This window comes from Caldisericia bacterium, from assembly GCA_030018355.1.
Lineage (GTDB): Bacteria > Caldisericota > Caldisericia > B22-G15 > B22-G15 > JAAYUH01.
This window is the reverse complement of the sequence record JASEFN010000002.1, coordinates 230,687-286,606: the sequence shown is the minus strand read 5'-3', so window position 1 is coordinate 286,606 and position 55,920 is coordinate 230,687. Positions and strand designations below refer to the sequence as shown.

Below are 55,920 nucleotides of genomic sequence, written 5' to 3'. Positions count from 1 at the left end.
TGCTCCACTAAATGGAGAAAAAATCGGATGTGATGCTATTCAAATATTCACAAAAAATCAAAGACAGTGGAGCGCAAAAGAGTATAGTAAGGATGAGGTAAAAGAATATTTTGAAAATTTAAAGAAAACAAAAATAAAAAAAGTTTGCGCACACTCTTCATATCTTATTAATCTTGCTTCTCCAAATGAAGAAATTTATAAAAAATCGATTGATGCATTAATTGATGATCTTAAAAGATGTGAAATATTAAAAATTCCATTTGAAGTAATTCATCCAGGTTCTCATCTTGGAGAGGGAATTGAAAAGGGAATAGAAAGAATAATTAAAGGTATAGATAAGGTTTTTAAAAAGGTAAAAAATGTAGGAATTGCTCTTGAAACAGTTGCAGGTCAAGGAACAAATATAGGTTTTAAATTTGAACAGTTGAGAGACATTATAAATGGAGTAAAAGAAAAAGAGAGAGTTTTTGTATGTTTTGATACTGCACATACATTTGAATCTGGTTATGATATAAGAACTGAAAAGGGATTTAAAAAAGTTTTAGATCACTTTGATAAAGTAATTGGAGTTGAAAAACTTGTTGTATTTCACCTTAATGATTCCAAAACAGAATGCGGTTCAAATGTAGATAGACATGAAAATATAGGAAAAGGAGTTTTAGGGCTTGAACCATTTAAATTTTTAGTTAATTCAAAAGATTTTGAAAATCATCCTATGATTCTCGAAACACCAGGTGGAGATAATATGTATATTGAAGATTTAAAAACTTTAAATTTATTAAGAAGTTTAATTAAGTAATTTTTAACTAAATAACTTAATTGACAAGGTGTGTAAATTTATCTATAATATTATTAGTGGGCTCGTAGCTCAACGGTAGAGCGGGTGGCTCATAACCACTAGGTTCTAGGTTCGAATCCTAGCGAGCCCACCATGAGGTATTAATGCAAATAGAAAAAAAGTTTGCTTCACTTCTTTATAAAATCCAGTGCATTGATCTTAAAATTTTTTTTATTGATAATAATAATCTCGAAAAAAAATTAAAAAATCTTAGTAATGAAATAAATAAACTCAAAGATGATATCAAAAATTTAAATAATGTAATTAAGGAAAAAGAACTTCAAATAAAAAGCCTTGAGGGAGAAATAGAAGAGATAAATTCGAAATATAAAAAGTTAAAAGATTCTCTTTCAAGTGGAAAAAAGATGAGTGAAAAAGAGATAGCATCCATAAATCATGAGTTAGGAAGACTACAAAGTTTAAAGAAGAGAAATGAAGATGATATTTTAGAAATTCAAGATTTTATTGAAAAAACAAAAGAAAAATTATCAAAAATTCAAAAAGAGATAGTGTTGAAAGAAGAAAATTATAAAATAGAGGAGGAAAGAGTAAAAGTTGAACTTGAAAAATTAAAAAATGAAAGAGAAGAGATATTTAAAAAAAGAGAGAGACTTATAAAGGAGATACCAGAAGAGATATTCTCTTTTTATGAAAGGGAAAACTTAAAATTTGGTAGAAGGCTTGTGTCTCTTGTTGAAGATGAAAGATGTAGTGAATGTGGAGTTATTTTACCAGTTGGAGTAATTAATAGTTTAAAAAATGGGTCGTATTCATTAAAATGTGAAAATTGTGGAAGAATTTTAATTTTAAAAAAGGATATTGAGGGTGATATTTAATTTAATTTTTAATTTCATTTTAGGTGCTTCAATTGGTAGTTTCCTTAATGTTTTAATTTATAGAATCCCCAGAAAAATAGGAATTACTAATGGTAGAAGTTTTTGTCCAAATTGTGGTCATAAACTTTCATTTTTTGATTTAATTCCAATTTTTTCTTATATATTTTTAAAAGGAAAATGTAGATATTGTGGTGGAAAGATTTCAATAACATATCCTATCGTTGAAACTCTATCTGGTTTTATATTTCTTCTCTCATTTCTATTTTTTGGTTATTCTATTTATTATTTAAAGTTTGTTATTTTTGCTTCTGTTTTAATTGTTATATCAGTAATAGATTTACAGACAATGGAAATTCCAGATGAACCATTTATTTTTGGAATATTTTTTGGAATTATTTTCTTTATACTTGAAAAAAATTATTTAAATAACATTTTAGGATTAATAATACCTCCAGTTCTTTTCTTTCTAATAATTGTCCTTTCAAAAGGTGGGATGGGTGGTGGAGATTTTAAACTATCTTTTCTTTTTGGTTTATATTTAGGTTTTCCAAAGGTAATACCTTGGTTTTTCCTCTCTTTTATAATTGGTTTTTTCCCAGCGATATTTGTATTGATAACAAAAAAAGGAACAAGAAAAACACCCATTCCATTTGGACCTTTTATGTCAATTTCAGGAATAGTAACATTTTTATATGGAACTCAAATAATTAGATTTTATAATTATTTAATGTTATAATATTAAACAAATGGCTAATTTATTTGGAGGAAAAACACCATTAATTGGATTAGATCTGGGCTCAGGGTATCTTAAAATAGCCCAGTTAAAGGAAACAACTAAAGGTTTAAATCTTGTAAATATTGGTCTCTTACCGACGCCAAAAGGCGCAATTGAAAATGCAAAAATTGTAAATCCTGATGAAATAGCAGAAGCAATTAGAACTCTTTTAAGAATGTACTCTTTTATTGGTAAAAGAGTTGTAACCTCTGTTTCAGGTCAACTTGTTACTGTTAGAACTTTAACTGTTGATAAACTTCCAGAAAAAGAACTTGATGAGGTTATTAAGTGGGAGGTTCAAAAATTAATTCCATTTAAAATAGAAGAGGCAAGTTTTGATTATCAAATTCTTGGAACCCTTCCAGAATCTCATGGAGAAAAACTTTCTGTAATTGCAGCAGCAGCAAGTTTGGATATTATAAACAGTATTGTATCTGCAATTAAACTTGCAAAACTTGAACCAGTTGCAATTGAAATCGAATCATTTGCTGAATTGAGATTACTTGATTATACTTATAAAGAAAAATATACAAACAATATTATAATTTTAATAAATTCAGGTCATACATTCACAAACATAAACATAATTGAAGATGGAATATTAAGATTTACAAGAACAATCCCATTTGGGGGAAGAAATTTAATTAGAGTAATTCAAGATGGTTTAAAAGTTAGTGAAAAAGATGCAGAAACATATCTTGTAACCGCATGTGATTTAAGAATGGAAAAATACCAAAAAGATTCTGAAACTTATAGATTAACTGAAATAATTATTCCTTTAATTGAAGAATTTGCTCTTGAAGTTAGAAGATCAATTATTTATTATCAAGGTTTACCAAATTTTTCAGGTAAAAATTTCTTAATAATTTTAGGTGGTGGTACTTCAAGGTTAAAAGGACTTGTTGATTTTATGAAATCATATCTTAAGGTTGAGGTTATTCTTGATGATTTGCTCCTTAAGGGTGTTGTTTTTAATCCAAAACTTTTTACTGAAGAGTATTTAAGAGAGATGTCTCCATTCTTCACTATAGCAGTTGGGCTCGCCATGAGAGAAGCATTTGAAAAAATTGAAAAAAGTAAAACAAAAACAGGGGGAAAGAAAAAATGAATATTAAAATAAATCTTCTACCAGTAGTAAAAAAGAAAAGAAAAACAGAAGATACAAATTTAATAATAATTTTTGTTTTCTTTGTAATTATTTTAGGTTTAGTTTATTTCTTTTATAACACAAGAATTAACTTTTTAGATAAAACTTTAACAATAATTCAAGCAAATATAAACAAACTCAAAGATATGGAAACTCTTAAAAATGAGAAAATAAAATCAGATTCACTTGTAAATTATTATATTAATACAATTTTAAAATTAACAAAAAACCAACCAAAATTCTCTGATTTCTTTAAATCACTTTCATCTGAATTTCCAAAATATGCATATATTACAAATTTAGATGTTGATTTAGATACAAAAGTTGTTAGAATTGTTGGAGAAACATCTGATTTTTATAATCTTGGAAGACTACTCGATTATCTTAAAAATTCAAAAACAATTTTAAATGTTTATCTCACTAATTTTTCGAGACAAGAGGTGGCTCAAACTGGTGAATCAAAAATTACATTTACTCTAATTGGTATTCTTCAAATTGGAGGAGGAAAATGAAAAGTATAGGACAGAAATATTTATTACTTATAACACTTCTTGTTCTTATTGGAGTTTTTTATTATATTTATATACTTAAACCCCAAATTAAAAAAGTTAATGAACTTAATCTAAAAATTACAGAAGCAAATGCTAAACTTGATGAACTTACAAATATAAAGAAAAATGAAGTAAAAATAAGAGAATTAATTGAAGAAAATAATAAAGACCTTGAAATTTTAAGAAGTGTTTTGCCAGTTGGAGAAGACCTACCTCGTCTTTTAGCACAACTTCAACAAGTTGAAAAAGAAGAGGATATTAAATTCAACAATTTAAATTTTATTGGGGGAGCGCAAACTCAAGCAGGTTCAATTCAAAGCGCAAGATTAATGACAAGAGAAGATCACTATGAAATGAAAGTTACATTTTCAGTTACTACAACATTTGAAAAATTTATGAAATTACTTAATAGATTAGAAAATTTTCCAAGGATATCAGTTATAAGAAAAATTTCAGTAACTTTACCAAGAATGATGACTAAAGAAACTGAAAATTTACAAACTTATAACTTTGAAATTTATTTTATGAGTGCTAAGGAGCCATAAATGGCTAAAAAGGAGAAGGAAGTAAATAAAACAAGAAAAATTACACCAAAAAAGACAGAGGAACAGAAAAAAAGAGAAAGACTTCTTTTAGTTTTATTTATAATTTTAATTATAATTGCTGCTTTCCTTTTCTATTTTCTTTATTTAAAGCCACCATCACAACCAATTCCAACTGAAACACAAGGAAATATACTCAATCAAGTTTTGAAAAATTTAGACATAGGTCAAGTTAAAGATGAAATAGAAAAAAGGAGCCTTACAATTCCTTCTCTTGAAACTAAACCAGAGGAAATTGGAAAAGAGAATCCATTTTTGCCATGAAATTTAAAATACCTAATGAAGTAACTCATTTTTTGGTAACTAAAATTGAAAATATAAGATACCTTACAAATTTTAGTGGCGAGGAAGGTTTTTTACTTATTGATTCAAACTCATCAAATCTAATAGTGGATTCAAGATTTACTATTCAGGCAAATGAAGAAGTTTATAAAAATGTTAAAGTAATTGAGTATAAACCACCAATTGAGGAATTTTTAGCAAATGAATTTAAAATTGAAAAAATTGGTCTTGAAGATAAAGTGATTTATAGTTTTTATGAATTAATATCAAAAAAGTTTGGAAAAGAGAATGTATTTGTTTTTAAAGATATTATTGAAAATTTAAGAATTGTGAAAAGAGAAGATGAGATTGAAAAGATAAAAAAAGCAGAGGAGATTGCTGAAAAGGCTTTTTTGAAGACATTAGAACTTGTTAAAGAAGGGGTCAGTGAAAGAGATCTTCAAATTGAACTTGACTATCAAATGAAAATTTTTGGTGGAGAGAAAAACGGTTTTGACACAATTATTCTTTTTGGAGAAAGAGGAGCCCTTCCCCATGGAAAACCATCAAATAGGAAACTTAAAAATGGGGAAGCAATAATTTTTGATTTTGGAACAATCTTTGAAGGTTATCATTCTGATTGTACAAGAACAGTTTTCTTTGGAAAACAAAGTGATGAGTTTATGAGAGCATTTCAAGTTGTTTATGATGCTCAAAGATTAGGAATAGAGAATGCAAAAAGTGAAATGAAATCTAAAGATGTAGATAAGATAAGTAGGGATTATATAAAAAATATGGGTTTTGGAGAATATTTTGGTCATGGTTTAGGACATGGAGTTGGTTTAGAAATTCATGAAAAACCTGCTCTAAATCCAAGAGATGAGACAATTCTTAAAGAAAATATGGTTGTAACAATTGAACCAGGAATTTATATTGAAAATAAGTTTGGAATAAGAATAGAAGATATTATTGTCATTAAAGAGAAAGAATTAATTAATCTAACAAACCTTCCAAAAATTATTGAGATTTAAAAATTTTATAAAAAGAGTAAGTAAATGTTAAACCAAAAGAGAGAGAAGAGATAATACCTAAAAATATATTTCCTAAAATAGGAATTATAATTAAAATCAAAACAATAGATGTTCCAATTAAACTTAAAACTAAATCTTTAACTAAATTGTCTTCAATAGATATTTTAAAAATTTTAATAAAATTTTCTCCTATATAGTTAACTACAGATGGAATTCCAGTTAAAATAAAAAAGATCATTGATAAAATATAGAGTAGATATAAAATTTTACCAAAAAGAATAAGGGCTTCTTTTGGAATGTTATAAACAAAAATTGTAAATAAAAGAATTCCTATAAACAATATCAATAGAAAGTTCTTTTTAAGAAAAGAATCTCTCTCTATAACAAAATTTTTAAAAATTGCATTAAACAAAAAAGTGATTATAAATATGAATAGTGCAATAATAATCTTTAACAAAAATCCTTGACCAGAAAGTAAAATTTGGGGTAAATTTACCTCTATATCTCTCTCTGTAATAAACTCAATTTTTCTTCCAAGTATTATAGCGCCCTCTTCAATTTCTATTCTTCCATTATAAGTTATTACATCTCCTTTTATAAAAGATTTACTTTTTAAATTAATATTTCCTTTTAAAACAATGATATTTCCTAAAACTCTTCCATAAACAGTTACATTTCCTTCACCTAATCTAATATCTCCTCTTATCTCTTCATTTGGTTTTATAACAATATCACCTTTTCCTTTAATGATTCCTTGTGCTAAAATGGTTCCTGGAAGAAATAAAATTATTAAAATAAAAAGTAAAAATATTTTTTTATTCACCATTTCCTCCTCTAAAGAAAAATTTAATTTTAATAAAAACAAAAATAATTGTTAAAGTGAAAATAATTAAAAGTGTATAGAATATCTGAAGTAAAAAGATTGGATTTGAAAGATAAAGTTCAAAATTTAGTTCGAGATTTTTTATACTTTCATTTTCAGATAAAATATAAACTGGATCAAAAACATTTAATTTTGATGGTATTAATAAAATAAGTAGAAAAGATATAACTAACATTAGAGAAATAAGAATTATATTTTTGTTCCTCTCCTTTTTTAAAATATACTTAAAAATTCTCTCTTTCTCTTCTTTTGAGAGGAGATCCACGCTTGATAAATTTTTTAAAATCTCTTCAAACTCATCAAAACTCATCTTTTCCCTCTAAAAACCTTCTTAACTTCTCCTTTGATCTATGAAGCTTTACTTTAACATTATCAATAGAGATATTTAAAACTTCTGCAATCTCTTCATAACTTAACCCTTCCATATAAAAAAGAAGAATTATTTCTCTATCTTCTTTTGGAATTTTTTTTAATGCTTCATCTAAAATAATCTTAATATCAAAACTCTCTTTTTTTTCATAACTTAATGCATCGTTATAATCTATTTTTTCTACTTTTTTATATTTATTTAAATAATTAATACCTTCATTTCTTGCAATTTTAATTAAGTATGGAAAAAAATCTTTACTTAAATCAAAATTTTTTATTCCTCTAAAAACTTTATAAAAAGTCTCCTGTGTTAAACTCATTGCTTCATCTCTATCTTGTATAAGTTTTAAAAAATATGAATAAATTTTATCAGAATATCTATCAATAAGTAATGTAAACATCTCTTTTTCTCCTCTTTTAACCTTTTCAATAATTTCTTTATCTGATATTTCCACACTATTTAATATACATTGATTTTTATAATTTGTTACAAATGTGTTATATTTTAATTATGAAAAGTGGAATAGTTGTTTTGTCAGGAAAACCGAATACAGGTAAATCAACTTTGCTTAATACTATATTAGGAACAAAACTTGCTCCAATGTCACCTAAACCTCAAACAACAAGAAAAAGACTTAAAGGAATTTATACAGAAGAAAGAGGGCAAATTGTTTTTATTGATTCTCCAGGAATTCATAATCCAATTCACGAACTTGGAAGATATATGTTAAATGAAGCACTTAAAAATTTAAATGATGGAGATATTATTCTTTGGATTGTTGATGGTTCAAAAGAACTTGACGAAGAAGATACTCTTGTTTATGATAGAATAAAAAATTACTCAAAACCAAAATTTCTTATTGTTAATAAACTTGACCTTTTTAGAAATAAAGTTGAAAAAACACTCGAAAAATTTTTACCTTTTGATAAAATGGATAAAATAATACCAATTTCTTCTTTAACAGGTGAAAATGTTAATATACTTCTTGATGAAATTTTTAACTTACTTCCAGAAGGAGAGTATCTTTATGATCCAGAAATATTGACTGATTCAATGGAAATTGATATTGTTAAAGAGATAATTCAAGAGAAACTCATGTTTAATCTTGAGGAAGAGGTTCCACATTCATCAACTGTTGTAGTTGAAGAGTTTAAAGAGAGAGAAAATGGAAAAGTTTATATTAGAGCAACCATCTATGTTGAAAAGGAGAGTCAAAGAAAAATTGTAATTGGTTTTAAGGGAAATTTAATTAAAAAAATTGGAACTGAGGCGAGATTAGATATTGAAAAATTTTTAGGAAAACCGGTTTATTTAGAACTATGGGTAAAAATATATAAAAACTGGAGAAAGAGTGAGGAGGCGTTAAAGTTCCTTGGGTATAAATAGTGGATTCGAAAAAGAGACTGAATATTTTTTAGCATCTCTTTCATATTTAACATTAGGAATAATTGGAATTTTTATTATTGTTTCTGAAATGGATAGAGATGAATTTTTAAGATTCCATGCAAAACAATCAATTGGTTACTGGTTAATTACTCTTCCTCTTTGGATCATTTTTTCTTTTCTTTTTAAATATCTCTATTCTATATCTTCATCTTTTTATCTTTTAAATCAAATATTTTTTTATCTTTGGAAATTTGTATATATCTTTGTAGGATTTTTTATAATTATTTTTGCAATATACCTCTCTTACTCTGCTTCTTTGGGAGATAAAAAGGAGATTAAATTAATAAGTAAAATTTTAAAAAAATTTGGAGTAAAATTATGAAAAGATTAATTAATGGTATAACTTTATCAATAATTTTTGGTATAATTTTCTCTTTGTTAAAAAATTCAATTGATAAATATTTTTATCTTCCTTCATTTACATCTCTTTTACCTCTTATTTTTTTATCTTATATTTTGATTCTTGTTATTTTAAGTTTTTATGTTAAAAACCCTATTTTTGGATTAGTAATAGGAATTTTTTCACTTTTTTCAAAATATCTTACTGAGATAACAGAAATTTATGTTAATGAAGTTCCTAAAATTTTATTAAAAGAAAAAATTGCTCCTCCATTAAATTATGAAAATTTAAATATTCTACTTACACCACTTATTTTTTCAATTATATCTTTTCTTTTTTCAATTGTAAAAGAGAAGAAAACTCAAAAAATTGAAAATCCTTTTATCTCTTTAATACTTCTTATTTCTTTATTTTTGGGTTTTTTCTTAAATTACTATTATTTTTCATACTCAATTTATATTCTTCCACTTGCCTCATTCATTCTTGGTTTAATTTCTATTAATGTAAGTTTAGCAGTAACATCAGGAGTTTTCTTTGGAGCATCCTACACATTTTTTAATCTTTTTTTCTTTGAATTTAAGGGCGATCTTTTTTCTATGTTTGAAAACCCTATTCCTCTTCTTCCTCCATTTTTAATCTATTTAATCTTTATTGTATCAATAACAACACTTACATCTTATCCAATCTATAAAATTTTATCTTACTTGAAAGAGAGAAAAGTTTCTGGTAAAGTAGAAAGAGTAGAAAAAGAGAAAAAAGAAGAAACAAAAGAAGAGATGAAAGAAACTCCTGCTTTGCCTCAAGAAGAGCAAAGCGGTAACGCCAAAGGAGGTAATGATGAGAAAGTACGAGATGATGGTGATTTACAAACCAAATCTTAGTGATGAAGATTTAAAAAATGAGGAGGAAAAAGTTAAAAGTTATGTATTAAATAAAGGCGGTGAATTTTTAAACACTATTCCTTGGGGAAGAAAAAAATTTGCATATCCAATTGAAAAATTAACTGAGGGAGTCTATACAATTTATTATTTCCGAATCCCTCAAAATGAGTTAAAGGAGTTTAAACAAACATTGAAACTTAACACAAACATTCTACGTTTTATGATTATAAGGCAAGAGGAGAAGGTGAATGTATAATAGAATAATTCTTGTTGGAAGATTAACAAAGGATCCTGAAACAAAGTATACTCCTTCTGGAACAATGGTTTCAACTTTTAGATTAGCTTCTGGAAGAAAATATAAAGATAAAAATGGAGAAATGCAAGAAGAAACACTATTTATAAATGTAATTTGTTGGGGATCAAAAGGAAACCTTGCAAAAAATGTAAGTGAATATTTAAGAAAAGGGTCTTTAGTTCTTGTTGAGGGAAAATTGAGAATAAGAGATTATGAAACAGCAGATGGAATTAGAAAGCAAGCAATAGAAGTAATTGCTGATAATATTAAATTTTTATCAAAGAAACCTGAAAGTGAGGAAGTTAGTGAAGAGAGTGAAATTGAGGTTGATGAAGAGATACCAATTGATTAATATTAGGAGGTAAGTTTTTATGGCAAAAGAAGGAATAAGAAGATTTAAACCTGGTAAAAAGGTTTGTTATTTTTGTAAAAATAGAATCAAAGAAATTGATTATAAAGATTATGAACTCTTAAGAAAATTTATGACTCCAAGAGGAAAAATTTTACCAAGAAGAAATACTGGAACATGTGCTAAACATCAAAGACAACTTGCAAGGGCAATAAAAAGAGCAAGAGAAATGGCTCTTCTTCCATATGTTGTTTATTAATGAATGAAAAAAGTTAAAGTTCTACTTTTAAAAGATATCCAAAATCTAGGAAAAAAAGGAGACATCTTAGATGTCTCCTTTGGTTTTTATTCAAATTATCTTGAGAAATTTGGTCTTGCAAAAAAACTGAGTGAGGGAGAAGAGAAAGATTATATTAATAAAATGAAAATAAAGGAAAATAAAGAGACGAAAGAGGAAGAGAGGGCAAAGACAATAAAAGAAAAAATTGAAAAAGAGGTTTTCAACATAAAAAGAAGAGCAGGAATCAAGGGAAAACTATATGGTTCAATTACAAGTGATGAAATTTCAGAATTAATTAAAAAGAAAATTGGTGTTTCAATTGATAAAAAGAAAATTGAAATTGAAGAACCTATTAAAAATATTGGATATTATGAGATAAAAGTTAAATTATATAAAAATATTGTTGCAACATTAAAACTCTTTGTGCAGGAAGAATGAACGAAGAAATCTTTGGGAGGGTTCCTCCACATAGTATAGAAGCAGAACAAGCAACTTTAGGATCAATATTAATTGATAATGAGGCAATTTATAAGGTAATTGATTTTTTACAGCCAGAACACTTCTATAGAACTTCTCATCAAATCATTTATGCAACTATGATTGAACTTTTTGAAAGAAATGAACCCATTGATCTTCTTACCCTTTCAGAAGAACTAAAAAAGAAAGGAAAACTTGAGGAAGTTGGTGGATTTAGTTACCTTGCAACTCTTACAAACATAACTCCAACTGCATTAAATATTGACATCTATGCAAAAATTGTTGAAGAAAAAGCAGTCTTAAGGGAAATAATTAAGGCAGGAATTGATATTATAAATTTAGCATTTGAAGCAGAAGAAGACAGTGGAACCATTCTTGATAAAAGCCAAGAACTTTTATTTAATATTGCTAAAAGAAGAATGACAACACCATTTTATCCATTAAAAGAACTATTAAAAGAATCATTTGATAGAATTGAGTCTCTTTATAAAGAGAAAAAAGGTCTTCCAGGAATTCCAACACATTTCAAAAAACTTGATGAAATTCTTGGAGGATTTCATAAAAATGATCTTATAATTCTTGCAGCAAGACCATCTCTTGGAAAAACATCTCTTTCACTTAATATATCAGTTAACATCGCTCTTAAAGAGAGAATTCCAGTTGCTATTTTTTCTCTTGAAATGTCAAAAGAGCAAATTGTTGAAAGAATTTTAGAATCTACTGCAAATGTAAACTTTCATAAATTAAAAATAAGTATGCTATCAGATGAAGATTGGGTAAAACTTGGAAGAGCATATGGACCACTTTATGATGCACCAATTTATATTGATGATTCATCTGATATTTCTATTCTTGAAATAAGAACAAAGGCAAGAAGGTTAAAAAATCAACATAATTTAGGAATGATTGTTATCGATTATTTACAACTCATGCATCTTAAAACAAAAGTTGAGAATAGAGTTCAAGAGATATCAGAATTAACGAGAAGTTTAAAAAAATTAGCAAGAGAACTTGAAATTCCAGTTCTGGTTATTTCACAACTTTCAAGAGCAATAGAAAAAAGAGAAAATAAACGACCCTTGCTTTCAGATTTAAGAGAGAGTGGATCAATAGAACAAGATGCAGATGTTGTTATGTTTCTAAATAAAGAAGATGATGATATTTCAAAAGAGCAATCGATTGTTGAGTTGATTGTTGCAAAAAACAGAAATGGTCCGCTTGGAAAACTTAAATTAAAATTCTTAAAAAATTATGCTAAATTTACGGAAATTGAATATAGAGAAGATGAAGGTGGTGAAGAGGTTCCATTTTAATAAATACCTTTATAATTCCAAGAATCCAAAGAATATTTATTATTTAAAAGATCCTCGCATTTTTTAATTTCATCTTTAGAGTGTTCTTTTATTTCATAAGGAGTAGAAAAATAATTTATGAAATTTTTAATTAAAACTTCTTGTAGTTTCTCAATCTCAACATTTTTATTTAATTCTTTTAAAGAGATAAAACTACTTGTATCATCCAAATAAAATATCTTCTTTACTTTTTCATAATTTATTTCAAGGGGTATTGAACCCTGTTGAAGGATTCCCTCTTTTTTTCTTCTTTGTGCTGAACCAATCAATTTTTTACCATTAACTGATACTTCATAATAGTTTTGAGATGAAAAACAAAATCCTTTTTCATTACCACTTTTTTTGGTTAACTCTGCATTAATTCCAAATTCTTTTAACGAGTTGATAAAAATTTTTGAAATCTCCTTATACGATTCAATTGTGTCAAGTTCAAAAAGTGTATGTTTATGTGGAATAATAATCGAATATGTCAATTCATGTTCGTGATAAACCCCTTTTCCACCTGTTGGTCTTCTAACAAAAGGAATATTATTCTCTTTTAAATATTCAATATTTATTTCTTGAATTTTTTGAAATGTCCCAATTGAAACAGATGCTGGAATCCATCCAAAAAATCTTAAAATAATTTCATCTCTATCACCAAAAATAAGATTTGCTTCATCAATTGCCATATTTAAATATGGGTTTAATTTTTTAAACTTTAAAATCTTTAGTCTAAAACTCATATAATAGAGTTTTTCTTTAAAAATTCAAACTCTTTCTCAAAATCTTCTTCGCTTAATTGAAATGGGTAATTGTATAGATCTCCCTTTGGCCTCTCATTATAAAATGGTCTTGTACAATACGGACATCCCCTGGTTGTAAATGGATTTAATTTTTTAAATAATTCAAAAGAAATATCGGGTAATCTTTTTATATTACCATCTTCATCAAATTCAAAGCAAGAATTATCATACCCATTCTCTATTAATTTTGTCGCAATTTGGATTTTTCTATATCTAACTAAAGATGGAGGAGGTCTATTTTCTAATGAAGTTCCTTCAACTGGAGTAAAAGAAAAAATTGCAACTGTTATTTTATTGTCAATAAAAGTTTTATATAGTGATAAAATATCTTTATCGCTTTCTCCAAGTCCAACAATAATATGAGTTGAAATTTTATTTTCAAAATAGTGGCCTGCTTTTAAAATAAATTTTAATTTTTTATTAAAATCTCCTCCCCTTAACTTCTTATATAGTTTTTCATTTGCAACATCGATAGGAAATCCAACTCTATCAGCATTTAAATTGAATATCTCCTTTAAAAAAGAGAGGCTATTTGTGTTTATAGAAATTGAAATTTTTATTTCTTTTCCTAAATTTTTCAGAATTTCGAAAATTACATCCTTTGTATATCTATTATTTACTGTTTGCAGGCAAATTCTTTCAATAAATTCCTTTTTTTCTAAAATTCTGTTTATCACTTCATTTAAATCATATTCTGGCCAGATAACTCTAGATAAAAATTTTTCATTTGCTTTTGAACTTTTTGCTTGAGTGCAATATTTACAGTCTCTTAAACATTTTCCTTTTACAAGAAGGTAAATTGTTTTTATTTCAAAATCATATTTTAAATTTTTAAAACCTAAAATTGAAGCACTTGCAATAGAAACTCTAATAGTAGAGGGCATCACATTCATAATAAATTTCTGGATCTTTTATTAAATTTTTAAGTTTATCTTGTGGATTAACAAAACCTATAAAACCACTTTCAAAAGCAGCAATCTCAATTTCATCTTTTATTTCACCTTTTGGAACCATGCAACCAAGATAAAATTTAGTTAATCTTAATTTTCTTTTTGATCTAATAAATAGTTCTTTTATTTCACTAACATCTGGTATAGAAATATTTTCAAAATTTGTGCCTTTTGTTGGAATTAGCACAAGAAAAATAATTAAATTTGGCTTTAATTCTGCCAGAACATCAATCGCTTCATACTCTCCTTTAATTTTACCTTTATAAAGGCCAACAATTATATGTGGTACTGTTTTAATATTTCTTCTTAAAAGTAAGTACTGGTTTCTAAAATCTTCTTTTTTAAAATCAAGATGATAAATCTCTTTTATTGTTTCATCATCATAGATAAAATCAAAAGATATTACATCCACATAACCTTTTAATAGGTCAATTTCTTCTTTTGATATAAAACCTGGGTGAAGAACTATCTTTTTTCCACTCTCTTTTACTCTTTTAATGTAATCTATGTTTGAAAATATATCTAATTTACCATTTTCATCAAAACCACCAGAAATTAAAAATGAAGTATATTCGTCGCTATCAAGATATTTTAAAGACTCTTCTTTTGTTTTCATGCCTTTAAGATAATGTGCGTTGCAATGAGCACAATTTAAAGAGCAAAAAGGCCCTGTTAAAGAAACAGGTAAAGTTTTTATTGGATAAAAAAATTTAATTCTCTCTTCTACCACTTAACCTTGAGTTCCTTTACTGCCCTCACTTCATCTGGTCTTGATATGTATGTTGTATGAGGGGCATTTTTAACTAGAGTAGGGTTTGTCTTTATTTCTTCACTTATTTTAATCATTGCTTCTATAAATTCATCTAATGTCTCTTTACTTTCTGTTTCGGTTGGTTCAATCATAAGTGCTTCATCAACAATATGAGGAAAATAAATTGTTGGGGGATGAAAACCATAATCCATTAATCTTTTAGCAATATCAAGAGTCTTTACTCCATACTCCTTGTATATTTTTCCAGAAAGAACACACTCATGTTTAACAACTCTATCAAATGGTGATGGATAATATTTTTTAAGTTTCTCCTTTATATAATTTGCATTTAAAACAGAAAGTTTTGCTACTTCCTTCAATCCTTCACTTCCAAGTTCTCTAATATATAAATAGCCTTTTAACAAAACAGTGAAATTTCCAAAGAAACTTCTTACCTTTCCAATAGTTCTTTCAGGTTTTGAAAAATAAAAGAAATCATCTTCATTCTTTTCAATAACTGGAAATGGTAAATATTTTGCCAAAAACTCTTTAACTCCAACTGGACCACTTCCAGGTCCTCCACCACCATGAGGAGTGGAGAAAGTTTTATGCAAATTTAAATGTACACAATCAAATCCCATATCTCCTGGTCGAGCGATACCAATAAAACCATTTAAATTTGCACCATCATAATAAAGAAGAGCACCCTTGCTTTTTAATATTTCACTTATCTTTAAAATATCTTTTTCAAAAAATCCAAGAGTGTTTGGATTTGTTAACATTAAAGCAAAAGTATTTTCGTCGACAACTTCTTTTAATTTTTCTGGATCCACCATTCCATCTTTCGATTCAATCTCAACAACTTCAAGCCCTAACATAGAAGAAGATGCTGGATTTGTTCCGTGAGCAGAATCTGGAAGAATTACCTTTTTTCTTCTCTCTCCTTTATCTTTAAAGTACTCCCACATAATTCTAAGACCTGTATACTCACCATGAGCACCTGCTGCTGGTTGAAGTGTAAAAGCATCCATTCCAGTAATTTCTTTTAAAAATTCTTGTAATTCCCATAAAATCTTAAGAGTACCTTGAACATATTCAATTGATAAAAGGGGATGAAGATAAAGGAAATCTTCCTTTTTTGCAACTTCTTCATTTATCTTTGGATTATATTTCATTGTACAGGAACCAAGTGGGTAAAAATTTAAGTCAACACCATAATTTAATTTTGAGAGATTTATGAAGTGCCTTATCAAAGTAACTTCAGAAACATCGGGTATTTCAACCTCCTCTCTTAAATAATCTTCATTTAATTTTTCAACTTCAAAAAAGGCTAAATCGTCTTCTATCTCAAATTTATTACTTCCTTTTTTTGAAAGTTCTTTTAAGGTTTTCATTACCCCTCCTTTAAAGCACAAACAAGAAGTTCAATATCTTCTCTTGAATTCATTTCAGTCACAGTAAAAAGATATGAATCATCTAAACCAAAATATCTTAGAGGAATCCCTCCTTCTATTCCGACAAGTGAGAGTTTTTCTTTTAATCTAATAGGTTCTATATTAAGTTTTAAAACAAACTCATTAAAGAATTTCAAATTTTTGAATTTAAGTTCAAAACCTTCATCAATAAGTCTTTTTGCTAGATAATGTGCCTTTTTATAATTTATCTCAGCAACCTTTTTAAAACCAGATGGCCCAAGTGTTGAAAGATAAACTAAAGCAGCAAGCGCATTTAAAGAGTTATTAGTACAAATATTTGAGGTTGCTTTATCTCTTTTTATATCTTGTTCTCTTGCCCTTAAAGTCATAACATATGCTCTTTTTCCATTTCTATCTTTTGTTTCTCCAATAATTCTTCCTGGAATTTCTCTAATGTATTCTTTTTTGGTCTGTAAAATTCCCAGATATGGACCACCAAAAGATAGAGGTATACCAAAAGATTGACCTTCCATTGCAAGAATATCAACACCAAAATCAAAAGGAGGCTTTAAGATGCCCAGTGATATTCCCTCAGTAATAGTTAATATAAAAAGTGTGTCGCTCTCTTTTAAAATTTTTCCAATTTCTTTTAAGTTTTCAATAATTCCAAAATAGTTTGGACTTTGAATAACAAAAGATGAGTATCCTTCTTTTACCTTTTCCTTTAACTTTTCAAGTGGAACCTCACCATTTTCATTAAAATCAATGTAATCAAGGGTTATTTCTCTTGGAGGAAGGTAGGTTTTTAAAACTTCATTATATTCTGGATTTAAACTTCTGGAAACTAGAACTTTGCCTCTCTTTTTTATTCTTTCAGCCATAAAAATTGCTTCAACAAGGGATGTTGCACCATCATACATTGAACTATTTGTAACATCTGCATGAGTTAAATCTGAAAGAATTGATTGAAACTCAAATAATGCTTGAAGAATTCCTTGAGAGAGTTCTGGTTGATATGGAGTGTAAGATGTATAAAATTCACCTCGAGATAAAACATAATTTACAGTTGCTGGTATAAAATGAAAATATGCTCCTCCACCAAGAAATATTCTTTTTAATTTTAAATTTAATGATAAAATCTCATCAATCTCATTTTTTAGTTCTAATTCATTAAGAGGTGGAGGTAAATTAAGGTCTCTTTTTAATTTTATTTCTTCTGGAATATCCTCAAAAAGTTCATCAATTGAGGATATTCCAATTTCATGAAGCATCTCTTCAATATCTTTCTCAGTATGAGGTATAAATTTCATTTATTCTTTCCTATACTCAGAATATCCTTTTGCATCCATTAAATCTTTAAGTTCATCCATATTTTCGATTTTAATTTTAAATAACCACCCCTTTCCATATGGATCTTCATTTATAATTTGTGGATTATTTACTGCTTCTTTATTTACTTCAATTATTTCTCCTGAAATAGGAGAATGAATTTCTGCTGCAGCCTTTACTGATTCAATTGAAATAATTGCTTCTCCCTTTTTTACTTTTCTTCCCAAACTTGCTTCTTCTAAATATACTATATCACCAAGTTTATCTTGAGCATAATCTGTAATTCCAACGATTCCAATATCCCCCTCTACTTTTAACCATTCATCTGTTGCTTGGTAATATAAATTTTCTAACACTTTACTCATCTTTAACCCTCCTTTTTTACTCTCGGCTTTATAAATGGTTTCTTAATTATTTTACCATAAAGGTTTCTTTTTCCATCTGAAATAATTATCTCCTCACCTATTTCACCATGAGGAAGATTTATATAACCCAATGCAAGTGATTTATTTAAAACAAAAGAAAAATTACCACTTGTTATAAAACCGATTTCATTTAAATTTCTATCAAAAATTTTATATGAATGTCTTGCAATACCACCATTGACTTCAATACCAACAAATTTTCTTTTAATACCCTCCTTCAAAATTTTCTCTAATGCGTTTTTACCAATAAAATTCTCTTTGTTCATATTAACTAAAAATTTTTGACCAGACTCAATTGGGTTTATACTTTCATCAATATCATTTCCATAAAGCCAATAACATACCTCAAATCTCAAAGTATCTCTTGCACCAAGACCACATAATCTTATATCATAATCTTTACCTTTCTCTAAAATTTGAGTTAACGCTTTTTCTCCGCTCTCTTTATTCATATATATTTCAAATCCATCTTCTCCAGTATAACCAGTTCGTGAAATTAGTAATTTTTCACCAAAAATTTCAATAAAGTCAAATTTAAAATATTTTATATCTTTTAAATCATATGAAGTAAAATTTTGAAGAAAATCTTCTGCTTTTGGCCCTTGAACTGCAAATTCTATTGTATTTTCTGACTCATTTATCAATTCAAGACCACTCCATAAATATTTTTTTAAATGATAAAAATCTTTTTCAATATTCGCAGCATTTACAACTAAAAGAATCTCTTCATCTGAAAAAGTATAAGAAAAAAGATCATCAACAATTCCACCATTTTCATTCAACATAACAGTATATTTTACATCTTTATAATTTGTGTTTAATATGTCATTTGTTAAAATGTAATCTGCAAATTTTTTAGCATTTTTTCCTTTAATTCTAATTTCTCCCATATGTGATACATCAAAAACCCCGACTCTCTCTCTTACAGACATATGTTCATCTTTAATTGATGTATAATAAAGAGGCATTATAAAACCTGCAAACTCAATAAATTTAGCATTATGTTTTTCATGAAAAGAGTGAAGTGGAATTTTTTTCATTTTTCTTTCCTTTAAAAATAAAAGCCCCAGAGAATTCTCTGGGGCAAAAATTTAAATTATATTCTTACTCCTTCTTCGTGGGTTACTTTTTCAAGTTTCAAAAGATTTTCGAAATCTTCATCAATCCTTTTTTGCATCTCCTCAATTACATGTCTATTTTCTTGAGTAAAGAGGTGCTTGAATCTTCCTTGAAGTTTTAAGAATTCCTCAATTGGTTTTCTCTCTTTTGGTTTATAATTTACAGTTAAGATTCCATTTTCAATTTCAAATAGTGGCCAATAATTTGTTTCTGTGGCTAATCTACTAATTTTCATGGTCATACTTTCTGGAAATCCCCAGTTTGTTGTGCAAGGCATAAGAATATTTAAAAATTTTGGTCCTTCTATTTCAAACGCTTTACTTGCTTTTTTGAACATATCAATTGTATTATAGACATTTGATTGTGCAACATATGGAATATTATGTCCTTGAACAATTTTTACTAAATCTTTCCTCCACTGAATTTTTCCAATAGATACCTTACCTGCAGGTTGAGTTGTAGTTGATGCACCAAATGGAGTTGCACCACTTCTTTGATGTCCTGTATTCATATAACCTTCATTGTTATAGCATATATATAGAAAGTTATGCCACCTTTCAAGTGCACCAGAAAGTGCTTGAATTCCAATATCGTATGTTCCACCATCACCACCAATTGCAACAATATTGACTTCCTCTTTTATTAATCCTTTTTTCTTTAAAGCCCTATATGCAGTTTCAACACCAGAAGCACTTGATGCTGCATTTACAAAAGTAACATGAAGCCATGGAGTATTCCATGCAGTATAAGGATATATTGTTGATACAACTTCAAGACAACCAGTTGCATTAACAACAACTACTGGTTTTGTAGATGCAGAAAGTACGGTTCTTAAAATTGTTGCGATTCCACAACCCGCACACATTCTATGACCAGACACAAACTTCAAACCAGTTTTGGTTTGAAGTTCTGCTAAATCTCTTATAGATTTTATTTCCATATCTTTCACCTCACTCTCTTAAACCAATACATTTCTCTTCTTTAGAAAATTTACCGTCAAGAAGTTCATTAAATACACTCTTTATCTGATACTTAAATATATCTCTTCCACCAAGTCCATAAATATAACTTTGCACTGGTATTCTTTTTTCAAGATCATAAAGAGCATTTCTTATATCACTATATAGGGGAGCATATGCACCAAAAGAGTATGCTCTATCTAAAACACCAATTCCTTTAAGATGTTTAAGTGCATCTCTTATTTCATCATATGGAAATGGTCTAAAAAGTTTTGGTTTAAGTAATCCAACTTTCTTTCCTTCATTTCTTAATTCATCAACAGCATCTTTTGCAGTTCCAGCAGTAGAACCCATCACAATAATAGCAACTTCTGCATCTTCAAGTTTATAACTCTCAAAATATTTGTATTCTTTTCCAGTAATTTTTGAAAGTTCTTTTCCAATTTCAATATAAATTTTGAGTGCATTTTTCATTGCTTCTTGCTCTTGCCTTTTTGTTTCAAAATAAAAATCTGGCAACTCAAGAGGTCCGATTGTTATTGGATTTTCAAAATCAAAAAGAGAGAGATGTGGCTTTCTATCACCGACAAAAGAGTGCATTATCTCATCATCATATATTTCAACAACCTCAACTCCATGGCTTATTATAAATCCATCAAGACCCACCATTACTGGAAGTAAAACATCTGGATGCTCTGAAAGTTTTACTGCAAGAAACATATTTTCATATGCTTCTTGGGCATTTTCAGAAAAAATCTGTATCCATCCTAAATCTCTTACTGCCATCATATCTGAATGATCACAATGTATGTTTATTGGTGCAGAAAGAGCCCTATTTGCAATGGCCATAACAACTGGAAGTCTAAGTCCACTTGTTGCAGGCAAAACTTCAACCATTAAAGCAAGTCCTTGAGATGCTGAAGCAGACATCGCTCTTGCCCCTGCTGCTGATGCTGCAGTAACAATTGAAATTGCAGAGTGTTCAGATTCAGGAGTTACAACTTCAGTATCGACTATTCCATCTGCAGCAAATTTTGAGAAAATTTCAACAATTGGTGTTTGGGGAGTTATTGGATATGCTGCAACTACATCTGGTTTTATCTGTCTCATTGCTTCTGCAACCGCCTCTGCACCAGTTAAAGGTATCTTTTTTGATTTTACAGTTACTCCCATTATTTCACCTCCCATGTTTCTCTTTCCATCTTAATAGCCCCAGTTGGACACTCTTCAGCACATATTCCGCATCCTGTACAATAATCTAAATTTGTCTCAAGTCTTACAACTCCTTTATAAATTCTATCCTTAAAACCCTTAACTCCATTTTCATTAATTTCTGTAGGAATAGCCATAACAGGGCAATAGTGAACACAAATCATACAATGTGTACACTCATTTGGGTTAAATTTTGGAACAAAACTACGCCATGCACCAGTTTTATAATCAAGAGATGTGGCAGCAGGAAGTGTTCCGCCAATAGGAAGTTCTTTCCAAGTTGCACCTATTCTTACTTTATTAACTTTATTCATTATTTTACCTCCTCATAACCTTTCATAAGAGCATCAATGTTTCTCTTTGTAAGATTTTCACCAAGTTTCTTTAAAAACATTTCTTCAATTGCCTTTTTAAGTGAATCAAGTGAGAGAATATCTGTAACTTTAACAAGAGCACCAAGTGTAGGAATGTTAGGAGCATCTCTGCCTACAGTTGAAAGAGAAATTCCAGTTGCATCAACCGTAAAAATTTTCCCATTAAATTTTGTTACTTTTCTTACCTCATCACTTGTCTTTGTTGTGTTGATGATTAAAACGCCATTCTCTTTTAACCCTTTTGTAACTGGAAGAGTGTAAATATAAGTCTCATCAAGAACAATAACAGCATCTGGTTCAAGAATTGGTTCATGACTTCTAATCTCTTTTGTAGAAATTCTTGTGTAAGCAACTGTTGGTGCACCCCTTCTTTCTGAGCCGTATTCAGGGAATGCTTGAACTGTTTTACCTTCAAAAAATGCAGCATATGCTAAAATTTGGCCCCCTGTTTTTGCTCCCTGACCAGCCCTACCATGAATCCTTACTTCAAAAAGATCACTCACTTCTCTTAACCTCCATTTATTTTAAAAATATAAAAGCCACATTTAGACTAAGTTTTTCTCTTATACTCTAAAATCTTAAATTATTATATCACTTTAAAATTTAAAAATAAAATTACTATAATTAATTTTATGGAGGAAATATGAAGAAAAAATATGTTCTTGTAATTGATCAAGGAACAACAAGTACAAGAGCCATTATTTTTAATGATTCTGGAGAAATTGAACATGTTGAAAAAATGGAAATAACTCAAATTTATCCAAAACCAGGTTGGGTTGAACATAATCCAGAGGAGATTTTCGATTCAGCACTTAAAACAATAAAAAATTCTCTTAATGCGCTTAATTTGGAACCAAAGGATATATTAACAATTGGTATTACAAATCAAAGAGAAACAACAATTCTTTTTGAGAAAGAAAGTGGAAAGCCTGTATATAATGCAATAGTATGGCAATGTAGAAGAAGTGCAGAAATTTGTGAAGAGATAAAAAAAGAGGATCTTAATGAAGAGATTCATAAAAAAACAGGACTTGTTATTGATCCTTATTTTTCTTTAACAAAAGTTGTTTATCTTTTAAGAGAAAGAGAAGATATTAAAAAAAGAGTTTTAAATGGAGAAGTTCTTTTTGGAACAGTAGATACATATCTTCTATACAGATTAACAAAAGGTGAATCATTTTTTACAGATTACTCCAACGCAAGTAGAACTATGATGTTTAATATAAATAATCTAGAATGGGATAAAGATATTTTAAAAAATTTTTCTATTCCAGAGCACATTTTGCCTCAAGTCAAAGATTCTTCATCTCTCTTTGGAAAAGTTCATAAAGACTATTTTGGAAGCGAAATTCCAATTACTGGAATTGTTGGTGATCAACAAGGTTCGCTTTTTGGAGAATTATGTATTGAAGAGGGTATGGTTAAAAATACATATGGAACAGGATGCTTTATTCTTTTAAATACTGGAAAAGAGAAGGTTCTTTCTAAGAATGGCCTTTTAACAACAATTGCATGGGGAATTAATGGAAATGTGACCTTTGCTCTTGAGGGTTCAATTTTTATTGCTGGTGCTCTTGTTCAATGGTTAAGAGATGGAATAAATATAATAAATAATTCAAATGAAATTGAAAAACTTGCAAAAGAGGTTCAGGATAGCGAGGGAGTTTATATTGTTCCAGCATTTGTCGGTTTAGGAACCCCATATTGGGATATGTATGCAGGAGGTCTTATAATTGGAATTACAAGAAAAACAAACAAATCTCATATTGCAAGAGCAGCACTTGAAGCAATTGCATTTCAAACAAGAGATGTTATAGAAGTTATGGAGAATGAAACTCAAAAAAAGATAAAGGTTTTAAGAGTTGATGGCGGTGCGGCAATGAATGATCTTCTTTTACAAATTCAATCTGATTTTTTAGGAATAAAAGTGGAAAGACCAAAAATTTTAGAAACAACTGCTTTTGGAACATTTCTTCTTGCATCTCTTGGCTTAGGAATAATTAAATTTGAAAATCTAAAAGATTTTGAAAGAATAGAAAAAATTTTCACTTCTCAAATTGATGAAAAATTAAGAGAAAAAAAATATAAAATTTGGAAAGAGGCTGTTAAGAGGAGTTTGGGTTGGAGAAAAATTATGATGTGATTGTTGGAGGGGGAGGAGTTGTTGGAGCAAATATTTTTAGAGAATTATCAAGATTTAAGATAACTCTTCTTTTAATAGAAAAAGAGGATGATGTTGCATCTTTTGGCTCAACAATTGCAAATACAGGAATAATTCATGGAGGATATGATCCAATTCCTGGAACCTTAAAAGCGCTATTAAACAGTGAAGGTAAAAAACTTTGGAGAGATCTTACAGAAAAACTAAATATAGATTCAGAATTTAATGGAGTTTTGGTTCTTGCTTATAATAATGAAGAGGAAAAAATTTTAGAAGAATTATATGAAAGAGGGATTAAAAATAAAATAAATGTTGAAATTATAGATAAAAGTGAAATAAAGAGGTTAGAACCAAATTTAAAAGAGATTTATACAAAAGGGCTATTTTCTTTAGATGCTGGAATAATTGATCCATTTTTAGCAACAATAAAACTTATAAGATCTGGTTTTATTAATGGAGGAGAGGTTTTGCTTTCTTGTGAAATAAAAAATTTAGTTCAAGATAAAGATACTATTTTAGTAATTACTGACAAAGGTGAGTTTAAAACAAAAATATTTATAAATTCTCTTGGTTTTTTTGGAAAAAAATTTTTAAAAGAAGATTCAATTTTTCCAAGAAGAGGACAGTACATAATAACAGATAAAAATTTAAAAGGATTAGTTAATCGACCTATATTTGGAGTACCAACTGATAAAGGAAAGGGAGTTTCAATAACTCCAACTACTCATGGTAATATCCTTTTAGGACCAACATCTCGCATTGTGAAATCATATGATACATCATCTTATTTAAATGAAAGAGAAGAAATTTTGGAAAAAGTTAGTAAATTTATTGATTTTGATTTCTCTCCTTTTATAATAAGAGATTTTGCAGGAGTTAGAGCATCATCAAAAAGGAGAGATTTTATAATTGAATTTGAAGAGGGTACAAATATTTTACATGTCCAAGGAATCGACTCCCCTGGTCTTACTGCATCACCTGCCATTGCAAAATATGTTGTTTCTTTAATTAAAGACAGAATTAATCTTAAGGAAAAAGAAAATTTTATTGATTTTCTTGATAAAGATATCTCATTAAAAAATCTTTCAAAAGAAGAAATTGATAAATTAATTAAGAAGGATCCATCTTTTGGAGAAATTATTTGTAGATGTGAATTTGTTTCTAAAGGAGAAATTCTCCATACCCTTAAAACTTTCCCAACTCCAAAAAATATTGATGGATTAAAAAGAAGATTAAGAGTTACTTCAGGAAGGTGCCAGGGTTCTTTTTGTATGATTAGAATTTTAAAAATTTTAAATGAGTTTAATGGAACTCCATTTGAAGAAATTAAAAAGAAGGGAAAGAATGGTTTAATTGTTTATGGTGAAATTGAATAATATAGACTTAGCAATAGTGGGTGGTGGACCAGCAGGACTTTTTTTAGCAAAAGAAGCAAAAAAGAAAGGGTTAAATGTTTTTATTTTTGATAGAGAGGAGAAAATTGGTGGAATATTAAAACAATGTATTCATACGGGTTTTGGTACACAAATTTATAAAAGGGATCTAACAGGTCCAGAATTAATTGAGGAGTTAAAAAAAGAGATACTAAATTTAAATATAGAAATATTTACAAATTCAATGTGTTCTGGTTTTGAAAATGATAAACTCTATTTTTATTCTCCAAAAGGAATAATAGAAGTTAATGCAAAATATTTCGCATTTGCATTGGGAGCAAGAGAAAGGAATAGAGGTGCTATTTTTATTGAAGGAGATAGGCCTTCAGGAATTTTTACAGCAGGGTTTGCACAATACATAACAAATATTTTAGGATTAAAAACTGGAAATAAAATTGCAATTCTTGGTTCAGGTGATATAGGTTTAATTATGGCAAGAAGATTAACTCTTGAAGGAATGAAGGTTATTGGAGTTTTTGAAATTATGCCATTTTATGGTGGACTTCCAAGAAACATCAGACAATGTTTAGAAGATTTTGATATACCACTATATCTATCTCACACGATTACAAGGGTTGAAGGTGGTGATAGATTAAGAAAAATTTATGTTTCTGAAGTTGATGAGAATTTAAAACCAAAAGGTGAATTAAAAGAGTTTAAAGTAGATACTCTTCTTCTTTCTGTTGGTTTAATACCTGAAATTGATATATTAAGAAACAAAATTTTAATTGATAAAAAAACACTAGGTCCTTTTGTTAATCAATATTTTATGACAAACATAAAAAACACATTTGTTATAGGAAATTCAGTTTTTATTTTTGATCTTGTAGATAGAGCAATGATTTCATCATTAAAAGTTTTAGATTATATATTAAAAAATAAAAATAAAAATATATCTATGATAAAAATTTTAAGTTGTGATTTAATAAAAAATTATGTTCCACAAATAATTGAAAAGGATGATAAAGATGTAAAAATTTACTTTAGAGTTAAAAAACCAATCTTTGATAAAGAAATCGTTTTAAGAGAGGGTAAAAGGGTGATATTAAATAAAAAATTAAAAGCAATTTACCCTGCTGAAATTCAAGAAATTTCATTTAAGCCAAACTTAATTGAGAAAGACAAAGTAATTCTCGAAGTTATATGAAAGAAATAACTTGTATTATTTGTCCAATTGGTTGCAAAATTTTAATTGATGCCGAGAAAATTACAAATTATAAATGTAAAAGAGGACTTAACTATGCATTTCAAGAAATTAAAAATCCAAAAAGAATCTTAACAACAACTTTAAAGGCAGATGGTCTTTCTAAAAGAAGAGTTGCAGTAAGGCTTAATTCTGAAATTCCAAAAGAGGCAATTTTTAAAGTTTTAAAAGAGATAAAAAAGATAAAAATAACAAAAAAAGTTAAAAAGGGTGAAATTATTTTGGAAAATGTCTTAAATTTAGGAGTAAATCTTATTTCACAAGAAACTGTAGATTAATTTAAGATTTCAAAAATTCTAAAATATCATTTATAACAATATCACCCTCTGGATCATTAAAAAGTTCATGTTTCATTGGATACTCTTTTATTGTCTTTTCTCCTTTAATTGAATCATATAGAAGTTTTGAAGAAATCGGTGGAACGACTTTATCATATTTTCCATAAAGAATAAGAATTGGTGTTTTTGTTTCTTTTTCTAATGCTAATTTTGTATTTTTATAAATTTCAAAAAATAGTCTTACTGAAATTCTATTGTGTACGAGAGGGTCTTGGATGTATTTTTTTACCTCTTCATCATTTCTTGAAAGATCCTCTGGGTTTATTCTATTTGAAAATGTAAATTTTGGATAAATTTTGTAGAGAAATTTTGCAAGACTTATTAATCCTTTTGGAAGTTCATTTAAATCTATATTAAAAACTCCACTTGATATAACTGCCTTTTTAAATAAACCCTCTCTTTCTTGTAGAAATCTCATTCCAATTAAACCACCTAAACTATGTCCTAAAAGAAAGGTGGGTTCAATCTTATTAAATTTTATGGCTTCATCAAAAATTTCAAAAAGAGTTTCAAAATTAGGAATATCTCCTCTCTTGCCACTACTTTTCCCATGTCCAATTAAATCAACACCTTCTACCATATACCCATTTTCAACTAAAATTTTTTCTATTCTTTCATATCTTCCAATGTGCTCTCCTAATCCATGAACAATAAAAATTTTCCCTTTCTCTCCAACTCCATTTGAATGGTAAAAAATTTTGTAGCCTTTAAAATCAAAAAATTTCTCCATTTTCATCTCCTAAATTTATTCCCAATCTAAAAGGCGCTTTTCACCTTCAATTTTCTTTATATCTGTTATATCTTGAGTTACTTCAATTGTTCCTAAATATTCACCATTTTTTCTTACAGCAAAATATCTTATATATATTAATCTTCCATTTAAATTTATCCAAAATTCTGCTGAGTCTCTTGTTCCTTTTTTAAATTCCTCGAGTATTTTATTTACAATATGAACACTTTTTTGTGGATGACAATTTTGGACGCTCCTTCCTAAAACTGCTTTAGTTCTAACAAAAATTCTATCTTTTGTCATACTAAAATATTTAACTTTATCATTTTTATCAACAAAAGTTATATCTACCGGAAGAGTGTTTAAAATTGACTCAAGTTCATCTAAACTAAATGATCCAGTTGGAAGTTCAATTTCCCCACCAGCCGCTTTTTCTTCTTTTATCTCAATTGAAATTTTTTCTTTAAATTCATCTGGTAAAAATGTTGGATATCCAATTTCGTCAAAATCCTTTTTTACTTTCAAAAAGTCTTCTTTTTTAAAAAGTTTATTTGCTGTTGGAAATAGTATGTTGTTTTCTTTGAAAAAGTGAGAATTTATAAAGTTAAAAAGTTCTAAAGAAATTGATTTTATTTTAATCAAAACATCGTTCTTGAAGTTTTCTTTTAATTTTTCATAACTTTCAAATAAACTCTTTTTTATCTCTCTTATTTTGTCATGTTCCATCCACATAATTTTTGGTGGTTCAACAACACCATATTTTTCAAGTGTTGGAAAAAGAGCATTTTCTTCTCTTAAATAGTGACTCTCTGAATCTTTAAAATTTTTAATTATCTCACTGATTTTCCCTTCATTTTCTTTAAAACTTAATTCATCTTTGACTAAATTGAATAATTTGGTCAATTCATCTCCCATTTTTAACATTAATTCATGTTCTTTCATTAAAATATTAATTGGATTACCTTTATCTATCTCCTCTTTTTTGTTTAAACTCTCTTTAAAAATAAGAAGATGGACTTCACAAAGTTTTTGAATTTCATTCCTATCCATTCCCTCTCTAATTAACTCCTCTTCAATTTTTGCGATTTCATCAGGTTGTACCTCTTTAAGTAACTCACTAAATTCACTTTTTACCTTTTCAGGATCTTCTCCTTTATGTATTCTTCTTATAATATCTTTCAAAATCTCTTTTCTCTCATAAAAACCTTTATAAAACTCACTCATTGAAAACCTCCAAAATTTAAAAATTTATAATTCCATTATATCAATTAATGAGTTTATAATTAATTTGAGGTAAAGTTAATATGGAAATTTTTGTTGGAACATCAGGATGGATGTATTCATGGAATGAAAAGGGAAATTTTGATTGGTATATTGAAAATAGTGGTTTAAATAGTGTTGAACTAAACGCATCTTTTTATAGATTTCCTTTTGAAAATCAAATAAAAAGTTGGGCAAAAAAAGGTACCTCTTTAAGATGGAGTATAAAGGTTCATAGATTAATTACTCATAAATTTAAATTAAATGAAGAGGCAAAAGAGAGTTTCAAAAAATTTCTTGAACTTTTTAAACCAATGGATAATTTAATCGATTTTTATCTTTTCCAACTTCCACCTTCATTTGGTCCTGAAAATTATGAAAAAATTTTAAAATTTTTTGAAGGTTTTGATAAAGAAAGGATTGTTATTGAATTTAGGAATAAAAAATGGTTTGATATGGAACTTGAAGATTTTGGAAATAAAAATTCTTTACTTATATCTTCTATTGATTCACCAGATTTCCAAAAAATGATTTTTAATATAAAAGAAAGGATATATTTAAGATTTCATGGAAGAGAGGCTTGGTATCAGTATGAATATTGTAAAGATGAGTTAAAAGAGATTGGAGATATTATTAAAAACAAGAACCCTAAAAAGGTTTACGCTTATTTCAATAACGACCACTCAATGCTTAAAAATGCTAAACTATTTTTTGAAATTTTAAAAGAATGATTAAAATTGAGGAGATAAAAATTAAAAAATCCCTTCAAAAATCTAAAATTTCTGAATATTGTATAAATCCATATCTTGGATGCCTAAATGGTTGTCTTTATTGTTATGCCTCTTTTATAATGCAAAAATGGCATCATAAGGATGAATCTTGGGATAATTTTGTTGATGTTAGGTTAAATATAGTAGAAAATTTAAAGAAAGAGATTAGAAATAAAGATAATATAGAAATCTATATTTCATCAATGACAGATCCATATCAATCTGTTGAAGAAAAATATAAATTAACAAGAGAAATTTTGAAAGTTTTTTTAAATGAAGAAAATTCACTTTTTGATAAAAAGTTTGGGATTACGATTCAAACAAAAAAAGACCTTGTTTTAAGAGATCTTGATATAATTAAAAATTTGAAAGATGTTACTGTAGGTTTCACTATAACTATATTAGATGAAAAATTTAGAAGAATTTTTGAAAAAGGATCCTCAGAAACATATAAGAGATTAAGTGCGCTTGAAATTTTAAATAAAAATAACATAAAAACATATGCATTTTTTGGACCAATTTTGCCAAAAATATCTGATAGTTATGAAAGTATATATAAAATCGTTAAATCTATAAATGAAACTGGAACAAGAGAGATATATTTTGACAAATTGAGTTATTTTAAATATATGAAAAAATTAAAAAATATAGCATATAAACTTGGTTTATATAATAATTTCTTGAAAAGTGATCAAGAAGATTATTTAATTGAATTAAGGCTTAAAATTAAAAGTGTTTTAAAAGAGTTCAAAAACATTAATTCCAAAATTCTTTTTTAACATGTTACAAAGGTGTCAGGCACCATTTTAACCTATTTGAGAAATACAATTGTAACGCCAACATTTTCAGGGTCAAGTGTAAATCTTTCTACATGAGGATGATTTTTTAAAAATTCATGAATTGCTCTTTTTAATATTCCTGATCCAACTCCATGATAAATATAAATAAATGGGTAAGATGTAAGTGCAACACTATCAAGATATTTATCAAGTTTTGATAAAGCTTCATCAACTGTTTTTCCATGAAGTTCAATCTTCATAGGTGGCATTTCTCCTTGGGATATTAACACTTCTCCCTCTTTTTTCTCTTTATCTATTTCAAAATTTCCATTGAGTTTTTTTGTAATCTCGGTATATGGTAAAACAACTCTCATTGTGCCAATTTGAATAACTACTTTTTTATCTTCACTATCTTTTTTTAAAACAATACCTTGTTTCCCAAATTTATCAATAAAAACAAGATCTCCTTCCTCAATTTCTTCAAAAGGAACAAACTCTTTTCCTAACTCTTCCTCCTCTATTTCTTCATTTATTTTCTCAATCTCTTTTTCAAGTTCTTTTTTCTTCTCCAAAACCTCTTTTCTCTCTTTAGGAAGAGATTCAAGTATTTCCTCCATTTTCTTTTTTGTTTCTTCAAGTATTTTTTGCATTTCTTTTTTTGCTAAAATTGAATACTCTTTTCTTTTAAGTTCAAGTTCTTGAAGAAGAAGTTCTAATTCTTCTCTCTCTTTTATAATTTTCTTTTTCTCCTCTTCGATTATCTCTCTATCCTTTTCAATTGCGGTTTGATCTGTTTTCATTTTATTTATAATAAATTCTTTTGTAATATGCTCTTCTCCAAGAAGTTCTCTTGCTTTATTTATAATCTCTTCTTTTAAACCAAGAGATGAAGCAATTGTTAGAGCATGGCTTTCTCCAGGAACTCCAATAAAAAGTTTATAAGTTGGCTTTAATGTTTCTATATCAAAACCAACGCTACAATTTTCTACACCTTGAGTTTTATATGCATATTCTTTTAACCTCGGATAATGTGTTGCTATCGCACATATTGAACCTAAATTATATATATATTCAGTTATTGCTTGTGCTAAACTTGCTCCTTCTTCAGGATCTGTTCCTGCTCCAAGTTCATCAAGAAGAATGAGCGACTCGCAAGTTGCATTATTCAAAATATTAACAATTTGTTTCATATGAGATGAGAATGTTGATAAACTCTGTTCAATACTTTGCTCTTCTCCAATATCAGCAAATATGTTATCAAAAATATAAGTTTCATAATCATCGCTTGGGACATGAATTCCAGATTGAGTTAATGCTTGAAAAAGACCAATTGTTTTTAAAGTTACTGTTTTTCCACCCGTATTTGGTCCTGTTATAATTAAAATTCTATAATCTTTTCCAATTTCAAGAGAAATTGGAACAACTTCTCCTTTTAAAAGAGGATGTCTTCCATTAACAATTTTTATCCTTTTTTCATTTATAATAGTAGGTTTTGTAGATTTCAAATCCAATGCATAATGAGCTTTAGCAAAAATAAAATCAAGTTTACCTAAAGTGCAAAGATTTTTTTCAATCATTTCAAAATTTTCATAAACAATAACTGTAAGATCTGTAAGTATTCTTTTTATCTCCTCTTCTTCTTTTCCAATTAACTCAATTAATTCATTATTTTTAGGGACAATAAATTGTGGTTCAACAAAAATTGTCCTTCCAGAGCCAGATGTGTCTTGTACAACTGATGGGAAATAGTTTAAAAATTCCTTTTTTATTGGGATTACATATCTTCCATTTCTTACAGTTACAATTTGTTCTGCTATCATGTTTCTATACACAGATAGTGAAAAAAGATCCTCTAATTTTTGAACAATTCTTTCTCTTAAATCTTTAATTCTTCTTCTTATTGATTTGAGTTCAGGTGATGCATCATCTTTTACTTCGCCTTCTTCATCAATGCATCTATCTATTTCATAAAAAACCTTTGTATCCTTTTTAATCTCTTTTGCTAAATTGAAAAGATTCAAATATTTTTCTTTTTTTCTCTCAATTTCATCTTTAATTTCATTAAACAAAATTAAATCAATTTTTAATCTATTTAACTCTTTTCCATTCAAAATTGACCTAACTTTTGCTTTTTTCAAAACATCATCAATTTCTTCAAAAGAAGAGAAGGGTAAATTTCCTTCATTTTCAAGAAACCTTTTTGCCTCTTCAACTTCAGTTAAACTCTTTTCAATGACTTGAGGATCATTTGAGGGTAAAAGATTAGAAATCAAATCCCTACCCATTGAGGTGTAGGTATATCCTTTTAATATCTCAATAATTTTAAAATATTCAAGTTTATTTAAACTATGTAAATCCATTTTAATCTATTATAACATTTATTTAATATGAATAGATTAAAATCAGTGATATACTTTAAATAATGGTAAACAAAAGAAGTAAAATTTTAATTGAGGGTTTCTTTGCAAGGTATTATACATTTTTATTAAATTTCATTACTTTTGGATTCTATCAAAAATTAGTGAAAAGCGCTATCAATTTAATGGATTTAAAAAGTGGTGATAAAATAATTGATTTTGGATGTGGACCAGGATTAAACGATATATTAATTTTAAAGAGAATAAATTTTAATGGAAAGGTTGTTGGTTTAGATATATCAGATGATATGTTAATTCAAGCAAAGAAAAGAGAGAAGAAATTTAAGAATTTTGAAGTAATTAAATTAAGAATTGATGAAGATCTTCCATTCAAAGAAGAGTTTGATCATGTTTTTATTTCATTTGTCCTTCATGGTTTTGAGAACTATGATAAAGAAAAAATTTTAAGAAATGCTAATAAAGTTTTAAGAAAAGGGGGATATTTAAATGTTCTTGATTATTCAGAATTTAATTTAGAAAGAGCAAATTTTTTAATAAAAATATTCTTTAATAAAATTGAATGTGAACTTGCAAAGGAGTTTATAAAATTAGATTTTTCAAAGTTTGTTGAAAATTTTGGATTTAAAGTTTTAAATGAATATATTTTAGGAAGTGGATATATAAGATTATTGGTTGCTGAAAAACTATCATAAATATTTTCTTAATAACTTTAAAATCTCAATAGAATTTGGTGTATCTGAGTGAACACAAATTGTGTCAATTTTAAGTTTAACTCTTCTTTTGTTGATTGTAATAATTTCTTGTGAATCTAATATATTTTTTAATCTATCTTCTATTAAATTAAGGTCTGTTATAACTGAATTTGGCTCGCTTCTTGGAATAAGTGTTCCGTCATCATTATATGCTCTATCAATATAGACTTCATTTAAAACTTTAAGATCCATCATCTCCCAAACTTCTATTTGCTTTGAAGTAGATAAACCAATTAAATATAAGTTTTTATCAAAAAGAGAAATGGCTTTACCAATTGCTTCTGCTATTTTCTCTTCTTTAACTGAATCATTAAAGAGTGCTCCATGCGGTTTAACATGATTCAAATTTAAACTCTCAGCCTTTAAAAAAGAGTAGAGAGCACCAATTTGATAAAGAATAATATTTTCAATCTCTTGCGGAGTCATCTTTATGCTTCTTCTCCCAAAACCAACAAGATCAGGATAAGATGGATGAGCACCAACTAAAACATCATACTTTTTAGCAATTTTAATTGTTTCTCTTATTGTGTCTGGGTCTCCTGCATGAAAACCACAAGCAACATTTATAAGATCAGCATTTTTTATTAATTCTTCTTCATCTTTCTTATAAATACCAAAACTTTCTCCACAATCAATATTTATTAAAATCTTTTTCATCATAAATCTCCTCAACTTTTGCTATAAATTTTTTATTTTTAAATATAATAAAATACTTTTTTATTTTTTGATTTAAAATTTTAAAATTTTCAATGATTTTCTCCATTTGAATATACAAAGATGTCGCTTCTTCTAAAGAAACTTTTTTAAACTTAATTTTTTCGCCAAATCTTTTTTGGGCTAAAATAGGAATATCACTTCTTATAACATTGCCCATTTTTACATATCCTCCTGTTGTTGGTCTATCTTTCATTAAAATTATCGGTTTTCCATTCTGTGGAATTTGAATTGTTCCTAAATTTACTCCTTCAGAAATAATTGTTTCTTTTCCTTTTTTAAATTTTAACTCATCACCTTCCAATCTTATTGCTACTCTATCTGATTTTTCTGATACTATGTAATAATTCTTCATAAATTTTTCAATCTCTCCCAATTCTAATCTCTCTTCATCTGGACCTAAAATAAATTTTATCTCTTCTTTTTCAAAATCTAATTTAAATTCTTTTGGAAATTCTTTTTTTAAAACAGTTAAATCTAAACGATTAGAAACTTTTAAAGTATCACCTCTTTTTAATTTAATTCCTTTATGTAAAAATCTATCAAATGAAGCACTTCCTAAAAATTCTTCAATTTGAATTCCTCCTTGAATAATAAGATATGTTCTAAAACCTTTTTTAATACTATCAAGTTTTAAAATTGAACCACTTTTTACAAAATATGGTTTTAAATTTTCAATTTTTTCATCATTTAAATAAGCATCAATTTCTCCACCAATTAAAAAAATTATTTTGTCACATAAAAATTCAAGAGTAGGACCTTTAAGAGTTATTTCAATTTGAGGAGAGTTTAATGGATTATTAAGAAAAATATTTCCTATTCTGAAAGAATAATCATCCATAGCACCAGATGTTGTTATCCCGAATCTTAAAAAACCCTCCCTACCTAAATCTTGAACTGTTGTATAAAAACCTTCATCTAAAACTTTTATCATATAAATCTAATCTCTTCTTTATAATTTTTTAAAAAATCATCCTTTGAAATTTTTTTGAATCTTATAAAATCTCCTTCTTTTATAAAACTCTTTATGTCATTACTTATATCAATTAAACTAAAATAAGTTAATCCAACAATTCTAAACCCACCAGGTGATCTTACTCCATAAATTCCAAGTTGTTCTCCCCCAATTCCAATACTTCCTTTTGGAATAGAAACTCTTGGAGATTCTAATCTTGGTGTGTGTAAAATTTTTGGTAAACCTCCTAAATAGATAAATCCTGGTAAAAATCCATACATATAAACATAATAAATTTTATTATGCAAAATTTTTATAACTTCCTCCTCGCTCAAATTGTGATACCTTGCAACATAAGGTAAATCAACCCCAAAATCACTTCCAAAATATGCTGGAATTTCAAAAATCTTTTTTCTTTTTATAAAGAAAAACTCCTTTTTATATTTAAATTTTAAAATTTCCTCTTTTAGTTCTGAAAATGATATTTTAAATGGATCATATAAAATAAAAAGTGATCTATATGATGGAATTAACTCTTTTATTCCTTTAATATCCTTATTCAATAAAAACTCTTTTAATTTTTGAACTTTTAAATTTATATTTATATCAATTCTCTCTTCAAATCTTACTAAAATTCCATCTTCACCAAGTATCTTTATTTCAACTTGACTCATATCATATTTAAGATTATCATGTTTTAATATGAATAAAAATTATTTACCTTCTATTTTATTTCTAGCAGCACTTTGGGGAAGTGATTTTATGTTTATAAAAATTGGAGTTTCTTCTATTCCACCTTCAATTTTTACATCCTTTAGATTTTTAATTGCGACAATAACTCTTTTTATTTATTTAAAAATTAAAAAAGAAAATGTTAAATTAGATTTGAAAACTTATATTTTTATCTCTTTTATATCATTAATTGATGTTTATCTTCCACAAATTTTAATATCAACAGGTGAAAAATATGTAGCAAGTGGAATTACTTCTCTTATTTTATCTTCATCCCCAATATTTACTTTTATTTTTGCTCATATTTTCCTAAAAGATGAAAAATTTAATTTTATTAAACTTTTTTTTATTATGCTTGGATTTTCTGGTGTTTTAATTATATTCTTAAAAGAAATAATTCACAGTGACAAATTTGTTTTTATAGGATTAATTTTAATTATTCTTGCATCTTTATTTTATGGCCTTGGAGTTATTCTTTTAAAGAAAATTAGTTTAAAATATTCAGTCCTTTTATCATGTTTTTATCTTGTATTTATTAGTTTTTTATTTTCATTGCCTTATTCTTTTTCAACAAAAGTCACTTTAGACCAAATAAAAATTTCTTCTATTTTATCTCTTTTTTATGTTGGAATAGTTTTACAATCTTTTGCTTATACTTTCTTTTTAAATTCAATAAGAAAATTTGGTGCATCAAAAACATCTTTTGTTGGTTATTTAGTTCCGGTGTTTAGTGTTATTTATGGAGTAATTTTTTTAAATGAATCAATAAATATAAACACTTTAATTGGTGGTGCAATTATTATATTATCGGTTTATTTTATTGATAAAATAAAATAAAATAATATTATAAACTTCTTATTCTTTTAAAACTTCTTGGATATTTTTCAGGAGTTATTCTTATTTTTTTTAAAACAAGTAGAACTCTTTCACTTCTATAATATGGAAGTTCATATTTAAAAATATTCTCAATATCAACTCCTAATTCTTGTAAAAATGGGGTGTTTTTCATAATTAATTCGATCTCATCTACTCCTTTCCACAAGAAAATTTTTCCTTGAAGGGTAACATAAGGAGCTACTAACTCAAATATTCCAGGAATCTTTAAAACCCATCTTGAAAATACAGAATCAAATTTTTCCCTTAAAATATCCCTTAATCCCTCTTTTTTAATTATTTCTTCTGCTCTTCCTTCTAGCAAAAAAACATTTTTTAATGAAAGAGTTCTAATTAATTCGTTTAAAAAAGAACATCTTTTTTTATTTGATTCAATTAAATATAGAGTAATATCTTCAAAATATATTTTAATTGGAATTCCTGGAATTCCTGCACCAGTACCTATATCAACAATTTTTTTAAAGTTCTTCTTATTTTCATTTTCATAAACTATTGGAATTAAAGAGTCAACAAATTGCTTAATTGCAATATCTTCTTTTGTTTTTTCTCCTGTTAAATTAAACTTTTTATTGTAAAAAATAATTAAATCAAGATAAGTTTTAAATTTTTCAAATTTATCATCATCAATATTTAAATTTAATTGAGAGAGTGAATCTTTAAACCACTTCTCCCAAAGTTCCATATTTTAAGTACCCCAATTGAATTTTGAATTTACAACAAGATAAAAATTTTTCTCTTTAAGTCTTATTAATTTTGCATCTCTATCACTTAATTTAAAAATTAGGTGATCATTTTTGATTAAATCTTCTCTTTTAATTCCATCTTCTATAAAAAAAACTTTACTATCTTCATCTATTATTTTTAATGAGAGTTTCTCTTCTCTTGACAAAACAACTGGTCTTGCTGTTAATTTATGAGAACATAGAGTTGTTAAAAGATAAGCATCACATTTTGGTGAGACAATTGGTCCACCAGCAGAAAGAGAGTATGCGGTTGAACCATTTGGAGTTGAAACAATAACACCATCACCCTTCATTTTAAAAACTGATACTCCATCTATAAAGATTTCAATTGTTATTATTTGAGAAAGTGTTTCTTTTGAAATAACAAAATCATTAAAAGCAAAATATTTTCCAAAAGATTTCCCTTCTCTTATTATTTCACATTCTAAAACTCTTCTTTTTTCAATTCTGAATTTTCCATTTATTAACTTTTCTAATGCATCAAAAACATCCTCCTTTTCAATATCTGTTAAAAAACCTAAACCTCCAAGGTTTATTCCTAAAATTGGTGAATCGAATTTATAGGCATATTGAAATGCTTTAAGAAGAGTTCCATCTCCACCAAAAGATAAAATAATTGTGTTTGATAAATCTTTTTCATTGTCAATATAAAAAACATCAACCTTTTTTTCTTTTAAATATTCCATAACAATTTTGGATAAATTTTTTGCCTCTTCTATTTCTTTATAAATTATTCCTATTCTCATAAAATCTTTCTTTTGCCTCCTCAATTGATTTATTAACTAATGAATCCACTTTAAAATCAAAAGGTGGTTTAATTTTAATCATATATAATAGATATTCAATATTCCCATCCCCTCCTTTTATAGGTGATGGAATTAGTCCAACAGGACTAAATTCTTCTTTTTTTATAAATTCTAAAAATTCAATTAAAACTTCCCTATGAATATCAAAATTTTTAATTACTCCTCTATTTATTTTACCCTTCCCTACCTCAAATTGAGGCTTAATAAGAACAATATATTCTCCACCATCTTTTAGTAGTTTTTTACAATTTGAAATTATAATTTTAGAAGATATAAAGGATATGTCTTGAGAAATTAAATCAACTTTTTCAGGTATATCACTTTCATTTAAATATCTTGCATTAACTCCTTCTTTTACAATAACTCTATTGTCTTTTCTTAAACTCTCATGAAGAAGTCCTTCTCCAATATCAACTGCATAAACTCTTTTAGCACCATATTTTAGTAGTACCTGAGTAAATCCACCTGTACTTGAACCAATATCAATACAAACTTTTTCATTGATATCTATGTTGAATCTTTCAATTATTTCTTTTAATTTTTCTCCACCCCTAGATACAAAAGGAAGATCTTGAATAACAATAATATGTGCATCATCACTAACATAAATGCCACTTTTATTTACTTTTTTTCCATTCACAATAATATAACCCCTTTTTATTGCTTCCTGTGCTTTTGATCGAGATTCAAAAAAACCTCTTTCCAAAAGAATTTTATCAAGCCTTAATTTTCTTTCCAATTAAATTTAATAGCACCTCCTTTATACTATCTTTATCAAGTTTATATCTTTTAAGAAGTTCTTCTCTTGTTCCAATTGGTGGAAATGTTTCAGTTATTGCAAGGTGAACTGTTTTTATATCGTTTATCTTTTGAAGTTTTGGAATAATTTTTGATCCAACGCCATTTAAATAGAAGTGTTCTTCAATAATTAAAACTTTCTTTATTTTTTCAGCATATTTTAATACTGTAAATATTGGAATTGGATTTGCAAATCTCAAATTGAGAACAAATGGATAGATATCATAATTTTTTAACTCTAATGAAGCATTATAGGCATAAAAACTTGCTTTTCCAAGAGAGATTATAAGTGCATCGTCTCCCTCAAGAAGAACCTCTGGTTCATATGGGATAATTTTACTTTTTATATTTAAATTTTCTGATGAGTCTTTTGGATATCTTATTACACAAGGTCTCTTTTCATAAATAGAGAAATTGAGCATCTCTCTTAACTCATCTCCATCTTTTGGTGCCATAATTACAAAATCATCTGAAAAAGAGAAATAGCCTATATCAAAAATTCCCTGATGTGTTTCACCATCTTCTGGGACAAGTCCAGCCCTATCAACAGCAAAGTTAACTTTAACTTTTTGAAGGGATATATCAAGTAGAATTTGATCAATTGCTCTTTGTAAAAATGTTGAATATATTGCAACAAAAGGAAGAAGCCCTCCTTTTGCAAGTCCTCCTGCAAAAGAAACAGCATGTTCTTCAGCAATTCCAACATCAAAAAAACGATCTGGAAATCGTTCTTTAAATTTTTTTAAACCTGTTCCTATCTCCATAGCAGCAGTAATTGTAACAACATTATCATTTTTCTCTCCAATCTTTACAATTTCATCTCCAAAAATTTGCGAGAAAGAGACTTCTTTTTTTGACGAGACTAAAAAAGGATGTGAAGAGTGGTAGATATCTGGTTCTTCTTCTGCAAAATCAATCCCCTTACCCTTTTTTGTTATTATATGAACAATTCTTGGAGTTTTTATATCTTTTAGTTTACTGAACACATCAATAAGAAGTGGAATATTATGGCCATCAAAGGGTCCAAAATACATTATTCCTAACTCTTCAAAAATAATTCCTGGGATTATTGCCTCTTTTACAATAAGTTTCAATTTATTAATTAAATTAATTAAATTTTCTCCAAATTTTCCCCTTTTCTTTAAAATTTCATTTAATTTATTAACTGATTCTCTATAAAACTTACGTGCTCTTAATTTTGAAAAATATGAAGAGAGAGCGCCAACATTTTTCGATATTGACATACCATTATCATTTAAGACAATCAAAATATCTTTTTTAGATTGACCAAGATTATTTAGTGCTTCCCATATTTCGCCACCAGTTAAAGCACCATCTCCAATTATATTAACTATTTTGAAACTTTCATTATTAAGATCTCTTGCAGTTGCTAAACCTAAAGAAAGTGAAAGAGAGTTAGAAGCGTGGCCAACAAAAAATGTGTCATATTCACTCTCTTTTGGAGATGGATATCCTGAGAGTCCCTCACTTTTTCTTAAAAATTGGAAAGTATTCTTTCTACCAGTTAAAATTTTATACGCATAACATTGATGGCCTACATCAAAGATTATTTTATCTTTTGGTGGATTGAATACATAAAGAAGTGAAATAATAAGTTCAACTGTTCCTAAGTTTGAAGAGAGATGCCCTCCATTTTTTCCAACAACTTCTTTTATTAAATCTCTTATTTCATGTGAAAGAATTTTTAACTCATCAAAATTTAACTTTTTAACATCATCTGGTAAATTTATTTTGTCTATGAGAGCCATGATTTTAGATAAAAAACAAAAGATTTTAAAATATCATTTCTTAAATTGATGCTCTCTAAAATTTTTAAACTCTCATCTAAATAAGTTTTTGCAATCTCTTTTGATTTTTCTAAACCAAAATATTTTGGAAATGTAACTCTATTTTCATCCTCACTCTCTTTTTTTGCATCCTCAATATCATCAAGAATCTGATATGAAAGGCCAACTTTTTCTCCAAACTCTTCAATTATTTTTATGTTATCTTCTTGAGTTCCACTTAACAATGCACCTACTTTAAGAGATGCTTTAATTAAAGAACCAGTTTTTTTAGAGTGAATATAATATAGAAGTTCTTCATTTGCCTCATCTGGAGAAGTCATCACATCCATAACTTGACCACCAACCATGCCATTTATTCCACTTGCATTAGATATTTCATAAATAGATTTAAGAACTAACTCTTCCTTAAAATTTCTTTCTCTTGACATAATTTCAAATGCAAGAGTTAAAAATGCATCTCCAGCAAGAATTGCAATATCTTCTCCAAAAACTTTGTGAAGAGATGGCTTTCCTCTTCTTGTTTCTGCATTATCAATTGGTGGAAGATCATCATGAATTAAAGAATATGTGTGTATAAATTCAATTGCAATAGCAAAATTTAGTGCCTTATCTTCGTCTTCTTTAAATGATGAATAAGATGCAAGGAGAAGAGTTGGCCTTAATCTTTTTCCTCCACTTTTAATTGAGTAAGTAAGAGCAGGATAAATTGGGGAAGTTTTATACTCATTTAGAATATTATCTATCTCTTTTTCAATAATTTCAGATTTTTCTTTAAGAAAAGATAAAAAAATTTCTTTCATATTTTCATTTTATAACAAAATTTTTAAATTCTCCTGTTGGCTCAAGAAATTTATATTCAAGATTTGAAACAGATGCACCAGTTGGACCAGTTTTTAGGTGTTCCAAAATTTTATTTAAATCTTCTTCTTCTCCTTCTCCTACAAAAGTGACAGTTCCATCAATATTGTTTTTCACGAAACCCTTTATATCATATTTTTTTGCATAATAGTGGATATAAAATCTAAATCCAACTCCTTGAACTATGCCATAAACTTTTGCTTCAAGCCTCTTTTTCACCTCTATACCTCTCTGCAATTCTACCTAAAATTCCATTTATAAATTTATAAGAATCGTCATAACCTCCGTATTTTTTTGCAATTCTTACTGCTTGATCAATAACCGCTCCAGTTGGAACATCTTTTTTAAATAAAAGTTCAAAGGTCCCAATTCTTAAAATATTTTTATCTATTGTTAAAACTCTTTCCCATTCCCAATTTTGCAAAAACTCCTGAATAACTTTATCAATATAATCTAAATTTTCAACAACTCCTTTAAAAAGTTCAACTGCATAAATTATGCTTTCTTCTGGGGTATCATTAAATTCAAACTTTTCAATTATTTTATCTATATCAAAAGAAGTTATATCCCTTTGATACAAAAGTTGAAGGGCCTTCTCTCTTGCTATTTCCCTAACCCTCATTTCTATCTTTAACATCTATATAATAAAAATTTATTTCTTTAATTTTATAAGGAGTAAATTTTTCTAAAGTTTCTTTAATTCTTTTTCTTAAATTTTTGGAGAGTTCTATAAGATCAACAAGATAAAAAACTCTTAAAAGAATATCAATAGTTAAAGACTCATTTTCTCTTTTTATTTTAATTCCCTTTTTTGCTTCATCTCCATCAAATAGGTCAATTAACTCTTTTGCAAAATCTGAACCAATACCCTCTACTTCTCTAAATTCTCTTATTACACCTTCTATGAGATGTTCAATTGCATAATCACTCATAACTAAATTTTCTCTCATTCTTTTTTACCTACCCTTTCAAGATATTCTCCGGTTCTTGTATCAACTCTAATTATTTCACCTTTTTCTATAAAAAGTGGAACTTGAATCTTGAGTCCAGTTTCTAAAACTGCTGGTTTACTTCCTCCTTGTGCTGTATCTCCTTTAAACCCTGGCTCTGTCTCAACAACTTCAAGATCAACATAATTAGGAAGTTCAATACCTATTGCTCTATCTTTATAATACAAAACTTGAATACTCATTCCTTCTTTTAAATAATATTTTTCATCACCAATAAATTCTTCAGGAAGTTCAATCTGCTCATATGTTTTGTTATCCATGAAATAATACATAGTTCCATCATTATACATATATTGAAACTCTTTTCTTTCTACATATGCCTCTTTCACTTTTTCCCCTGCTCTGAAAGTTCTTTCAATTACATTTCCTGTTTCTATATTTCTAATTTTTGTCCTTACAAAAGCAGAGCCTTTTCCAGGTTTGACATGTAAAAAACTTATAACAATCCAAACTTCACCATCAAGTTCAAAAGTAACTCCAGGTCTCAAATCATTAACATCAATCATTATCTCCTCCTAAAGAATCAACTATTTAGATTTTATCAATTAATTTCTATTATATCAAGTAATACAAAATTATGTTATCATTTAAAAGAGGAAATTATGGAAATAAAAATGGCAACAGAAGAAAATATAATTGATTTATTTGTTCCATGTTGTCCAAGTGAGGATAAATATATAAATGCAATAAAATTTATTGCTAATTTATGGAGAGAATTTAGATTTAAATCTGGCTGGAAGGGTTTTATTGCCTATGAATTGGATATCCCAATTGGAAGAGTTGAACTTTGGCCAATTGAAGAGGGTATAAATTTAATATCAGGAAAAGATCTATATTTTATGCCATGTATATGGGTGTTACCAAATTTTCGAAAAAGAGGAGTTGGGAAAGCACTAATTGAAGAAGTTATTAAAAACACAATTGATAGAAGCGGAGTTATGACAATTGGAATTGATGGTGAAGAGTGGATGCCTATCTCTTTTTTTAAAAAATTTGATTTTGAGGAGATTAAACTTAGTGGATTAAATCATCCTTTTAAATCTTTAATTAAAAAGTATAAAGAAATTGAAACACCAAAATTATTAAAACCAACATTTAATCATTTAAAAAAAGAGAATAAAGTTGTTGTGGAAATTGTAAAGAATTTAAGGTGTCCTTTTACTATAGTTTGGTATGAAAAATTAAAAGATACTATTAAAGAGTTTGGAGATAAAATTGAATTAGTAGAGTATGTTCCTCTAACAAAAGATGAAATTTTGAAATATGGTTCAACAAATGTCTATGTTGATGGAGAAGAACCATTTTTTGGTCCGTTATCTTCTGATGAAATAAGAAAAATTTTAAATGAATATCTTTCAAAAAAGGGTTTAATATAAAATAGATAACCATATTGACAAAATTAAAAGATTAAATATAATTTATGATAGGTTCCTCGGTAGCTCAACGGTAGAGCGGGTGGCTGTTAACCACTAGGTTGCAGGTTCGAATCCTGCCCGAGGAGCCAATTTTATTTTTTAAATAAAAAATATTATAAAATTTTATCTCTCATAATATTTGATTAAAGTTTTTTTTATAATTCCAAAGTTTAATTAAATATGCAAATAATCCAACTATAAAAGATAAACTACAAAAAAGATAAATATCTCGTGAAGAAATCTTGCCATATAAGGGGTTTGTTTTTAATGGATAAAATGGTGTTATATCACTATATAAAGGAGAATCTAATAAAATATGAAAGTAAATTCCAAAAAATGAAGTCCATAAAATTTTTTTAAACGGTGAATTTTGTGATAACTTAAAGAAAGACATTATTTTTCTAATTTTATTTTTTAGAAAATAGATAAATATTGCTGTTAAAGTTGCAATTATTGAACCACCTAAGAAACTATGCAAAAAACCGTGTGCACGCCATGGTGCGTTAAAAACAAAAACGCAAAATGGTTCAATGTCAACAATTACACTTGCAACAACAAGTGTGGGTAAATCAAAAATTTTAAATAAAATTATACCTATCCAAGAACTTGGTCCCCAATGAAATGGAGTAAATGGCATTAAAACCTCTCAATTATATTATTATATGAATTATCTACAAGAGGAGCATGAATTCCCATTACACGAGGAACATCCTTTGCTATCTGAACTACTACTTGATTTATTTATAATAAAGACACTTCCAAAAACCTGTGATACCTTTTTACTTTCACATTTTGGACATTTTAATTTCAAACCTTTTTCTTTTTCCTCAAAAGTCGCAAAAATTTCAAACTTCTCTCCACAATCTGAACAAATATATTCATAAGTAGGCATGGTTTTACCTCCATTAAGATAAATCCATAAATAAATTATATAAAAATGGGGATATTTTATTAAGAGTTTCATTAAATCAAAAGATAATGAAATTTTAGAATTTGTGAGTAAACATAAAAATTGGATTGAAAAGAAATTAAGGATTATAGAAAATAGAAAAATAAAGGTTAATCATAAAAAGTTTTCTGTTAAGTAGAAAAAAATTCTTTTTTTTGGAAAATTTTATGATTTGAAAATAGTTAAAAATCAAATTAAACTAATTATCTTTAATGATTGTTTTTATCTATCACAAAATTATCAAAAAGGCAAAAGAGGTATTTGTAAATTTTTGTAAAAAGGTTATAAAAGAAATTTTATGTGTAAAAAAGAGAAGGGATTCATGTACTGCAAGAGGAAATTTTAATTTTTCCTATAGATTAGTTATGGCACCAATAGATGTTAATTAATTATGTAGTTGTGCATGAACTTATTCATTTAATAGAGAAAACTCACAAAAAGAGTTTTTATGAGAAAATATTTAAAATTTTACCAAATTATAAAAAAACATAAGATGGTTGAATGAAAATGGATATTTATTAAATTTTTAATTTTTTAAAATAAATATAAATTTGGTATAATTATAAATAAGGAGGTGCAAAATGTGTGAACATGAAGAAAGAAAAAGCATACCACTTTTAGGTGAAAAATTTCCTGAAATTAAAGTTTTAACAACTCATGGAGAAATGGTTTTACCAGACCATTTCAAAGGTAAATGGCTTGTTTTGTTCTCTCATCCAGCAGATTTTACACCAGTTTGTACTACAGAATTTTTTGCTTTTCAAAAGAGATATGAAAAATTTAAAAAGTTAAATTGTGAATTGATTGGCCTTTCAGTTGATCAAGTATTCTCTCATATTAAATGGATTGAATGGATAAAAGAAAAATTGGGAGTCGAGATTGAGTTTCCTATTATTGCAGATACAGGAGAAGTTGCTGATAAACTCGGATTAATTCATCCTGGAAAAGGAACAAATACAGTAAGAGCAGTGTTTGTTGTAGATGACAAAGGATTTATAAGGATTATCCTCTATTATCCACAAGAACTTGGAAGAAATATTGATGAAATTTTAAGAGCAGTTGAAGGCATGCAAGTTTCTGATAAATATGGAGTCGCAATGCCAGCAAATTGGCCAGATAGTGAAGTAGTGGGAAAAGATCATGTAATAATTCCACCTGCAAAGGATATAAAAACAGCAATGGAAAGATTTGAAAAAGCAAAAAAAGGTGAATTTGAATGCCTTGATTGGTGGCTATGCCATAAAAAACTAGAGAAGTAAAAGGAAAGAAATTTTTAAAAAATTGTTTTGCCCTGGTATATCCAGGGCTTTTTAAATTTAATTGAGTTTTAGAAATTTTTATTATGGGCGTTGTTCTTTTTATTGGCTATATAGTAATCTTATTAATTATTGAAAAAGTCAAAAGGGCAAAGAAGATGGTATAGAAAAATATAGAATCTAAAATAATAAAATTAAAAATAAAATTAAAATTAGAAATTATTAATTAAGGAAGTAAATATGATTTTAACAACATGCGATTATGTACCTAATAAAAAAATTAAAGAAGTTTTAGGTATTGTTCTTGGAAATACTGTAAGAGCAAAAAGTTTTGCAAAAGATTTTACTGCTGCGCTTAAAAACCTTGTTGGTGGAGAGATTAGTGAGTATACTGAACTTTTAAGAGAAGCAAGAAGTTAATTGGAAGATTTGTAGTAAATTTTATATTAATTCACATTCTTCTAAAAGTTTTTTATCTTTTAATATTTTATCTTTATCATCAAAACTAATTATTTTCCCATTATATAATAAAATAATTTTAGAACATAAATTATAAATCATATCTAAATCATGAGAAACAATAATTTTTGTTCCATCAATCTTTTTAATAATTTCAATAATTTCTCTTCTTGATTTTGGATCAAGTCCTTGAGTTGGTTCATCAAAAATTATTATTTCTGGTCTCATTGAAAGAATAGTTGCAATTGAAATTTTTTTCTTTTCACCAAAACTTAAATGATTTGGAAAGTAATTTTTATATTGAACCATATTAATATCTTTTAGTACATCATCCACTCTTTTCATCACTTCATCTTCTTTTAATCCCAAGTTAAGCAGACCAAAAGATATATCATCAAAAACAGTCGGAGAGAAAAGTTGATCATCTGGATTTTGAAAAACAATTTGCACTTTTTTCCTTATCTCCTTTAGATTCTCTTTTTTTAAAGGAATATCAAAAATTTTTATTAAACCATCTCCTTTTAATATTCCTACAAGATTTAAGATGAGAGTTGTTTTTCCTGAACCATTTTTTCCAATAATCCCTATGTTTTCTCTTTCATAAATAACAAAATTTATATTTTGAAGTTTAAAATTACTATTTTCATATGAAAAATTTAAATTTTTTACAACAATAGCCTCTCTCATGCAATCCTTATAAAGATAAGAATCAATATAAATAAAAATAAAATAAAAATTTCCTTTTTATTTAATTCTAATTTTAAAATGTATCTAATTTCATTCTCATATCCTCTCAATTTCATTGCATTAAAAATTCTCTCACTTCTTTCAATTGATCTTAAAAGTAAAACTCCAATTATGTTTGAATAAACTTTTACTTGTCTTTTAAAATATCCCCCAAAGTATCTCATATCTCTTGCAATTTCAATTTTTTTAATTTCATCAAGTAATATAAAAAAATATCTATAAATTAATAGTGTAGTATTTAAAATTTCTTTCGGAATTCCTAATATCTTTAAACTTTGAATTAAATAAACAAAATTTGTTGTCTCGATTAATAAGATAATTGCAGATAAAGATATAACAGGCTTTAGAGTAATGGATACAAAATTTAATTTATCGAAAGAAGATATTTTATATTTCATAAAAAGATTTGTAATTGAAAAAATAATTATGAATGGTAATAATAAAAATAATTTTTTAAGAAAAGTCTTTACCTTAATTTTTGATGCAATTATTAAAATTAAAATTATAATTAAGTAAATCAATAGTTTCTCAAGTTCTCTATTATTTATTGAAATAACTGAAAAAATAAACAATATTGTAAAGAGAAATTTTAATAAAGGATTTTTAATCAATCTTTTTTTTAAATACTAGACCAAGAAGATACAGAGAAATAAAGGTAATAATAACTCCAAAAATACCAGAGAGAATTGTAGATAGATTAACATTTTGAACTAAAGGAATTGTATAATCTGGCATTGGAGATGAAATTAAAGTTCTTTCTTTCTCTTGAAAATTAAAAATTTCGCTCACTTTTTCAAGTCCATCAGGAAAAGAAGATGCAAAAGGCGAAAATAAAGCAAGAATTATTGAAATTATAAATAAAATTAATATATATTTTTTCATTTCATACCTCCTAAAGTTTCTGGAATAATTAAATCTTTTCTAATTTTGTAAAGAAAACTTAAAATTAATGATGTTATAACTCCTTCACCTATTCCAATTAAAGCATGAATTCCAACCATCGTGGGTAATCCTAAAGAAATTGGAATAGTATTTGAAATTCCAAGTTGTATAGAACAAAATGCTGCACCAATAACAACAGATAGAAATGATGATAAAAAAGAAGAAATTATAAAATTATTTTTAAAAAATTTTAAAAAATTTTTATAAAGGTAAAAACCTAAAAAGGGACCAACAACTCCCATATTAAATATATTTGCACCAAGTGAAATAATTCCACCATCTGCAAAAAGAAGAGATTGAATTAATAATATTGAACTCATGGTAATTAAACCTGCAAAAGGACCTAAAACAATTCCAAGTAAAACTCCACCAACAAAATGACCTGAAGTACCATTTAAAATTGGAAAATTTAACATTTGTGATGCAAAAACAAAAGCACCTAAAACTCCCATTAATGGAATGATTTTTTCATTTAAATTATCCCTTAATTTTTTTATTGAATATGAAAGAAAAACCGCTGAAATTCCCCAAAAAGAAATAGTTGTTTTTACATCTAAAAAACCATCAGGAATATGCATAATTAAACCTCCTCAATTTTAATAATTGAAGTATTAAATTTTAAATTCTTAATACTTTTCAATGTCTTATTTAATTCATAAACTCTTTTTGAATTTCCTTTAAATGCAATTACCTCAAGACAATTATCCTTATCAATATGAACATGGAGATTTGAAATTATAATATCATTAAAATCATGTTGCAAATCAACCAACTTGTTTGATAAATCTCTTTTATGATGGTTATAAAAAAGTGTTATTGAACCAAAAACAGTCTCACTTTTAATCCACTCTCTTTTAGTTAAAGTTTCTGAAATTAAATCGCTAATGGCTTTTGATCTTGTTGGATAATTTTCCTCTTTTATAAAATTATCAAATCTTTTTAATAAATTTTTTTCTAAAGAAACTCCAAAACGAACAAGTTCTCCCATAACTTCTCCTTTGTAACACAATTTTTAAAATTCATAACACAATTATGAATTAAATTTATAAATTTGTCAAGTATAAATTACATGAGTACACAACATATTCGATTTTGTTAATATGCTGTTTTAAATTATGAAATAATAGTTAATGGCCTTTCCATTTGCTAGCAAATACATAGGTTATCCATAAATATATACCCCCGTAAAGTTCACTTGGCTCAATATATGTATGTTCCCACCATTCATTCCATGTAGTTATAAAAATTAAATCTGGATCACTTTCTATTGCTGCTTCAAATGTATTCCAATAGCACCAACCATTTTCTCTATCTTTTACATAACCTATTCTTCCTGGTATAAGTCGATCATCATAACCCGGCTGAACAGTTGCAACCCAAATTTTTGATTTGTTAGGCTCATCTGATAACAATGAAAAATAACGAGTATAAGAACTTACAGTTTTATAAACTTCATTAAGATCTTTGAAACCAAAAATTCCATATTCATGTATTCCATCAAATACATTAAGATTATCAATATTATAGCCGCACCCAATATAAATAGCATCTCTTCCTTCATTTCTTAGTTTTGTAAAAATATTTTCCCATGTTTTAAGTGGAACTTCTTGTGATGCCCAAATAACAATAACAGGTTTACCATCAATTTTTAAAAATGCTGGATGATCTCCATATTTATCAATAATATATTTAAGCATTTGATAAATTTCTTCCTCATCTCGAGGACCAGTTTCAGTTAAGGTTTCAAAATAGATTGAGATAGAGAAATTTTTTTTATGTGCTAAATTTAGAAGTATTTCTAAATTTTGATCTTCATAATGTTTTGGCCCCCACCATGAAGAGATAAAACCATCTATTCCTGCTTGTTGAGCCTGTGTAATTTGGCGAAGAATTGCCTTTGGGTCATTTGAAGAATATAATTTTAATGGTCTATCTCTAAGCATAGGACTTGACCAATCATATTCATGATACCATGGATAATAAAAAGACAGAATCATTTTTTTAGTAGGACGATTAATTACTATTTGAGTATGTGAAAGATTTTTTAGTAATTTTAGATCAATTTCAAATGATATGGGATTTAATCCTTCACTACCTGGAACTTCACCAATATGCGTAATTTCTTTAATAATCTGGATCTTTTCATTTGTAATAATAAAAATTCTTACAATGCTTTTTCCCAAATTACCCTTTTTAAGAATGAAAAAAAGAGGTTGAGTAATTTTTTCTGAAGAAATTGCAAAATCAACTTTCATACCTACCATCTTTTCTTTAATAGATTCTTCAAGTGGTTGGTTTAAACTTAACATATTATATTCCAATCCAATATGAGTTGGTATTCCTATTTTCTCAATAAATCTCATAGTTAAAATTGTTTCTACCATATTAACTAATTCAAGAGTTGTCCAATCTGAAGTTGTTAAATATTCTATTCTAAGATGATAATAATCAATATAAATTGGGATATTAAAATTAGCTAAAGAAGGTGGCTTTGAATTATTTATAGACGAAAAGGTTGTTATAATAGGTATTTGAACACAAAATATAAATCCAATTACTATTAAAATAGAAATTGTAATTTTAATTAATATTTTTTTGTTTTTCATCTTTTTTACCTCCATTTTTCTATTTTTTATTTATTTATTTTTGATAAAATCTCATATTTTTAATATAAGTCCAAACACGCTAAAAATTTAAAAAAATCTACCTATATTGTATCATCTAATTTAATATTTAATAGAATATCAATTTACTTACTAAGATTAAAACAGGCATAGAAAAATATAAATTTAGGTTTACTTATAATCCATATTTTTCAAAAAAGAAGAAAATTTTTAATTCTCTTTTTATCTTCATATAAATACAAAAATTAGATAAATCTTATGCTTTCAATGAAGTCAATATATTTTGAATTTATGGCGTTTATATTTATTTAAATTTGTAAAAGTTAATTAGATTTTTTTCCAATAAATCTTTTGTTTGTTTTAAAACTTGAATCATCTCATTAAGATATAATTCAGATAGTTTTGTTTTTGAAAATCTAACTCCCAGAGAATAAACTTTATCTTGAACATTGTCAAAAATAGGAAATGATAAATCACATATTCCATAAGTAAATTCTTCAATTGATAAAGAAAATCCATCTTTTTTTATCTTTTTTATTTCTTTTAAAAATTCATTTAAATTATCTTTTGTATAAATAGTATACTTTTCAAAATTAATTTTATTAAAAATCTCTTTTCTTTTTGAATTATCTAAAAAGGATAAAATTACTTTGCCAAATGATGTTGCATGAATAGGAAAAAACTCATAATTGTTTTTCTTTGAATTTGAATAGATAATTTTTAATTCACTATTTTCAATTTTTAAAAAGTATATTTCTTCTTTTAATTTATTTCCTAATTCAACTAAAATATTTTCTATGATAAAGTAGATTGGCTCTTTAAAAATTAATTTTTTAGAAATATCAAAAATTTTTTTTGTTAAAAAATATCTGGCATCACCCTTTTTATGTTCTAAAAAACCCTTTTTTACTAAAATGGATAAAATTCTATAACTTCCAGATTTACTTAATTTAAAAAGATCTGATATCTCACTTAAATCAATATATGGTTCATCTTTTAAAAAAATAAATTCTAAAATATCAATTAATTTTCCTTGTGAACCAAGAAAATCTTTATCTTTAATCTAAAAATCCTCCACTTTTTTATTGAATTTGACCAACCATATAGAAAATTGGAAGATAAAGAGAAATTACTATAAATCCAATAATTCCTCCAACAAAAATTATGAGAAGTGGTTCAACCATTGATGTTAATTGCCCCACTGCTCTATCTACCTCTTCTTCATAAAATTCTGATACTTTTTTAAGCATTCCCTCCAATTCTCCAGTTTCTTCACCAACTGCGGTCATTTGAACAACCATTGGAGTAAAAAGTCCCGAATCTTCCATTGGTTTAGAAAGAGTTTCTCCTCTTCTTACTCTATCTTCGATTTTTGTTATTTCTCTTTCAATTATCACATTATCAACAGTTGAAGCAACAGTGTCTAATGCTTGAAGAAGTGGAACACCAGCAGCAAGAAGAGAAGAAAGGGTTCCTGTAAATCTTGCCATTATTGTAAGGTGATTTACTTTTCCAAGAATTGGCATTCTAAGTTTTCCCCTATCTACTCTTTCTTTACCAAATGGAGTTGATTTATATGCATTGTATACTACAAATCCACCTATTAAAGCACCTAATATTAACCACCAATATTTAATAAGTGTTCTTGAAAGATTGAGTGTAAATGCTGTCATAGCAGGAAGTGGAACATTTAAATCTGCAAAAAATCCTGCAAATCTTGGAACAAAAATTGTTAGCATAAAAAATCCAAGAGATAATGCGAAAATAAGAACAAACATTGGATAACTCATTGCACTTTTTATTTTTTGTCTTAATCTATAATCATTTTCAAGAAACTCAGTTATTCTTTCTAAAGATCTATCAAGTGTTCCTCCGACTTCTCCTGCTCTTACCATACTTACATAAAGATTTGAAAAAATTGTTGGATAATTCATTAAACTTGTTGATAATGGAATTCCAGATTCAACATTTCTTTTTAATTCTTTTGCAACTTCTCTTAATTTTTTAGTTGGTGATTGATATGAGAGTATATCAAGAATTCTTGTTAAGGGGAGTCCTGCTTTAAGCATAGTAGTGAATTGTCTTGTAAAGAAAAGAAGATCTTTAATGCTAACTCCCCTTTTACCAAAAAATCTATATAAAATTCCTGCTATTCCACTCTCTTCGCTTTTTTCAATTTTAATTGGAATTAAGCCTCTTTTTTTAAGAGTTGATTCGAGTTCTTCTGCATTAGATGCTTCTAAAACACCCTCCACTACTTTTCCATAACTATCTCTTCCTTTATATTTGAACTTTGCCATAACTCTCTCTTCCTAATATTTTAATCATCTCCTCCCTATCATAAGAATATTTAATTGCATCATCATAAGTGATTAATCCTCTATCATATAAATCTTTTAAAGATTGATTCATTGTTTGCATACCAATATCTCTTGAAGTTTGAATTATTGTATTTATCTGATATGTTTTATTTTCTCTTATAAGATTCCTTACTGCGGGTGTTACTATTAAAACTTCAGTTGCAAGAACAAGACCTTGACCATCTTTTCTTGGAATAAGTTGTTGTGAAAAAATTGCAGATAAGTTATTTGAGAGTTGAATTCTAATCTGTTGTTGTTGATATGGTGGAAAAACATCTATTATTCTATCAATAGATTGTGCAGCTGTATTTGTGTGGAGTGTTGCAAAAACAAGATGACCTGTTTCTGCTGCAGTTATTGCTGCTGAAATAGTTTCAAGATCTCTCATTTCACCAACAAGGATCACATCTGGATCTTCTCTTAAAACACTTCTTAATGCATTTGGAAAAGATTTTGTATCAGAACCAAGTTCTCTCTGAACAACAATACTCCTTTTGTGTCTAAATAGATATTCAATAGGATCTTCTATTGTTATTATATGAACGCTTTTTGTTGCATTAATTTTATCAATTATAGATGCAAGAGTCGTTGATTTTCCTGAACCTGTTGCACCAGTTACCAATACAAAGCCTTTTTCAAGTTCAACTACTTTATTCATAACAGGTGGAAGACCCAACTCTTCAAATGTTGGAATTTCCCAAGGTATCACTCTAAATGCTGCCGCAACTGTTTGTCTCTGTCTAAATACATTAACTCTAAATCTTCCAACATGCGGTACACCAAAAGAAAAATCTATTTCCCAATTTTCTTCGAAAACTCTTTTTTGTTCATCATTCATTATTGGATAAATTAACTCCTCAATCTCCTCAGGTGTTAATGGATCGCCCTTTAATGGAATTAAATTCTTTTTTATTCTAAATACAGGTGGAAGACCTGCTGTTAAATGAAGATCTGAAGCATTTTTCTCTTTACAAATCTTCAATAAATCATCTAATTTATATATCATCCTTCTAACACCTCAACTGTTGAAATTACTCTTATAACTTCCTCTACTGTTGTAATTCCTTTTTTAGCCTTATCAATAGCATCTTGAAGAAGAGTTATTGTTCCATTATTAACAGCATAATCTTTTATCTCTGTTGATGATTTTCTTTGAAGAATCATCTCTCTTATTGTATCATCAATTTTTAAAACTTCTTGTACTGCAATTCTTCCTTTATATCCACTATTTCCACATACTTGACATCCTCTACCTCTATAAAAAACTCCGTCATAATCCTCTATTCCAATCTGTTTTAAAATAAATTTATTTGGTTTATACTCCTCTTTACACTCATTACAAATTTTTCTTACTAATCTTTGAGCAGTAACTCCAATTAAAGACGACGCAATTAAATATGGTTCAATTCCCATATCAATTAATCTTGTTGGTGCTGAAAAAGAATCATTTGTATGAAGAGTTGAAAAAACAAGGTGACCTGTTAATGCTGCTTCCATTGCTATTTGTGCTGTTTCTCTATCTCTTATCTCACCCACAAGAATTATATCTGGATCTTGTCTTAAAAATGCTCTTAAAGCGTTTGCAAAAGTTAAATTTATTTTTGGATTAACTTGAACTTGTGTTATGCCATCAAGTTGATATTCAACAGGATCTTCTACTGTCAATATATTTACTTCTGGAGTATTCAAAATTCTTAAAATTGCGTAAAGAGTAGTGGATTTTCCAGAACCTGTTGGTCCTGTTATTAAAATCATACCATATGGTTGTTTAATAAGAGTTTTGAAAATCTCTAAACTTTGTTCTGAGAAGCCTAATTGTTCAAGAGGAATTAAAGATCTTTCCTTATCAAGAATTCTTAAAACAACTTTCTCTCCAAAGATTCCAGGAAGAACAGACACTCTTAAATCCACTTCTCTTCCTCTAAATTTTAAATTTATTCTTCCATCTTGTGGTCTCCTTCTTTCTGCAATATCTAAATTTGCCATAATTTTTGCTCTTGAAATTAAACCTG

At 27.3% G+C, this 55,920-nt stretch carries 66 protein-coding genes, 2 tRNA genes and 1 pseudogene (2 of these 69 only partly in view); 29 read left to right on the top strand and 40 right to left on the bottom strand.

The annotated features are described in order from the left end of the window. The 9 genes from QMD25_03025 to QMD25_02985 all read left to right on the top strand — a co-directional run. Positions 1-799, top strand: partial view of a deoxyribonuclease IV gene (locus tag QMD25_03025; GenBank protein ID MDI6860974.1) — the 3' portion only. It extends 47 nt beyond the left edge of the window; only the last 799 of its 846 coding nucleotides appear in the window; the start codon falls outside the window, past its left edge; the stop codon is at positions 797-799. A gap of 58 nt (positions 800-857) precedes the next feature. After that, positions 858-932: transfer RNA gene (locus QMD25_03020), tRNA-Ile, on the top strand. Between the two features lie 10 nt (positions 933-942). Further along, positions 943-1,674: a hypothetical protein gene (locus tag QMD25_03015; protein MDI6860973.1), complete on the top strand. Its 732-nt coding sequence runs from the start codon at positions 943-945 to the stop codon at positions 1,672-1,674. Continuing rightward, positions 1,664-2,410: a prepilin peptidase gene (locus QMD25_03010; protein MDI6860972.1), complete on the top strand. Its 747-nt coding sequence runs from the start codon at positions 1,664-1,666 to the stop codon at positions 2,408-2,410. The genes QMD25_03015 and QMD25_03010 overlap by 11 nt, the downstream gene beginning before the upstream one ends. Positions 2,411-2,420: 10 nt before the next feature. Further along, a complete protein-coding gene (gene pilM, locus QMD25_03005; protein ID MDI6860971.1) occupies positions 2,421-3,557 on the top strand; it encodes a type IV pilus assembly protein PilM in 1,137 nt (378 codons plus the stop codon). Next, entirely contained in the window at positions 3,554-4,108 is a 555-nt protein-coding gene (locus QMD25_03000) for a PilN domain-containing protein (protein ID MDI6860970.1), read from the top strand. The genes pilM and QMD25_03000 overlap by 4 nt, the downstream gene beginning before the upstream one ends. Continuing rightward, a complete protein-coding gene (locus tag QMD25_02995) occupies positions 4,105-4,692 on the top strand; it encodes a hypothetical protein (GenBank protein MDI6860969.1) in 588 nt (195 codons plus the stop codon). The genes QMD25_03000 and QMD25_02995 overlap by 4 nt, the downstream gene beginning before the upstream one ends. Further along, positions 4,693-5,013 (top strand): hypothetical protein, encoded by a 321-nt coding sequence (locus QMD25_02990; protein ID MDI6860968.1) that lies wholly within the window; start codon positions 4,693-4,695, stop codon positions 5,011-5,013. It begins immediately after the preceding gene. Beyond that, positions 5,010-6,041: an aminopeptidase P family protein gene (locus QMD25_02985; GenBank protein ID MDI6860967.1), complete on the top strand. Its 1,032-nt coding sequence runs from the start codon at positions 5,010-5,012 to the stop codon at positions 6,039-6,041. Before QMD25_02990 ends, QMD25_02985 begins: the two co-directional genes overlap by 4 nt. On the opposite strand, the gene QMD25_02980 is transcribed toward QMD25_02985, so the two are convergent. Genes QMD25_02980 through QMD25_02970 form a run of 3 tightly spaced genes read right to left on the bottom strand, consistent with a single transcriptional unit; the run spans position 6,028 to position 7,748 of the window. Next, on the bottom strand, positions 6,028-6,864 hold the full coding sequence (locus QMD25_02980) for a polymer-forming cytoskeletal protein (protein MDI6860966.1): 837 nt from the start codon (positions 6,862-6,864) through the stop codon (positions 6,028-6,030). The genes QMD25_02985 and QMD25_02980 overlap by 14 nt on opposite strands. Continuing rightward, positions 6,857-7,234, bottom strand: coding sequence for a hypothetical protein (locus tag QMD25_02975; protein MDI6860965.1), 378 nt, complete (start codon positions 7,232-7,234; stop codon positions 6,857-6,859). Before QMD25_02975 ends, QMD25_02980 begins: the two co-directional genes overlap by 8 nt. Next, entirely contained in the window at positions 7,224-7,748 is a 525-nt protein-coding gene (locus QMD25_02970) for an RNA polymerase sigma factor (GenBank protein MDI6860964.1), read from the bottom strand. Before QMD25_02970 ends, QMD25_02975 begins: the two co-directional genes overlap by 11 nt. 56 nt (positions 7,749-7,804) lie before the next feature. On the opposite strand from QMD25_02970, the gene era reads away from it, so the two are divergent. Genes era through dnaB form a run of 8 tightly spaced genes read left to right on the top strand, consistent with a single transcriptional unit; the run spans position 7,805 to position 12,675 of the window. Continuing rightward, a complete protein-coding gene (gene era / locus QMD25_02965) occupies positions 7,805-8,680 on the top strand; it encodes a GTPase Era (protein MDI6860963.1) in 876 nt (291 codons plus the stop codon). Next, positions 8,667-9,062, top strand: coding sequence for a hypothetical protein (locus QMD25_02960; GenBank protein MDI6860962.1), 396 nt, complete (start codon positions 8,667-8,669; stop codon positions 9,060-9,062). The genes era and QMD25_02960 overlap by 14 nt, the downstream gene beginning before the upstream one ends. Beyond that, positions 9,059-9,961 carry a hypothetical protein gene (locus tag QMD25_02955; protein MDI6860961.1) on the top strand — a complete coding sequence of 301 codons (903 nt, stop codon included), beginning with the start codon at positions 9,059-9,061 and terminating at the stop codon, positions 9,959-9,961. The genes QMD25_02960 and QMD25_02955 overlap by 4 nt, the downstream gene beginning before the upstream one ends. After that, positions 9,918-10,217 carry a 30S ribosomal protein S6 gene (gene rpsF / locus QMD25_02950; protein ID MDI6860960.1) on the top strand — a complete coding sequence of 100 codons (300 nt, stop codon included), beginning with the start codon at positions 9,918-9,920 and terminating at the stop codon, positions 10,215-10,217. The genes QMD25_02955 and rpsF overlap by 44 nt, the downstream gene beginning before the upstream one ends. Next, entirely contained in the window at positions 10,210-10,608 is a 399-nt protein-coding gene (ssb, locus tag QMD25_02945; GenBank protein MDI6860959.1) for a single-stranded DNA-binding protein, read from the top strand. The genes rpsF and ssb overlap by 8 nt, the downstream gene beginning before the upstream one ends. Positions 10,609-10,627: 19 nt before the next feature. After that, a complete protein-coding gene (gene rpsR, locus QMD25_02940; protein ID MDI6860958.1) occupies positions 10,628-10,864 on the top strand; it encodes a 30S ribosomal protein S18 in 237 nt (78 codons plus the stop codon). Positions 10,865-10,867: 3 nt separating this feature from the next. Beyond that, on the top strand, positions 10,868-11,323 hold the full coding sequence (rplI, locus tag QMD25_02935; GenBank protein ID MDI6860957.1) for a 50S ribosomal protein L9: 456 nt from the start codon (positions 10,868-10,870) through the stop codon (positions 11,321-11,323). After that, the gene (dnaB, locus tag QMD25_02930) at positions 11,320-12,675 is read left to right on the top strand and encodes a replicative DNA helicase (protein ID MDI6860956.1); all 1,356 of its coding nucleotides are present in this window, start codon (positions 11,320-11,322) and stop codon (positions 12,673-12,675) included. The genes rplI and dnaB overlap by 4 nt, the downstream gene beginning before the upstream one ends. On the opposite strand, the gene QMD25_02925 is transcribed toward dnaB, so the two are convergent. Genes QMD25_02925 through QMD25_02875 form a run of 11 tightly spaced genes read right to left on the bottom strand, consistent with a single transcriptional unit; the run spans position 12,672 to position 22,536 of the window. Beyond that, positions 12,672-13,439 (bottom strand): biotin/lipoate A/B protein ligase family protein, encoded by a 768-nt coding sequence (locus QMD25_02925; protein ID MDI6860955.1) that lies wholly within the window; start codon positions 13,437-13,439, stop codon positions 12,672-12,674. The genes dnaB and QMD25_02925 overlap by 4 nt on opposite strands. Continuing rightward, positions 13,436-14,392, bottom strand: a complete 957-nt coding sequence (locus tag QMD25_02920; GenBank protein MDI6860954.1) for a radical SAM protein — start codon at positions 14,390-14,392, stop codon at positions 13,436-13,438. The genes QMD25_02925 and QMD25_02920 overlap by 4 nt, the downstream gene beginning before the upstream one ends. Then, a complete protein-coding gene (locus tag QMD25_02915) occupies positions 14,367-15,179 on the bottom strand; it encodes a radical SAM protein (GenBank protein ID MDI6860953.1) in 813 nt (270 codons plus the stop codon). Before QMD25_02915 ends, QMD25_02920 begins: the two co-directional genes overlap by 26 nt. Beyond that, positions 15,173-16,594 (bottom strand): aminomethyl-transferring glycine dehydrogenase subunit GcvPB, encoded by a 1,422-nt coding sequence (gene gcvPB, locus QMD25_02910; protein ID MDI6860952.1) that lies wholly within the window; start codon positions 16,592-16,594, stop codon positions 15,173-15,175. Before gcvPB ends, QMD25_02915 begins: the two co-directional genes overlap by 7 nt. Beyond that, entirely contained in the window at positions 16,594-17,925 is a 1,332-nt protein-coding gene (gene gcvPA / locus QMD25_02905) for an aminomethyl-transferring glycine dehydrogenase subunit GcvPA (protein MDI6860951.1), read from the bottom strand. The genes gcvPB and gcvPA overlap by 1 nt, the downstream gene beginning before the upstream one ends. Then, a complete protein-coding gene (gene gcvH / locus QMD25_02900; protein MDI6860950.1) occupies positions 17,926-18,309 on the bottom strand; it encodes a glycine cleavage system protein GcvH in 384 nt (127 codons plus the stop codon). Positions 18,310-18,311: 2 nt separating this feature from the next. Beyond that, positions 18,312-19,409 (bottom strand): glycine cleavage system aminomethyltransferase GcvT, encoded by a 1,098-nt coding sequence (gene gcvT, locus QMD25_02895; protein ID MDI6860949.1) that lies wholly within the window; start codon positions 19,407-19,409, stop codon positions 18,312-18,314. Between the two features lie 56 nt (positions 19,410-19,465). Then, on the bottom strand, positions 19,466-20,428 hold the full coding sequence (locus QMD25_02890) for a thiamine pyrophosphate-dependent enzyme (GenBank protein MDI6860948.1): 963 nt from the start codon (positions 20,426-20,428) through the stop codon (positions 19,466-19,468). A 10-nt stretch (positions 20,429-20,438) separates the two neighbouring features. Beyond that, positions 20,439-21,620, bottom strand: a complete 1,182-nt coding sequence (gene porA, locus QMD25_02885; protein ID MDI6860947.1) for a pyruvate ferredoxin oxidoreductase — start codon at positions 21,618-21,620, stop codon at positions 20,439-20,441. Continuing rightward, the gene (locus QMD25_02880; protein ID MDI6860946.1) at positions 21,620-21,973 is read right to left on the bottom strand and encodes a 4Fe-4S binding protein; all 354 of its coding nucleotides are present in this window, start codon (positions 21,971-21,973) and stop codon (positions 21,620-21,622) included. Before QMD25_02880 ends, porA begins: the two co-directional genes overlap by 1 nt. Next, complete coding sequence (locus QMD25_02875; GenBank protein ID MDI6860945.1) at positions 21,973-22,536, bottom strand: 2-oxoacid:acceptor oxidoreductase family protein; 564 nt, start codon at positions 22,534-22,536, stop codon at positions 21,973-21,975. The genes QMD25_02880 and QMD25_02875 overlap by 1 nt, the downstream gene beginning before the upstream one ends. A 140-nt stretch (positions 22,537-22,676) precedes the next feature. Between QMD25_02875 and glpK the strand changes: the two genes are divergently transcribed. Genes glpK through QMD25_02855 form a run of 4 tightly spaced genes read left to right on the top strand, consistent with a single transcriptional unit; the run spans position 22,677 to position 27,109 of the window. Then, a complete protein-coding gene (gene glpK, locus QMD25_02870; protein ID MDI6860944.1) occupies positions 22,677-24,176 on the top strand; it encodes a glycerol kinase GlpK in 1,500 nt (499 codons plus the stop codon). Next, a complete protein-coding gene (locus QMD25_02865; GenBank protein MDI6860943.1) occupies positions 24,155-25,570 on the top strand; it encodes an NAD(P)/FAD-dependent oxidoreductase in 1,416 nt (471 codons plus the stop codon). The genes glpK and QMD25_02865 overlap by 22 nt, the downstream gene beginning before the upstream one ends. Further along, a complete protein-coding gene (locus QMD25_02860) occupies positions 25,563-26,774 on the top strand; it encodes an FAD-dependent oxidoreductase (GenBank protein MDI6860942.1) in 1,212 nt (403 codons plus the stop codon). Before QMD25_02865 ends, QMD25_02860 begins: the two co-directional genes overlap by 8 nt. After that, positions 26,771-27,109, top strand: a complete 339-nt coding sequence (locus QMD25_02855; GenBank protein MDI6860941.1) for a DUF1667 domain-containing protein — start codon at positions 26,771-26,773, stop codon at positions 27,107-27,109. Before QMD25_02860 ends, QMD25_02855 begins: the two co-directional genes overlap by 4 nt. Position 27,110: 1 nt before the next feature. Here QMD25_02855 and QMD25_02850 read toward each other — a convergent pair whose 3' ends face one another. Both QMD25_02850 and QMD25_02845 read right to left on the bottom strand, forming a co-directional pair. Further along, entirely contained in the window at positions 27,111-27,899 is a 789-nt protein-coding gene (locus tag QMD25_02850) for a lysophospholipase (protein ID MDI6860940.1), read from the bottom strand. A 15-nt stretch (positions 27,900-27,914) separates the two neighbouring features. After that, positions 27,915-29,123, bottom strand: a complete 1,209-nt coding sequence (locus QMD25_02845; protein ID MDI6860939.1) for a DUF438 domain-containing protein — start codon at positions 29,121-29,123, stop codon at positions 27,915-27,917. Between the two features lie 80 nt (positions 29,124-29,203). Between QMD25_02845 and QMD25_02840 the strand changes: the two genes are divergently transcribed. Both QMD25_02840 and QMD25_02835 read left to right on the top strand, forming a co-directional pair. Beyond that, on the top strand, positions 29,204-29,890 hold the full coding sequence (locus QMD25_02840) for a DUF72 domain-containing protein (protein MDI6860938.1): 687 nt from the start codon (positions 29,204-29,206) through the stop codon (positions 29,888-29,890). Next, entirely contained in the window at positions 29,887-30,708 is an 822-nt protein-coding gene (locus QMD25_02835) for a radical SAM protein (protein ID MDI6860937.1), read from the top strand. The genes QMD25_02840 and QMD25_02835 overlap by 4 nt, the downstream gene beginning before the upstream one ends. A gap of 32 nt (positions 30,709-30,740) precedes the next feature. Here QMD25_02835 and QMD25_02830 read toward each other — a convergent pair whose 3' ends face one another. Continuing rightward, complete coding sequence (locus tag QMD25_02830) at positions 30,741-33,068, bottom strand: endonuclease MutS2 (GenBank protein ID MDI6860936.1); 2,328 nt, start codon at positions 33,066-33,068, stop codon at positions 30,741-30,743. Positions 33,069-33,130: 62 nt separating this feature from the next. On the opposite strand from QMD25_02830, the gene QMD25_02825 reads away from it, so the two are divergent. After that, positions 33,131-33,778, top strand: a complete 648-nt coding sequence (locus QMD25_02825) for a class I SAM-dependent methyltransferase (GenBank protein ID MDI6860935.1) — start codon at positions 33,131-33,133, stop codon at positions 33,776-33,778. Here the strand turns inward: QMD25_02825 and QMD25_02820 are convergent. The 3 genes from QMD25_02820 to pxpB are packed head-to-tail and all read right to left on the bottom strand — an operon-like array spanning position 33,773 to position 36,181. Beyond that, positions 33,773-34,495 (bottom strand): 5-oxoprolinase subunit PxpA, encoded by a 723-nt coding sequence (locus QMD25_02820; protein ID MDI6860934.1) that lies wholly within the window; start codon positions 34,493-34,495, stop codon positions 33,773-33,775. The genes QMD25_02825 and QMD25_02820 overlap by 6 nt on opposite strands. Continuing rightward, positions 34,470-35,486: a biotin-dependent carboxyltransferase family protein gene (locus QMD25_02815; protein ID MDI6860933.1), complete on the bottom strand. Its 1,017-nt coding sequence runs from the start codon at positions 35,484-35,486 to the stop codon at positions 34,470-34,472. The genes QMD25_02820 and QMD25_02815 overlap by 26 nt, the downstream gene beginning before the upstream one ends. After that, positions 35,483-36,181, bottom strand: coding sequence for a 5-oxoprolinase subunit PxpB (gene pxpB / locus QMD25_02810; GenBank protein MDI6860932.1), 699 nt, complete (start codon positions 36,179-36,181; stop codon positions 35,483-35,485). Before pxpB ends, QMD25_02815 begins: the two co-directional genes overlap by 4 nt. Positions 36,182-36,209: 28 nt before the next feature. Between pxpB and QMD25_02805 the strand changes: the two genes are divergently transcribed. Then, a complete protein-coding gene (locus QMD25_02805; protein ID MDI6860931.1) occupies positions 36,210-37,076 on the top strand; it encodes a DMT family transporter in 867 nt (288 codons plus the stop codon). A gap of 7 nt (positions 37,077-37,083) precedes the next feature. On the opposite strand, the gene rsmG is transcribed toward QMD25_02805, so the two are convergent. The 9 genes from rsmG to efp are packed head-to-tail and all read right to left on the bottom strand — an operon-like array spanning position 37,084 to position 43,662. Then, on the bottom strand, positions 37,084-37,815 hold the full coding sequence (rsmG, locus tag QMD25_02800; GenBank protein MDI6860930.1) for a 16S rRNA (guanine(527)-N(7))-methyltransferase RsmG: 732 nt from the start codon (positions 37,813-37,815) through the stop codon (positions 37,084-37,086). A 3-nt stretch (positions 37,816-37,818) separates the two neighbouring features. Next, positions 37,819-38,622 (bottom strand): NAD(+)/NADH kinase, encoded by an 804-nt coding sequence (locus QMD25_02795; GenBank protein ID MDI6860929.1) that lies wholly within the window; start codon positions 38,620-38,622, stop codon positions 37,819-37,821. After that, complete coding sequence (locus QMD25_02790; protein MDI6860928.1) at positions 38,600-39,421, bottom strand: TlyA family RNA methyltransferase; 822 nt, start codon at positions 39,419-39,421, stop codon at positions 38,600-38,602. The genes QMD25_02795 and QMD25_02790 overlap by 23 nt, the downstream gene beginning before the upstream one ends. Continuing rightward, positions 39,399-41,249: a 1-deoxy-D-xylulose-5-phosphate synthase gene (dxs, locus tag QMD25_02785; protein ID MDI6860927.1), complete on the bottom strand. Its 1,851-nt coding sequence runs from the start codon at positions 41,247-41,249 to the stop codon at positions 39,399-39,401. The genes QMD25_02790 and dxs overlap by 23 nt, the downstream gene beginning before the upstream one ends. Next, complete coding sequence (locus QMD25_02780) at positions 41,237-42,088, bottom strand: polyprenyl synthetase family protein (GenBank protein ID MDI6860926.1); 852 nt, start codon at positions 42,086-42,088, stop codon at positions 41,237-41,239. The genes dxs and QMD25_02780 overlap by 13 nt, the downstream gene beginning before the upstream one ends. A 4-nt stretch (positions 42,089-42,092) precedes the next feature. Continuing rightward, positions 42,093-42,365: an acylphosphatase gene (locus QMD25_02775; GenBank protein ID MDI6860925.1), complete on the bottom strand. Its 273-nt coding sequence runs from the start codon at positions 42,363-42,365 to the stop codon at positions 42,093-42,095. Continuing rightward, positions 42,349-42,768 (bottom strand): transcription antitermination factor NusB, encoded by a 420-nt coding sequence (gene nusB / locus QMD25_02770; GenBank protein MDI6860924.1) that lies wholly within the window; start codon positions 42,766-42,768, stop codon positions 42,349-42,351. The genes QMD25_02775 and nusB overlap by 17 nt, the downstream gene beginning before the upstream one ends. Continuing rightward, positions 42,758-43,096, bottom strand: a complete 339-nt coding sequence (locus QMD25_02765; GenBank protein ID MDI6860923.1) for an Asp23/Gls24 family envelope stress response protein — start codon at positions 43,094-43,096, stop codon at positions 42,758-42,760. The genes nusB and QMD25_02765 overlap by 11 nt, the downstream gene beginning before the upstream one ends. Further along, positions 43,093-43,662 carry an elongation factor P gene (gene efp / locus QMD25_02760; GenBank protein ID MDI6860922.1) on the bottom strand — a complete coding sequence of 190 codons (570 nt, stop codon included), beginning with the start codon at positions 43,660-43,662 and terminating at the stop codon, positions 43,093-43,095. Before efp ends, QMD25_02765 begins: the two co-directional genes overlap by 4 nt. A 96-nt stretch (positions 43,663-43,758) precedes the next feature. Between efp and QMD25_02755 the strand changes: the two genes are divergently transcribed. Beyond that, a complete protein-coding gene (locus QMD25_02755) occupies positions 43,759-44,532 on the top strand; it encodes a GNAT family N-acetyltransferase (GenBank protein ID MDI6860921.1) in 774 nt (257 codons plus the stop codon). Between the two features lie 53 nt (positions 44,533-44,585). Next, positions 44,586-44,660: transfer RNA gene (locus QMD25_02750), tRNA-Asn, on the top strand. Between the two features lie 41 nt (positions 44,661-44,701). Here the strand turns inward: QMD25_02750 and QMD25_02745 are convergent. Continuing rightward, the gene (locus QMD25_02745) at positions 44,702-45,208 is read right to left on the bottom strand and encodes a hypothetical protein (protein ID MDI6860920.1); all 507 of its coding nucleotides are present in this window, start codon (positions 45,206-45,208) and stop codon (positions 44,702-44,704) included. Positions 45,209-45,238: 30 nt separating this feature from the next. After that, positions 45,239-45,463 (bottom strand): zinc ribbon domain-containing protein, encoded by a 225-nt coding sequence (locus QMD25_02740; protein MDI6860919.1) that lies wholly within the window; start codon positions 45,461-45,463, stop codon positions 45,239-45,241. Between the two features lie 638 nt (positions 45,464-46,101). On the opposite strand from QMD25_02740, the gene QMD25_02735 reads away from it, so the two are divergent. Next, positions 46,102-46,779 carry a peroxiredoxin gene (locus tag QMD25_02735; protein MDI6860918.1) on the top strand — a complete coding sequence of 226 codons (678 nt, stop codon included), beginning with the start codon at positions 46,102-46,104 and terminating at the stop codon, positions 46,777-46,779. Positions 46,780-47,016: 237 nt separating this feature from the next. Continuing rightward, a pseudogene (locus QMD25_02730) lies at positions 47,017-47,190 on the top strand (heavy metal-binding domain-containing protein). Positions 47,191-47,217: 27 nt separating this feature from the next. On the opposite strand, the gene QMD25_02725 reads toward QMD25_02730, so the two are convergent. From QMD25_02725 to gspE, 9 genes are all read right to left on the bottom strand, one after another. Further along, a complete protein-coding gene (locus QMD25_02725; GenBank protein ID MDI6860917.1) occupies positions 47,218-47,922 on the bottom strand; it encodes an ABC transporter ATP-binding protein in 705 nt (234 codons plus the stop codon). Then, the gene (gene cbiQ / locus QMD25_02720; protein ID MDI6860916.1) at positions 47,919-48,593 is read right to left on the bottom strand and encodes a cobalt ECF transporter T component CbiQ; all 675 of its coding nucleotides are present in this window, start codon (positions 48,591-48,593) and stop codon (positions 47,919-47,921) included. Before cbiQ ends, QMD25_02725 begins: the two co-directional genes overlap by 4 nt. Then, complete coding sequence (locus QMD25_02715; GenBank protein MDI6860915.1) at positions 48,586-48,864, bottom strand: PDGLE domain-containing protein; 279 nt, start codon at positions 48,862-48,864, stop codon at positions 48,586-48,588. The genes cbiQ and QMD25_02715 overlap by 8 nt, the downstream gene beginning before the upstream one ends. Beyond that, positions 48,861-49,502 (bottom strand): energy-coupling factor ABC transporter permease, encoded by a 642-nt coding sequence (locus QMD25_02710; protein ID MDI6860914.1) that lies wholly within the window; start codon positions 49,500-49,502, stop codon positions 48,861-48,863. The genes QMD25_02715 and QMD25_02710 overlap by 4 nt, the downstream gene beginning before the upstream one ends. Positions 49,503-49,504: 2 nt before the next feature. Beyond that, entirely contained in the window at positions 49,505-49,912 is a 408-nt protein-coding gene (nikR, locus tag QMD25_02705) for a nickel-responsive transcriptional regulator NikR (protein ID MDI6860913.1), read from the bottom strand. 139 nt (positions 49,913-50,051) lie between these two features. After that, positions 50,052-51,530, bottom strand: coding sequence for an endo-1,3-alpha-glucanase family glycosylhydrolase (locus QMD25_02700; protein ID MDI6860912.1), 1,479 nt, complete (start codon positions 51,528-51,530; stop codon positions 50,052-50,054). 1,100 nt (positions 51,531-52,630) lie between these two features. Further along, a complete protein-coding gene (locus QMD25_02695; GenBank protein ID MDI6860911.1) occupies positions 52,631-53,848 on the bottom strand; it encodes a type II secretion system F family protein in 1,218 nt (405 codons plus the stop codon). Then, positions 53,829-54,914, bottom strand: a complete 1,086-nt coding sequence (locus tag QMD25_02690; protein ID MDI6860910.1) for a type IV pilus twitching motility protein PilT — start codon at positions 54,912-54,914, stop codon at positions 53,829-53,831. The genes QMD25_02695 and QMD25_02690 overlap by 20 nt, the downstream gene beginning before the upstream one ends. Then, positions 54,911-55,920: the 3' portion of a type II secretion system ATPase GspE gene (gspE, locus tag QMD25_02685; GenBank protein MDI6860909.1), read on the bottom strand. Its footprint extends 703 nt past the window's final position; the window shows 1,010 of its 1,713 coding nt (coding positions 704-1,713); its start codon lies beyond the right edge, outside the window; its stop codon occupies positions 54,911-54,913. The genes QMD25_02690 and gspE overlap by 4 nt, the downstream gene beginning before the upstream one ends.

What these genes read in the sequence shown, in the direction of transcription:
- QMD25_02815 (MDI6860933.1), bottom strand. Translation starts at nt 35,486, where the DNA reads ATGATAAAAGTTTTAGATGAAGGTTTTTATACAACAGTTCAAGATTTA.
- QMD25_02850 (MDI6860940.1), bottom strand. Translation starts at nt 27,899, where the DNA reads ATGGAGAAATTTTTTGATTTTAAAGGCTACAAAATTTTTTACCATTCA.
- glpK (MDI6860944.1), top strand. Translation starts at nt 22,677, where the DNA reads ATGAAGAAAAAATATGTTCTTGTAATTGATCAAGGAACAACAAGTACA.
- QMD25_02745 (MDI6860920.1), bottom strand. Translation starts at nt 45,208, where the DNA reads ATGCCATTTACTCCATTTCATTGGGGACCAAGTTCTTGGATAGGTATA.
- porA (MDI6860947.1), bottom strand. Translation starts at nt 21,620, where the DNA reads ATGGGAGTAACTGTAAAATCAAAAAAGATACCTTTAACTGGTGCAGAG.
- dnaB (MDI6860956.1), top strand. Translation starts at nt 11,320, where the DNA reads ATGAACGAAGAAATCTTTGGGAGGGTTCCTCCACATAGTATAGAAGCA.
- QMD25_02725 (MDI6860917.1), bottom strand. Translation starts at nt 47,922, where the DNA reads ATGAGAGAGGCTATTGTTGTAAAAAATTTAAATTTTTCATATGAAAAT.
- gcvPA (MDI6860951.1), bottom strand. Translation starts at nt 17,925, where the DNA reads ATGAAATTTATACCTCATACTGAGAAAGATATTGAAGAGATGCTTCAT.
- QMD25_02835 (MDI6860937.1), top strand. Translation starts at nt 29,887, where the DNA reads ATGATTAAAATTGAGGAGATAAAAATTAAAAAATCCCTTCAAAAATCT.
- rplI (MDI6860957.1), top strand. Translation starts at nt 10,868, where the DNA reads ATGAAAAAAGTTAAAGTTCTACTTTTAAAAGATATCCAAAATCTAGGA.
- gcvH (MDI6860950.1), bottom strand. Translation starts at nt 18,309, where the DNA reads ATGAGTAAAGTGTTAGAAAATTTATATTACCAAGCAACAGATGAATGG.
- QMD25_02920 (MDI6860954.1), bottom strand. Translation starts at nt 14,392, where the DNA reads ATGAATGTGATGCCCTCTACTATTAGAGTTTCTATTGCAAGTGCTTCA.
- rpsR (MDI6860958.1), top strand. Translation starts at nt 10,628, where the DNA reads ATGGCAAAAGAAGGAATAAGAAGATTTAAACCTGGTAAAAAGGTTTGT.
- QMD25_02740 (MDI6860919.1), bottom strand. Translation starts at nt 45,463, where the DNA reads ATGCCTACTTATGAATATATTTGTTCAGATTGTGGAGAGAAGTTTGAA.
- QMD25_02805 (MDI6860931.1), top strand. Translation starts at nt 36,210, where the DNA reads ATGAATAAAAATTATTTACCTTCTATTTTATTTCTAGCAGCACTTTGG.
- QMD25_02990 (MDI6860968.1), top strand. Translation starts at nt 4,693, where the DNA reads ATGGCTAAAAAGGAGAAGGAAGTAAATAAAACAAGAAAAATTACACCA.
- QMD25_02755 (MDI6860921.1), top strand. Translation starts at nt 43,759, where the DNA reads ATGGAAATAAAAATGGCAACAGAAGAAAATATAATTGATTTATTTGTT.
- QMD25_02855 (MDI6860941.1), top strand. Translation starts at nt 26,771, where the DNA reads ATGAAAGAAATAACTTGTATTATTTGTCCAATTGGTTGCAAAATTTTA.
- QMD25_02825 (MDI6860935.1), top strand. Translation starts at nt 33,131, where the DNA reads ATGGTAAACAAAAGAAGTAAAATTTTAATTGAGGGTTTCTTTGCAAGG.
- QMD25_02955 (MDI6860961.1), top strand. Translation starts at nt 9,059, where the DNA reads ATGAAAAGATTAATTAATGGTATAACTTTATCAATAATTTTTGGTATA.
- QMD25_02820 (MDI6860934.1), bottom strand. Translation starts at nt 34,495, where the DNA reads ATGAAAAAGATTTTAATAAATATTGATTGTGGAGAAAGTTTTGGTATT.
- QMD25_02735 (MDI6860918.1), top strand. Translation starts at nt 46,102, where the DNA reads ATGTGTGAACATGAAGAAAGAAAAAGCATACCACTTTTAGGTGAAAAA.
- pxpB (MDI6860932.1), bottom strand. Translation starts at nt 36,181, where the DNA reads ATGAGTCAAGTTGAAATAAAGATACTTGGTGAAGATGGAATTTTAGTA.
- QMD25_02710 (MDI6860914.1), bottom strand. Translation starts at nt 49,502, where the DNA reads ATGCATATTCCTGATGGTTTTTTAGATGTAAAAACAACTATTTCTTTT.
- QMD25_02890 (MDI6860948.1), bottom strand. Translation starts at nt 20,428, where the DNA reads ATGGAAATAAAATCTATAAGAGATTTAGCAGAACTTCAAACCAAAACT.
- dxs (MDI6860927.1), bottom strand. Translation starts at nt 41,249, where the DNA reads ATGGCTCTCATAGACAAAATAAATTTACCAGATGATGTTAAAAAGTTA.
- QMD25_02985 (MDI6860967.1), top strand. Translation starts at nt 5,010, where the DNA reads ATGAAATTTAAAATACCTAATGAAGTAACTCATTTTTTGGTAACTAAA.
- QMD25_02840 (MDI6860938.1), top strand. Translation starts at nt 29,204, where the DNA reads ATGGAAATTTTTGTTGGAACATCAGGATGGATGTATTCATGGAATGAA.
- QMD25_02690 (MDI6860910.1), bottom strand. Translation starts at nt 54,914, where the DNA reads ATGATATATAAATTAGATGATTTATTGAAGATTTGTAAAGAGAAAAAT.
- rpsF (MDI6860960.1), top strand. Translation starts at nt 9,918, where the DNA reads ATGAGAAAGTACGAGATGATGGTGATTTACAAACCAAATCTTAGTGAT.
- gcvT (MDI6860949.1), bottom strand. Translation starts at nt 19,409, where the DNA reads ATGAAAAAAATTCCACTTCACTCTTTTCATGAAAAACATAATGCTAAA.
- QMD25_02715 (MDI6860915.1), bottom strand. Translation starts at nt 48,864, where the DNA reads ATGAAAAAATATATATTAATTTTATTTATAATTTCAATAATTCTTGCT.
- QMD25_02880 (MDI6860946.1), bottom strand. Translation starts at nt 21,973, where the DNA reads ATGAATAAAGTTAATAAAGTAAGAATAGGTGCAACTTGGAAAGAACTT.
- ssb (MDI6860959.1), top strand. Translation starts at nt 10,210, where the DNA reads ATGTATAATAGAATAATTCTTGTTGGAAGATTAACAAAGGATCCTGAA.
- nusB (MDI6860924.1), bottom strand. Translation starts at nt 42,768, where the DNA reads ATGAGGGTTAGGGAAATAGCAAGAGAGAAGGCCCTTCAACTTTTGTAT.
- QMD25_02845 (MDI6860939.1), bottom strand. Translation starts at nt 29,123, where the DNA reads ATGAGTGAGTTTTATAAAGGTTTTTATGAGAGAAAAGAGATTTTGAAA.
- QMD25_02780 (MDI6860926.1), bottom strand. Translation starts at nt 42,088, where the DNA reads ATGAAAGAAATTTTTTTATCTTTTCTTAAAGAAAAATCTGAAATTATT.
- QMD25_02695 (MDI6860911.1), bottom strand. Translation starts at nt 53,848, where the DNA reads ATGGCAAAGTTCAAATATAAAGGAAGAGATAGTTATGGAAAAGTAGTG.
- QMD25_02925 (MDI6860955.1), bottom strand. Translation starts at nt 13,439, where the DNA reads ATGAGTTTTAGACTAAAGATTTTAAAGTTTAAAAAATTAAACCCATAT.
- pilM (MDI6860971.1), top strand. Translation starts at nt 2,421, where the DNA reads ATGGCTAATTTATTTGGAGGAAAAACACCATTAATTGGATTAGATCTG.
- QMD25_02830 (MDI6860936.1), bottom strand. Translation starts at nt 33,068, where the DNA reads ATGGATTTACATAGTTTAAATAAACTTGAATATTTTAAAATTATTGAG.
- nikR (MDI6860913.1), bottom strand. Translation starts at nt 49,912, where the DNA reads ATGGGAGAACTTGTTCGTTTTGGAGTTTCTTTAGAAAAAAATTTATTA.
- QMD25_02700 (MDI6860912.1), bottom strand. Translation starts at nt 51,530, where the DNA reads ATGAAAAACAAAAAAATATTAATTAAAATTACAATTTCTATTTTAATA.
- QMD25_02975 (MDI6860965.1), bottom strand. Translation starts at nt 7,234, where the DNA reads ATGAGTTTTGATGAGTTTGAAGAGATTTTAAAAAATTTATCAAGCGTG.
- efp (MDI6860922.1), bottom strand. Translation starts at nt 43,662, where the DNA reads ATGATTGATGTTAATGATTTGAGACCTGGAGTTACTTTTGAACTTGAT.
- QMD25_02795 (MDI6860929.1), bottom strand. Translation starts at nt 38,622, where the DNA reads ATGAGAATAGGAATAATTTATAAAGAAATAGAAGAGGCAAAAAATTTA.
- QMD25_02995 (MDI6860969.1), top strand. Translation starts at nt 4,105, where the DNA reads ATGAAAAGTATAGGACAGAAATATTTATTACTTATAACACTTCTTGTT.
- QMD25_03015 (MDI6860973.1), top strand. Translation starts at nt 943, where the DNA reads ATGCAAATAGAAAAAAAGTTTGCTTCACTTCTTTATAAAATCCAGTGC.
- QMD25_03000 (MDI6860970.1), top strand. Translation starts at nt 3,554, where the DNA reads ATGAATATTAAAATAAATCTTCTACCAGTAGTAAAAAAGAAAAGAAAA.
- rsmG (MDI6860930.1), bottom strand. Translation starts at nt 37,815, where the DNA reads ATGGAACTTTGGGAGAAGTGGTTTAAAGATTCACTCTCTCAATTAAAT.
- era (MDI6860963.1), top strand. Translation starts at nt 7,805, where the DNA reads ATGAAAAGTGGAATAGTTGTTTTGTCAGGAAAACCGAATACAGGTAAA.
- QMD25_02765 (MDI6860923.1), bottom strand. Translation starts at nt 43,096, where the DNA reads ATGAGAGAAAATTTAGTTATGAGTGATTATGCAATTGAACATCTCATA.
- gcvPB (MDI6860952.1), bottom strand. Translation starts at nt 16,594, where the DNA reads ATGAAAACCTTAAAAGAACTTTCAAAAAAAGGAAGTAATAAATTTGAG.